Here is a 56,914-nt window from a genome sequence, read left to right as displayed (position 1 = left end):
ATTACGAGCGAGCCGTAATCGATGCGGCGCTCGTGCAGCACGTCTTCGCCGTCGGCGGCGCGCACCGGGCCCACGGTCAGGCGATGGGCGCCCGTATCGAGGGCCGTCATGGGGCCATAGACGAAAGTAAAGCCGTTATCGTGGGCCAGCATCTGGTAAGACAGGCCCTCCTGGTGGATGTCGAGCGTGCCGGCCGCGACTTCGTGCAGCGAGGGTTTCCAGATGTGGTAAAGCCGGCAGTCGACCAGCATTACCTTCGAGGGACCGAGCTTGCGCCCGAGTTTGCAGGCCAGTTCCAGCCCGCCTGCCCCACCACCGACGATCACGATTTCGCTCTGCAAGCTGTCCTCCGTCCGTTACGCTTTTTTATTAGCGACTCGGCAAGTGTACACCCGGAGCGAAATCGGCGTGCGCGGCAGCCCGCGCGGACCCGTCAGTGGCCGCGGCCGTGGCCGTTGCCGTGACCGTTGCCATGGCCGCGGCCATGCTTGTCGTGCTTGTCATGCTTGTCGCGCTTGTCATGCTTGTCGTGACGGTCGTGGTCCCGGTACTCGACGTGGTGGCGCTCGGCACGGTAGCCGTGGTGGCGTTCGCGGTAGCGCGGCGCATAGGTGTTGGTGTACCAGTCGTCGCGCACGAACATGACCGGGCGCGCGCAGGCATCGTAACGGCCGCAATAGCGCTTCCAGTTCTTGCGGTGGCCGGGCGGCACGCGCAGGTAGAGCGGCTCGGCGCGGTAGCGGACTTCGCGCACTTCGCGCACGATGACCGGCTGGGTGTACACGACCGGCGGCGGGCCGAAGTCGCCGATGTCGAGGCGGCCGTAGAAGCCGGGCTGGCCGACGCTGATGCTGACGTTGGTCTGGGCCATGGCAGGGACCGCGGCGGCGAACAAGGCAACAGCGGCGGCAAGGGTGGCGATCGGGGATTTCATGAGAGGTCCTCTGATTGTGATGTTTTCCGAACTGTATCAGTGACTGAGTGAAAACTTTGTTCGCTGCAACACACAATTACAACTCTGTGATGCAATCCGGCATCAAGTTGTAACGCGGAATATGCGTTGTGGGTAGGCTGCAACGCTCGCATGGCTACAATCGGGCCTTGCACATTTATGCGACGAGGCTCCCATGAACCGGAAACACCTCTACGCCGCCGGCCTGCTGGCCGCCGCGGCATCCGCAAGCGCGACGGCCCAGGTCGGTGCCACGCTGGACCTCGGCTCGACCGGCGTCGGCGCCCACCTGGTGCTGCCGCTGGTTGCCAACCTGAACGGCCGCCTCGGCGTCAATTACTTCAAGCGCAACTTCACCGAACGATCCGGGCAGGTGGATTACCAGCTCGACGGCAAGCTGCAGACCGTCGACGCCCTGCTCGACTGGTATCCGCGCGCCGGCAGCCGCTTTCGCCTGACCGCCGGCCTGCTCTACAACGGCACCCGGTTCGACGCCCTCGCCGAACCGGGCGGCCTGGGCAGCTTCACCCTGAACAATACGCGCTACAACGCGGCCGACGTCGGCATCCTGGTCGGCAAGGTCGACTTCCGCAAGGTCGCGCCCTACCTCGGCATCGGCTGGGGCAACGCCCTCGCCAGCCAGCGCGGCTGGAGCTTCGGCGCCGACCTCGGCGTGTTCCACCAGGGATCGGCCCGGGTCAACTTGCGCAGCGTGAACTGCACCGTGCTCAGCGCGCTCTGCCAGCGCCTGGCGGAGGACGTGGCCGCCGAGCAGCGGCGCCTCGCCGGCGACGTGTCCGACTACAAGGTGTATCCGGTGCTGCGGGCGAGCCTCGCGTATTCGTTCTGAGGACCGCAAACGGTGCGCACGGATGGCGCGCGCTTCGTTATGATGAACGCCAAGGAGGGATTGCCATGAAACGTAGCCTGCGTTGGAGCGCCCTTGCCCTTGCCTGCCTGCTCGCCACCGCCTGCAAGGACCGCAACGAACCGGTCAAGCCGATCGCCGACTCGCCGCGCGCCATCTTCCTCGACTCCTGACGGGGCGAACGAGCCGGGCCGGATTTCTCCTCCGGCGCGCCGCACGCTACACTAGCGGCTGTTTCCATTCGCCCCAAGGTTCACATGTCGTTCCACTCGCTCGGGCTCATCGACCCGCTCGTCCAGACTCTCGAAACGCTCGCCTACAAGAATCCGACGGCGGTCCAGTCGCAGGCGATTCCCGCCGTGCTGGCCGGACGCGACGTCATGGCCGCGGCCCAGACCGGCACCGGCAAGACGGCCGGCTTCGCCCTGCCGCTGCTGCAGCGCCTCGTCAAGAACAGCAAGGAGCTGGCGCCGAACTCGGCGCGGGCGCTGGTGCTGGTGCCCACGCGCGAGCTGGCCGAGCAGGTGCACACCAGCTTCACGGCCTACGGCGCCGGCCTGCCGCTGCGCACCATGGTCGCCTACGGCGGCGTCAGCATCAACCCGCAAATGATGCGGCTGCGCAAGGGCGTCGACCTGCTGGTGGCCACGCCCGGCCGCCTGCTCGACCTGCATCGGCAGAACGCGCTCAAGCTGAATGGCGTGCAGATGCTGGTGCTGGACGAGGCCGACCGCATGCTGGACCTCGGCTTCTCGCGCGAACTCGACCAGATCCTGGCCGCGCTGCCGAAACGCCGCCAGACCCTGCTGTTCTCGGCCACCTTTTCCGACACGATCCGGGCGCTGGCCAACAGGCTGCTGCAGGACCCGGTCCGCATCGAGACGGCGCCGCGCAACACCACGGTCAAGGCCATCGAGCAGTGGGTGGTCACGGTCGACAAGAAGCGCAAGCCGGAACTCTTCCTGCACCTGCTGAAAAAGCACGGCTGGGGCCAGGTGCTCGCCTTCGTGAAGACGCGCAAGGGCGTCGACGAGCTGGTCGACCTGCTGCAGGCCAAGCGCATCGACGCCGATTCGATCCACGGCGACAAGCCGCAGCCGGCCCGCCTGCGCGCCCTCGAGCGCTTCAAGGCGGGCGAAGTAAAAGTGCTGGTGGCAACCGACGTCGCCGCCCGCGGCCTCGATATCGAGGAGCTGCCGGTGGTGGTCAACGTCGACCTGCCGATCGTGGCCGAGGACTACGTGCACCGCACCGGCCGCACGGGCCGCGCCGGCGCCTCCGGGGAGGCGGTCTCGCTGGTCTGCGCCGACGAAGTGCAGCAGCTGGCGGCCGTCGAGCTGCTGACCGGGCAAGTGCTCAAGCGGGTCGAGGAAAGCGGGTTCGAGCCGGATCACCGGGTGCCGGAGACGAGTGCGGGTGGGCAGGTCGTCAAGAAGCCGAAAAAGCCGAAGAAGCCGAAGGGGGAGATGAAGGTGGTGACGGAGGATGTGCGGTTCAGGCGGTGAGGTTGGCGCGAGGGAGCGAAGGCTGGTTGAACACGTGGGCGGCGCTTGCTTGCCGTTTGTTCGACGGTCGCGGTGGAGCCGACCACCCTACGCGCCGACAGCAATGGGATGGACTCCTCCTCCCCTGAGGACACGTTAGTGCCAAACTGGAGTTTCCACACAACCGGTTTGGAAAAGAAGGAGTCCACCATGAAGCTTATCCGCGTTGGAGTCGATTTGGCAAAGAATGTCTTTCAACTGCACGGCGTAGACCGCTCAGAAAATGTGGTCTGGCGGCGCAAGCTGGTGCGTGGTGACTGGATCAAGACACTGCTCGACAGCATCGAGCCGGGCTGCGAGATCGGGATGGAAGCGTGTAGCGGCGCGCACCACTGGGCCCGGACGCTACAGGCAAAGGGATACACAGTGAAGCTGATCGCTCCGCAGTTCGTTAAGCCCTACGTCAAGAGCAACAAGAACGACGCGAACGATGCCGAAGCGATCTGTGAAGCGATGAGCCGGCCGAGCATGCGTTTTGTCGCAGTCAAAACCGTCGAGCAGCAGGATATCCAGGCCGTACACCGGGTGCGCTCGGGTCTGATGGATCAGCGCAAGGCGAAAGCCAACCAGCTGCGCGGTCTGGCGTCCGAATATGGGTTGGTGGCGCCGAAAGAACTGCTGCATTTGAGGTCGGCAATTCCGCGCTGGCTTGAGGATCAGGAAAACGGGCTGAGCGAACGCTTTCGTCGGCTGTTGCGTGGGCTGTGGCGAGATCTGCTGGCTTTCGACGAGCGTATCGAAGAACTTGACCGGGAGATCGAACAGATTGCTCGGCAAGACCCGGTGGCTGTACGTTTGCAGCAAGTGCGTGGCATCGGGCCACTGACCGCGACGGCCCTGCTGGCAACGATTGGAGACGCAAGTCAGTTTTCCAACGGCCGAGAGATGGCTGCTTCGTTTGGGCTTACGCCCAAACAAAACAGCTCGGGAGGAAAGGAGCGATTGCTCGGCATTAGCAAGCGCGGCGATGCATATCTGCGCAGTTTGCTGGTGCACGGTGCCCGAGCCGTCATCCGAACGGCTCAAGCGAAAACAGATCGACTGAGCACTTGGGTGATGCGCATCGCGACGACGCGACACCCGAATATCGCCGCGGTAGCGCTGGCGAACAAGACGGCCCGGATAGCCTGGGCAATGCTCACCAAGGGTACTGACTACCAACCTGAAGCCGCGTAGCACAGCTATAGAAATACCTGAAGAAGTATCCGAACCACGATTGCATGACAAGCCGCATGATGGCCAACAGGTCGAACCGGCGCTGATGAAACCCGATAACGTCTGAGGCCTCTGAGCCCGTGATAGCGATAGGGAGTCAGCGCGCGAATAGCCCATCAGGGTCCAGCACCTGGAACAGGTGCGGTAGTACGAGACCGGATATACGTGAGCAGTCGTACCTCACGGCCTGAAGACGGATTGTTTGCAAACGAGGAGGAGTCCATATAAGGACGTAGGGTGGTCGGGTCCACCCGAGTGTCTGATCACATGTCACGCTTGCGCCGCCCACGCGTTCAACCGGCGCCAGCCCAACGCGGAAGAATATTTCATCCTTGGCTGTCCCATGAAATATCCTTTCACTTCAGCTGCAAACTGAACTTGCGCACCCCCTCCTCCCCCGTCGGCGTCACCTCGAACCCCAGCTTGCGCACCAGGCCGATGATCCGGTTATTCTGCGGCAGCGCCTCGCCCACGATCTCGCGCGTGCCCCGCATGCGGCAATACTCGATCAGCTTGTTCATCAATATCCTGCCCAGGCCCAGTCCCTTGAGGTCGGAACGCACCGTCACCGCGAACTCGGCGCTGACGTTGTCCGGGTCGGCCACCACCCTCCCCACGCCCAGGGTTTCGGCCACCCCGTCCGGCCCGGGCCGCGTCGCGATGAAGGCCATCTCGCGGTCGTAGTCGATCTGGGTGAAGCGCGCCAACTGCGAGGGCTGCAGTTCGCGGATGCGCACGAACATCCGGTAGCGCACGTCGTCGGGCGTCAGCGCATCGAAGAACTTCAGGTGGGCCGGGCCGTCCTCGGGCCGCACGGGCCGCAGCAGCAGCTTGCCGCCGTTCCAGTCGATGGTCTCTTCCAGCTCGCGCGGATAGGGCCGGATCGCCAGCCGGTCGAGCGTGCTGCCCGAGCGGTCGGCCATCGCCAGGCGCATGCGCGCGTCCAGCACCACCGCGCCGCTGGCGTCGGCCAGCAGCGGGTTGATGTCGAGCTCGACGATTTCCGGGATGTCGCACACCAGGCGCGAGACCTGCACCAGGGTCGACATGATGGCGTCCATGTCGGCCGGGCGGCGGTTGCGGTAGCCGGCCAGGAGGCGCGCGACGCGGGTGCGGCCCACCATGTCGCGCGCCAGCACGGCGTTCAGCGGCGGCAGGGCCACCGCGTGGTCGTTCGCCACCTGCACCGCGATGCCGCCCTGGCCGAACAGGATCACCGGCCCGAACACGGGGTCGGTGGCGGCGCCCAGGATCAGCTCGTGGCCTTCGGGACGGCGCGCCATCGCCTGCACCGAAAAGCCCTCGAAGCGCGCGTCAGGGCGCAGCTCGCCGAAGCGCTTGCGCACGCGCTCGGCGGCCGAGCGCACGGCCGCTTCCGAATCGAGGTCGAGCGCCACGCCGCCCACGTCCGACTTGTGCATCACGTCCGGCGAGACGATCTTCACCGCCACCGGGAAGCCGATATGCCGCGCGGCGGCGACTGCGTCGTCGACGTTCGCGGCTCCTCTTGTCTCCACGATCGCCATGCCGTAGGCGCGCAGGATGGCCTTCGTCTCCGGGTCGGTCAGCAGGTAGCGCCCGTTGGCCAGCGCTTCCTTCACCAGCGCCCGCGCCTCGGCGCGCTCGCTGGCGGCGATGCGCGAGACCGAGGGCGGCACCTGCATCAGCAAATGCTGGTTCTGGCGGTAGTGGACGATCTGCAGGAAGCCCTCGACAGCATCTTCGGGCGTGTCGAAGGTGGCCATGCCGGCGTTCGAGGCGATCTCGCGCGCGGGCGCCAGCGAGTCGCCGCCCAGCCAGCACGAGAGCACGTTGCGCGAGGCAGCGCGGGCGAGCGGCGCGATGGCCTCGGCGATGTCGGTGCTGGCGACGGTGGCCGTCGGCGAATGGATCACCAGCACGGCGTCGGCGCCCGGGTCCTGCAGCAGGATCTCGAGGGTCTGGCGGTAGCGCTCGGGCGCGGCGTTGCCGAACAGGTTGACGGGGTCGGCCGGGTTGACGGGCAGCGCGGCCGGCGGCAGCACGGCGGCGAGGCGCTCGACCGTCTGCGGCGACAGCGTGGCCAGGGCGCCGCCGCAGCAGACCAGCGCATCGGCCGCCAGCACGCCGGGGCCGGCACCGTTGGCGACGATCGCCAGCCGCTCGCCATGCAGGGGCCGGGCGTGGGCCAGCGTCTCGACCGCGGCGAACAGCTGCTCGGTGGTGTAGACGCGCAGCATGCCGGCGCGCCGGATCGCGGCCTCGAATACGTCGTCCATGCCGGCCAGGGCGCCGCTCTCGCTGGCCGCGGCGCGCACCCCGTTTCTACCGCGCCCGGCTTTCAGCACCAGGGTCGGCTTGCTGCGCGCCGCCGCCCGCGCCGCCGACATGAACTTGCGCGCATAGCGCAGGTTCTCGACGTACAGCAGGATGGAGCCGGTGGCGCCGTCGCTGGCGAGATAGTCGAGCACGTCGCCCAGGTCGACGTCGGCCGAGTCGCCCAGCGCGATGAAATGCGAGAAGCCGATGCCGCGCGAGCGCGCCCGGTCGAGCACGCCCGTCATCAGGGCGCCCGATTGCGACACGAAGGCGATCCGTCCGGGCAGCGCGCCGCTGTGCGCGACGCTCGCATTCAGGCCGAGGCCGGGCGCCAGCAGGCCGGCGCTGTTGGGTCCCAGGATACGCAGCAGGTAGGGATTGGCCGCATCGAGCATGGCCTGCTTGAGCGAGCGTCCGCGCTCGTCGCGCGCCTCGGCCAGGCCGGCGCTGAGCACGATGGCGGCGCGCGTCCCCTTTTCGCCGAGCTGGCGGATGATCTGCGGCACCGTCGCCGGCGGGGTGCAGATCACGGCCAGGTCGGGCGCCGCGGCGAGGTCGGCGACGCTGGCCACCACCGGCAGGCCGCCCAGCTCGGTGTACTTCGGGTTGACGGGATGCACCGTGCCGCGAAAGCCGCCGGCGGTGAGGTTGCGCAGCAGGGTCGCGCCCAGGCTGCCGGGACGCTCGGAAGCCCCGACCAGGGCCACCGAGCGCGGCGCGAACAGGCGGTTCAGGTTGCGGATGCTCATGCGCGCCTCCGGACCGGGCCTGCCGTGCCGGATCTCGATTCCACCTCTGCTGGACCTGGCTTCACCCCCACCTCCACGTGCTATCTGGTCGCGAAAAAGGAAACGCCTCGGCGGGCGCCTGCCTGTCCGGGAAGGCGCACCGACCTTGTCGAAGGATACCGCCGGAACGCAAGGCGGCGCGCACTGAACAGCGCGCCGCGTCGCGGCCGGCGCCTACGGCGGCGCGGCCTGCCATATACCTGCGTTCCATCCGCATGTACACTCGTAAGCATTTGTCCACATATCACACGAGGATCCCATGAACATCGCCAACGCAATCGGCCGCCTGGCCGCCCTCTGCCTGCTGGCCAGCGTCATGTCCGCCTGTACCGTGCCCGCCGGGCAGCACGAAACTACTCACCAGGCGCATGCCGCCGATCACCATGCCGGGCACGAGATGCACAGTCCGGACGCCAAGGCCGGCTGTGCCTGCTGTAAAGGCATGGGCCAGGGTATGGGTGACGCGCAAGGCGCCGCATCCTGCATGGCGCCCAGGGCCAAGCCGGCTGCGGGCCAGGCCGCCCATGCGGGCATGGCGCATGCCATGACAGCCTCGAAAGGCGCTTGCGGTTGCTGCAAAGGCATGGACAAGGGTATGGGGATGAGCGATGCGCAAGGCGCCGGTTCCTGCATCGCGCCCGGAGCCAGGCCGGCTGCCGGCCACGGTACCCACGCTGGCATGGCGATGGCTGCGGCGTCTCCTGCACAATCCGGGCACGGCGCGTCGCAGAGCGCCGGCGGCCCGATGGCAAGTGCGGCCGGGAGCGGCGCGTGCTGCGACATGCCTTGCTGCAAAGACGGCTGCAAAGGCAGCTAAACGCAAGCCCGCCGAAACACAGTCGCCGTCGCGGCCCTTGCCTGCCGCGACGGACCGTCTGCGTCACAGGGCTTCTGGTCAGGCTGCCTTGCGCTCCGTCACCGGATACCCCGCCTCGTCGATCGCCGCAGCGATCCGCTCCAGGTCGGCGCCGCTGTCGATGCGTACTTTCTTGGTCGCCAGGTCGACCTCCACCTTCGCGTGCTCGTCCAGTCCCTGCACGGTTTTCGTCACGCGGCCCACGCAGTGGCCGCAGCTCATGCCTTCGACAGTCAGTTCATACATCGGTTTCTCTCCTTGTGGCTGTAGTGGTGCTTCCGGCGCCTGTGCGCCTTCGCTCGTGTGCCCTGCCGCCGGCTGCCAGCCGCGCAGCAGGAGCGCATTGGTAACGACGCTGACGGAACTGAGCGCCATCGCGGCGCCCGCCAGCATCGGGTTGAGCATGCCCAGCGCCGCCAGCGGGATGCCGACCAGGTTATAGGCAAAGGCCCAGCCCAGGTTCTGGCGGATCTTGCGCCAGGTGCGCTGCGAGACGTCGATGGCGTCCGCCACCAGGCGCGGGTCGCCGCGCATCAGCGTGATGCCGGCCGTGTGCATCGCGACGTCGGTGCCGCCCGCCATGGCGATGCCGACGTCGGCCGCGGCCAGCGCCGGCGCGTCGTTGATGCCGTCGCCGACCATCGCCACGGCACGCCCCTCGCCCATCGCATCGCGCACGGCCTGCGCCTTCCCGTCGGGCAGCATGCCGGCCAGGTAGCGTTCGATGCCGAGCGTTTTTGCGACCGCGCGCGCGGCGCCCGCATTATCCCCGGTCAGCATGATTGGTGTGACGCCCATGGCCTTCAGGCGTGCCACCGCTTGCCGCGCGCCGTCCTTGACCCGGTCGCCGAAGGCGATCAGGCCGAGCACTTCGAGTTCCCCGGGTTTGCCGCGCGCCAGCCACGACACGGTGCGGCCCTGAGCCTCGTGGCTCTCGGCGCCGCGCAGCATCCGGCCTGGTGCGCCGAGTTCCTCCAGCAGGCGCGCGTTGCCGAGATAGACCGTCGCGCCGCCCACATCGGCCTGCACACCGCGCCCCGGCAGCGCCCGCGCAGCGCCGGCCGCCTGCAGCACGGCGCCCGCCTCCCGCGCATGCGCGGCCACCGCGGCGGCGAGCGGATGGCTGCTGCCCTGCTGCACGGCCCAGGCCAGCGCCAGCAGTTCCTGCGTGCTGTCCGCGGCTGCCGGTTCCACCGCCACTACCTGCGGCCGGCCTTCGGTCAGCGTACCGGTCTTGTCGAAGACGACCGTGTCCACCGCATGCGCCTTTTCGAGCGCCTCGGCGTCCTGGATCAGGATGCCATGGCGCGCCGCGGCGCCGGTGCCGACCATGATCGCGGTCGGCGTCGCCAGCCCCAGCGCGCACGGGCAGGCGATCACCTGCACCGCCACCGCATTGAGCAGTGCCTGCTGCCAGTCGCCGGTGGCCAGGCCCCAGCCGACGAAGGTGAGCAGCGACACCAGCAGGACGGCCGGCACGAACACGGCGCTGACCCGGTCCACCAGGCGCTGGACCGGCGCCTTGACCGCCTGCGCATCCTCGACCTGGCGGATGATCTGCGACAGCATCGTCGCCGCGCCAACGGCCGTCACCTCGACCAGCAGCAAGCCGTCGGCGTTCACGGCGCCGCCGGTGACGCGCGAGCCGGGCATTTTTGCCACCGGCAGGCTTTCGCCGGTCAGGAGCGACTCGTCGAGATGGCTGCGGCCTTCCAGCACCCGGCCGTCGGCGGCGACGCGCTCGCCCGGCCGCACGACAAGCTGGTCGCCGACGCGCAAGTCCTCGACCGCGACCGCGCTGTCGACGCCCGCGCGCCGCACCGTGGCCCGGGTCGGGCGCAGCGCTTCGAGCGCCCGGATCGCCGCCAGGGTCTGCCCCTTCGCGCGCGTCTCCAGCCACTTGCCGAGCAGGACCAGGGTGATCACGGTCGCCGAAGATTCGAAGTACAGGTGGACCGCGCCATGGCCATGTGTGGTGCCGGTCAGCCACAGCCAGACCGAGAGTCCGTAGGCCGCGCTCGTGCCGATGGCGACCAGCAGGTCCATGTTGCCGCTGCCGGCGCGCAGCGCCTTCCAGCCGGCGCGATAAAAGCGCGCGCCGAGCCAGAACTGGACGGGCGTGGCCAGCAGCCACTGCAGCCATCCGGGCAGCGCGATGCGGGCACCGACGAGTTCGCCCAGCATCGGCGCCAGCAGCGGCGCGGTGAGCAGCGCCGCCAGCGCCAGGCGCCAGGGGAAAACGCTTGCCGGCTGCGCCGCGGCCGTGGGCCGGGTCTCCGGGGTCGGCGCAGCCTCGTAGCCGGCCGCGCGCACCGCCGCGACGATGGCTTCCGGGGCTGCCCGGCCCTGCACGGTGGCGCGTTCGGTCGCCAGGTTGACGCTGGCCGCGTCGACGCCCTCGACTGCGCACAGTGCCCGCTCGACACGGGCGACGCAGGACGCGCAGGTCATGCCTGCAATGTCGAAACTGTTCGCGGAACTGTTCGCGGAACTGGCCGGGCCGCTCCCGGCGTGCTGTTGGACGGTGTTGCTCATAGTGGTGTTGTGCTCCTTGCGATTCGTCCAGCATATGCCTTCCCATTGTGGGAAGGTCAAGCGCCACATGAATCGGCGTTCGATTGAGCCCATCGGTTGCGCGCACCGGTCGCGCGAACTAATGGCTGGGCTATCCATCGAAGCCTTGACTCGTCGGTATTTGCCCCGGTTTTTTCCATTGGCCGCGCCCCCGGAGGATGCATGAATCTCTCGAACCGGTTTTTACTCCGCAATCTACGCAATTGTATGGTGCTGTTCGCCTGCCTGCTGGCCGCGGCCTGCAGCAAGCTGGACGAACTCGACGATACCGAGGCCGAGAAAGCCGGCGTCGCCGTCCTCGGGCAATCCCCGGGAGCCACGCCCTTCATTGCGCATGTGGTCCTCGGGCTCGACGATATAGCCGAGCTCGACCGCGTATCCTTCCTGGTAGCGCCCAAGCCGGGCACCGTCTCCAGGCCGGTCACAGTGACCTACTCGCGCGCCTGGCTCGAACGCAAGGGTGCCTGGCGGGCGGGCGACAAGCAGCTCCGGCTCGCCCTCTTCGGCCTGTATGCGAGCCACCAGAACACCGTCACGCTCACCGCCGGCTTCCGCGACGGCTCCACCCATGTCGAGCGGCTGACCGTGGCCACGCCCGCCTATTCCGGGCCGGCGGACGTCTACCTGGCGCCGCGGCTGCGCACACCGCTCACGGCCGGCGCCGCACCCGGAGTCGACTACGTCCTGCTCCAGAATGCCATTACCAGCCCGGCCGTTGTCGATACCGACGGCAACCTGCGCTGGCTCGGCGCCGGCCCGGCCAATTCGTACACTGCGACCTTCGCCGGCGACGCCTTCCTGGTCGGCAGCGCGACCACGCCCGAACTCTTCCGCGTCGAACTCGACGGCACCTATGCCACGACGCCGCTCGCGTCGACGCGCTACACAAACTTCCACCACGACCTGGCGCGGGGCAAGGCAGGCCTGCTGGCGGAGCTCGACGCGCTCGAGGGCGGCGTGCCGCGCATCGAGTCCATCCTCGCCGAAATCAGTCCCCAGGGCGAGGTGCTGAAGGAGTGGGACATGGCCGCCATCTTCCGCGCGGCGATGCGCGCCGGCGGCGACGATCCGTCCGGGTTCGTACGCGACGGCATCGACTGGTTCCACATGAATTCCGCCATCTATGTGGCGGCGGACGACTCGCTGCTCATTTCCAGCCGCGAGCATTTTGTCGTCAAGATCGATTACGCGACCGGCCGCATCCGCTGGCTGCTGGGCGATACCACCAAGGACTGGTATGTCAACTATCCCTCGCTGCGGGCACTGGCGCTGAAGCTCACGTCGGGCAAGGCGCCGATCGGGCAGCACTCGCTGTCGATCGCGGCGAACGGCGAACTGCTTCTGTTCAACAACGGCGCCGCCAGCGACAACCAGCCGGCCGGTGCGCCACGCGGCCTGTCGCGCGACTTCGCCACGCCCTCGCGCTATGCGATCGACGAGACAGCCCGCACCGCCCGCGAAACCTGGAGCTACGCCCCGACGCCGGCGATCGCCTCGCAGTATTGCTCGAGTGTGTACGAAAGCACGCCCGGGCATTACCTTGTGACCTACTCGCTGGCGGAGGCAGGCACGCGGGTCCGGCTCATAGGCGTGGACGAAGCGGGCGCGGTGGCATTCGATTTCGACTACCCGACCAACGGATGCGACACCGCTTTCATCGGCAAACCGCTTGATTTCTCCGCGCTGACGTTGCACTAGCCGGCCAGCCCGCGGGCCTCCGCGGCTGCTTTTGTGGAAGGCAAGCGTTCAGGCAGCGCACTCAGGCATGGTGCTTAGTCAGGATGCTCCGGCAAGGCGTTTCGCAGGCCGCTGCAGGGGCGCGGGGGCAAGGGCCGAAGGGGCGCCATCGGCATCACCAGGTAGCGCATGTCCGCGCGGTCGGCGCGCCCGGCACCTGAATCCGTACTGACCAGGAAGCTGTCGCGCCCGAGCCGGGCCGACGGGAGCCCTGCACTGGCCAGGCTACCTGCCAGCCGGCTCGGCGCCACGTCGCGGCCACGCAGGATCAGCAGCACCTCGAAGCCGACGGTCGGCTCGGCCACCGCCTGCAGGATCGCCCGCAAGGCCGCGGCGGCCGGCCCGCCCGGCAGGAAGCGCGCAAAGGCATCGCGGCCGAGCGGGCCGATGCGCAGCCGTGCGCGCAGGTCGGGGCGCCAGCTGCGCGCACCCAGCAGGGTGTTTTCGCCGAGCTGCGCGTTCACGCCCAGCGCCGGCTGTTCCGAGGCTGCCAGGACATGCCAGTGGCCGACTGCTTCCTCGAGCTGGATCGCCACGCCGAAATAGCTCGACAGCAAGCGTTCGAGCACGGCGGCTGACATCGGCCGCTGCTGCAGCATGCCGGCGAAGTGGGCGAACAGGGCATCCGGCAGAACCGCGTCCCTGGTACCGGGGCAACTGTCGCCTGTCCCGCGCCCCCCTGCCAGGGCAAGCAGCCGCGGCAGGAAAGCGTCGGCCTGCCCGGGGGGCGTCTGTTCGATCCGATGCTTGGTCCAGGCGCGGAAGAACAGCGCCAGCATGCGCCCGGACAGCAGGTCGAGAAAGGCGCGCGGCGCGTGGTCGTCGCGCTCGAACTGCCAGGCTGCGATCCGCTCCGTCACATGCAGGGGCAAGCTGCCATGGCCGCCGAGCAGGCCCATGAAGCCAGGGGTGAGCGTGAACCCGGGAACAGCGGGCTCGCTCCCCGTGCCAGGCGCGTCCTCTCCAATAGGCATGCGCGACAGGCTTTCGATATCGGACGCGGGAAAGCCCAGGCGCAGGCTGTTTTCGAAACGCAGGTGGGTATCGAGGGCCTGCCCGGGCGCCACGCCCTGTTCGGCCAGCCATGCCAGCAGGATGTGCACGGCCTGGGCGAATTCGAAGGCTTGGGGCGCCGCCAGCAGCCGGTCGATCAGGCGCGCAGTTTCTCGGCGGTGCGTGGAGCGCATGCCAGGATCTCCTCTCCGGTCTGGTTTGACACGAACTCGAGCCGGGTAAAGCAGTTGAGCTGGCTGTTCAGGGCGAAGTAGCGGTCCATGACCTGTGCAAACACATACAGGCCGCTGCCCGCGAATGCCGCCTCGTCCACCGTCATGCGGATGCCGACGCCCGGCATCAGCGAGGACACCGGCCGTGTCTTGAGCCACGCCCGCACCGTGCCGTGCTCCAGCCCGACGATCCCGGCGATCTGGCGCCGCGAGACCGGCGAGCGCGGCAGATCGTACAGGGCGAGCATGTTCTGCAAGGCAGCCAGTCCCGCCGTAGTCAGCCCCGCATAGTTGAGTGCCAGGTGCGACACCAGGCGCCAGTGGGCACCATGGCCGCTCTCGAAACGGCAGGCGGCGGTCGGCCGCCGCAGCAGGCGAAACGGCGCCGCGCCCGCCAGCGATTCGGCCACCAGGTCGCCGTCGGGATGACCGTAGCGCAGCTGGCTCGGCAGGTCGCGGTTGGTGCAGGTCAGCTCGGTCGAAATGGTCGCCCCAAGCGCCTCCGTCGGGCTGAAGCCGGGGTCGAACAGGGCCAGCCGGACTTCGTGCCCGGGACTGGCATCGGCCAGCATCTCGTCGCGCCGCGCCACCCAGAAGTGTCCGCTCGCACGCCCTTCGCCGTGTCCTACCGCATACAGCGGAGCGAACTCCGTCACGCTGCGGGCGCCGCGCGCTTCGCGCACCACGCACACCCGGTCGATGCTGTGGATCTCGAACGCGGCCGCATGCGCGGAATCGGCAGCCAGCGGATAGTCGCTGCGGGTGTGCGAAAGCGGGATCGGGTCGCCTCCCCTGCGAAACAGGTTCACGACCGGCGTGCAGCCGGGCAGCAGGTTCCTGGAGGACAGGGGCGCGAGCAGGCGTGCCGCATCCGAGTCCGCGGCCACCCGCGCCAGCCCGAGCTGCAGCGTGAAGCGTTCGCACCCCGCCGGGAGGACGCGGGCCGCAGCCTCCAGGTCGACGTCGATGAAACCGAATTTTTCCGGGTAGGTGAAATATTCGGTCAACAGGCGAAATGCCGGATGCGAGCGCGCCGGCGTCGGCAGGACCGCTTCCTCCTCGCCGAAGCCGGCCAGGCCGAGCGGCGAGGCGTCGAGCGCAAGCCAGGATGCCGAGCCCTCGGCCTGCACGCAGGCCGAGGGCGGACGCATGAACAGCGCATCGATGAATGCGGCCCGCAGCGCCGGATCGCCGTCCACGAACAGGCGCACGCGCGCCCCGCCGCGCCGGCACAGGGCAGCCACCGAACCCTTTGCCTCGAACCCGATCGCGATGCCCGCCGTGACGCCGCGCATGTTGTGGAGCGCGCGCGGCACGCCGCTGCCGAGCGAGAAGCCGGCGTGCGTGATGCGCAGCGGTCCGGCCACGACCGGATACACGGTACGGAACTGGCAGACCGTGCCCTCGACCTGCCTGCTCCGCAGCGGCGTGCCGCGCGGGATGACCGAGAACTCGCCGGCGCCCTGCCCCCTGTCCACGAGCTGCGCGATCGAGTAGGACGGCATCGGCCTCAGGTAATGCGGATAGAGGCTTTCGAGGAGCGATTCCGTGAACTTCGGATAATCGTCGTCGAGCCGCTTGTGGATGCGTGCGCTGAGCAGGGCGACCGACTGGATCAGCCGGGCGACGCTCGGGTCTTCGTAGCTCTCGCCGGCGATGTGCAGCTCGCTTGCCGGCTTCGGGAAACGGTCGCGGAACGCACGTGCGTATTGCCCGAACAAGGCCAGCTCTTCTTCGAAATAGCGCAGCATCTCATCCATACGTCCTCCGAAAAATTGCTGAAGACCAAGATGCATGCTCCCATCGCCCCCTGCTGCGCACATTGACAGGCGCTAAGAAAGCAGAATACCGGAGCGGAGGCGGGCGGAGGCTGGATCTGCCCAACAGGGCGCCGGAAGACCGTGCTCCCGTACGCGCGCGGGGTTCTGCCACCGGCACGCAGTCATGGACGCGTGCCGGGCGTGTTGCCGGTTACTGGAAGCGCGTCCGCTTCATGGACATGCGAGGGACGCTGCAGGAATCCTGAAGTGGGTGGCCCTGGTGGGCGCAAGCCTCAGGGCATGCCCAAGGTCTCGGCATTGGCGATCGTCGTGGAACGCGGCAATCCGAACGGGAGTGGAACCAGTGAGACGAGCGACTGGTAATCGACCCGGGTACACGTTTCGCCCCTGCCCTCCTGGCACACGCGCACGCGCACCAGGCGAATGCAGCGTTCGCCGTAGGGGTTGGCCGTGCAGTTCACGATATTTTCGGCGGGGCTGGCCGGCAAGGAGGCTTCCGAAATCCGCTCCATGGTGAGCGTCGTGCCGTTCTGCCGGATGCGCATGTAATCGATGTTGATGTGCGCATCGCTGATTGGCTGTGCGAATGCCAGGGTGCCGGGACTGGTCCGGAAGATCGCCGTCTCGCGCACCTCCTGCATGTCGAGCGCGTTGCTGAAGTCGGTAGTCGCGGCGAGCGCCGCGGCGCGCCTGGTGACTTCCTGCAAGGTATTGCAGATGTACATGGCGCGTGCGACCTCGATGATGCCGAAAATGAGCGTAAACAGAAGAATGGCGACGAGCGAAAACTCGACGGCAGCGACGCCCCGTTGTGTTCGCCTCTTGGGGAGGCGCTTGCTGGAATGCTTAATTGCCGACATAGCGCATCGTGACGCGTCCGGTGAGAATGATTGGGTCATCGCCAAAGTACTTGCTCGTAAAAGTATCGAAGATCTGGTCGCGGAAGCGTAGTTGAACCGAGACACGCACTCTCTGCGGCACTGCGTTGCCGCAGACCTCTCCGTCGCACAGTACGCTGACCGTGTACCGCGCGAGTGCCGGCTTGATTTCATCGAGCTCGGCGTGCGCGATCGCTTCTGCAATCAGTGCGACGGGCAAGGGGTCGCCTCCGCTTCCGTCGGGCGCGACGATTTCGGTCAGCGTGGCATTCGCAAGGAAGCGGGCGCCGTCATGCGCCGCCTTCTGGGCGACGCTGTAGTACCAGAAAGCCCTGGCCAGGAACAAGGGAACCACGAGGAAGAGAATCAGGAGCGGCAGGCAAAATATCGTCTCTACCGCAATGCTTCCGCTTTCGGTCCGCCTGAAAAATCGTGTTTTCGCTGGTTTCATCGGTAGAGTTTCATGTGAGTGCCGAGGGTTTGCTCCGGGGCCAGTCCGGCAAATTCTGCGTACAGGTGGGTGCTATCCGCCGGCACGGTCATGAAAAACCTGCCGATGCCGAGCACGCTCGCCTTGCTCCCGCTGACGGGGCATGCGAGCAGGGGGACGTTCAGCACCCGGCGATGGCGCACGCCCTTGTTGCTGCCTGTCGGGGCCTCGAACGTGACCGAGCCTTTCGCCTGCATATACGGGGTAGTGGATGGATAGCCGGTCGTGGCCTTCGGCTGTCCCGGGTTGTACAGGGTGCTCCAGTCCGAGGTCCCGTATGCCTTGTAACCGGCCGAAGGTTCGGGATCGGCATACTGGACGGCCTTCGCATACGACCACAAGGGCCCATACATGCCGGCAGTCGTACCGGCCGGTGTCGGATCCGGCCCGGCGACCGTCCACTGCTTGTTCTCTTCCTGGGAGGGTGCAGCCGATTGCTTGTCCCGCGCCGTGTTCATCCAGGGAACGCTGGTGTTGAACACGTAGGCCTTGACGTTGGCGTCGGGTGGCGCGGCGTCCGGATTGCACGCAGCGGCGTCGGTTTTGAAACGTGAATTCAGGTGGTTGGCGAAAGTGCCCAAGGGGAATGGGGAGGAAACGGTAATCTGCCCACCCGTCACCCGTGGAATCGCGAGGGTCCCGGTGCAGACGAAGGGTTCGACCGAACTCAGCTTGCTTGCGGGCGTTGCCGTCGCGCCGGGCGGCGCCAGAGGATCGATCAGGAAGGACAGACCGCTGCCTGCCGATTCGGGATTCAGGTTCATGAGGTCGTAACTGACGCCGCGCCGGAACCCGTATTCCTCGAGCTCACCTTGACGATTGCGCTTTTCCTGGGGCCGCATGGCACAAATCCCCAGCGGCGCTACCTTGATGGCGGAACGCCCGGCAATGGCGCGAGCACTCATCGACACGATCGTGAGATCTTCCGAGAAGAAAGGGATGAACAAGGCGTTGACCTGGCTATAGGACGGGTCGAGGCCGTCCGTGCTCACCCTTGCATAGCGAAGCTCGCCAGGATTGTTTCGTGCGGCGCCAGCCGCTACCCATGGCCCGCCCGGGGTACGGCCGAACTCGATCGCCGCTTCGGCCCACTGTATCGGCCGGCCGTATTGAAACGTCACCGAGGATTCGCTCGATCCTCCGAACCTTGCCGCGGCCGCGGCCACGGCACTGCTGACCCCGGTGCTCGTCCCGTTCAGTTCGCCGGCGGCGGCCAGCGCTGCAACATCCGCGGCGTTTTGAAGTTCCATTTTCCTGTTGTAGACCTGGGAAAGATCGAGCGCCAAGCCGCAGAAACCGATGATGATAATGATCGCAGCGATGGTGATGATCGCCACGGCGCCCTTTTCGCGCCCCGGACGAATCATCGCTGCGCGACCCGTAAGCCGCACGCGCGGCGCAAACTCTTGCGTGCTCATGCTGAGTCCTCCAAAAGGCCCTGCACCTTCAGACGAAAACACCTAAAAAGAGTGTAGTGACTAATGACTACGCGCAAATGATCTGGCGCAACAGGTCCGACTCGCCGGAACCCGACTGGAGGCTGCGAGCCTCCTGGTGTGGCTCCCTGTCGTATTCAGAGATGTGCAATTGACGCACGCAAATTCTCTTCGTTCGAACGATTACCGCAGCTAAATATGTGCAACACAGTGAAGAGAGCCCTGATGGGCGTGGACAGTGCATATTGCGCTCACCAGCTCGACCGACGAAACGGAGCACTTGTGGAAGACAAGCGCTCCGCTTGGCTCATGAATATTTTTTACAGAAAAGGAAACCAAATGCCGCGAGGAGTCGCTGATCGTCGTGATGAAGAGGCGGCGGGAAATGGTGCGGGCGTAGGCGATACAGATTGCTTCTGCAGGGGAAGGCAGTTGGCGTCTTGCGGCCACGTCGGGCGCTGCCTGCCCCGCATCATGCCCCGTAAACGAAAAAAAGCCGTCTTTCGACGGCTTCTTTTCTTGATTCTGGCGGAGACGGTGGGATTCGAACCCACGATACGGGTATAAGCCGTATGCATCCTTAGCAGGGATGTGCCTTCGGCCACTCGGCCACGTCTCCAATCAACTCCAGTAAGTTTCACTAGCGCTGAGAGCCAGCATATTATCGGTCGGTGCCTGATTGGTCAAGGCAACGCGAGCAATATTTTGAAAAAAGTTAAGCTTTCTCTAAATCAAAAGCTTTATGGAGGGCACGGACGGCGAGCTCCATGTATTTCTCGTCGATCAGGACCGAAATCTTGATCTCCGAGGTCGAGATCATCATGATATTGATGCCCTCTTCCGCCAGCGTGCGGAACATCTGCGAGGCGACGCCGACATGGCTGCGCATGCCCACGCCGACGGCCGACACCTTCGACACCTTGGCGTCGCCGAGGATGCGCGTATAGCCGAGTTCGGCCTGGTTCGCTTCCAGGACCGCCATCGCGCGCTGGTAGTCGTTGCGGGAGACCGTGAACGTGAAGTCGGTCTTGCCATCCACCGACTGGTTCTGGATGATCATGTCCACTTCGATGTTGGCGTCCGACACCGGCCCCAGGATGTGGTAGGCGACGCCCGGCTTGTCCGGCACGCCGAGGACGGTAATTTTGGCTTCATCACGGTGGAAAGCGATACCGGAGATGACGGCTTGTTCCATGTTGGTTTCTTCCTCAAACGAAATCAGGGTGCCGGAGTTGGCTTCTTCTTCCAGTGGCATCTTCGGGTCGGTCAGCGACGACAGCACGCGGGTCGGCACCTGGTAGTTACCGGCGAACTCGACCGAGCGGGTCTGCAGCACTTTCGAGCCGAGCGAGGCCAGCTCGAGCATTTCTTCAAAAGTAATCTTTTCCAGGCGGCGCGCTTCGTCGACGACGCGCGGATCGGTCGTGTAGACGCCGTCGACGTCGGTGTAGATCAGGCACTCGTCGGCCTTCAGCGCGGCGGCGATCGCCACGGCCGAGGTGTCCGAGCCGCCACGGCCCAGCGTCGAAATGTTGCCCTCTTCGTCCACGCCCTGGAAGCCGGTGATGATGACGATCTTACCCGCGTCGAGGTCGCCACGCACGCGCGTGTCGTCGATCGACTGGATGCGCGCCTTGGTGAACGCGGAGTCGGTGCGGATGCCGACCTGCCAGCCGGTGTAGGAGACCGCATCCTTGCCAATGGCGAGCAGCGCCATGGCCAGGAGCCCGACTGACACCTGCTCGCCGGTCGAGGCGATCATGTCCAGTTCGCGCGGGTCCGGCTGGGCCATGATTTCCTTGGCCAGCCCGATCAGGCGGTTGGTTTCTCCCGACATGGCCGACGGCACCACGACGATCTTGTGCCCGGCGTCGTGCCACTTGGCGACGCGGGCCGCGACATTCTTGATACGGTCCGTCGAGCCCATCGACGTACCACCGTATTTGTGGACAATTAAAGCCATAACAGGAAGGTTTCCAGCTTGTAGAGGATCAAAAGGGAACACCTACTCTAGCATGTTGCACTGCAAGATCACAAGGGACAGCAATCCAAAAAGCTATATGAAATGAAAATAAAGTAATACGGTTTTCGTATAGAAACTCTCAGAATCTATCCAGCCTGCGATTCCCAGCGCAGCGCGATCAGTTGCGCGGGCGCGGCGCCGAAGTGCTGGCAGTCCATGCCGAGGCCGGCGGCATACAGCAGGTCGCGGCCGCTGCTGACGATGGGCAGGCGGCTCCTTTCCCAGGCCGGCACGTCGGCGGCCTGGTAGTGGGCCTTCAGGCCGCGGGTCGGTCGGTTCGGCGCCAGCTTGAGGCGCTCTCCCCCCTTGCGGAAATCGATGATGAGCTCCCGGGCCTGCAGCCAGGTCGCGTCGAGCCCGGTCTCGGCAGGCTCGAAGTGCAGCACCCCGCCGTAATCCGGGAAGGCCAGCTGCGCCTCGCCGCGCCAGGCAAAGGACTCGCCGGCCCTGTCGAGCACGCCTTCGTCGTCCGGATCGCGCATGCCGGGCAGGTCCACCAGTTTCGGCGTGATATACAAGCGGTCGCGGTGGCGCCGGATGTGGCAGGCGGGATGGGTGACCAGCAGCTGGGCGTCATGCCTGGCCTCGACCAGCTGGGCGTGCATCTCGACCAGCCAGGCCGTCGACGGCATCGCCAGGCCCTGCACGGCGAACCAGTGGCGCAGCATGTTGTAGGCGCGGTCATGTGTCATCGCGCGCAGGCGGGCGCAATCGACGGCGCCGTCGACCAGGCTGGCGGCCAGGTCGGTGTCGGCCAGCTCGACCAGCAGGCGCTGGGCCGACTGCGCGTGCGCCGCACTGCGGGCGAAGCGCTCCTGGAAACCGGGGAAGGCCTGCGCCAGCGCCGGCATCACGGTATGGCGCAAGGCGTTGCGGGCGTAGCGCACATCCTGGTTCGATTCGTCCTCGACCCAGGCAAGATTGACGCCGCAGGCGTGGGCTTCGAGCTCGGCGCGGCCCAGACCAAGCAGCGGACGGGCCATGACGAGGTCCGCGTTGCCCAGCAGTTCGGGGGCGGCGTTTGCTTCGTCCATGCCCGACAGGCCGGCCGGCCCCGAGCCGCGCAGCAATTGCAGCAGCACGGTTTCGGCCTGGTCGTCGAGGTGATGGGCGGTCAGCAGGACGCTGGCGCCATGGGCGCGGCACATCTCGCCCAGCGCCCGGTAACGCAGCTTGCGCGCGCTTGCCTCGACGCCGGAGCCGGATTGCGCGACGACGACCCGGCGCGCGTCGACGGCCACGCCGAGCGCTCGCGCCGCCGTCTCGACATGGGCCTGCCAGGCGTCGGCGTTGGGACTGAGCCCGTGGTGCACGTGCAGGGCGTGCAGCGCGATGCCGTGCGTGCGGCACCAGCCTGCGGCCAGGTCGAGCAAGACCATCGAATCGAGGCCGCCGCTGCAGGCAACGGCCATCGTGGAGGGAGAATACTGGGTGCGCAGCGCATCGAGCGCGCGCGCGAAAGTTGCCGGGACCTGGCCGGTTGCGGTGCGGCTCACTGGATGGATTCGCTCAAAGGAGATACTGCGGGAAGGAAGACTCGGGGCCGGGTAGCGGCCATGAGTCGGAATCGGAACGGCAATGGGCCCGCTAGCGGGCCCATTGGCAGCATTACTTACAAAACATCACTCTTCGCCGGTCGGCGTCGTTTCCTTGAACTTGCCGTAAGCCATCAGCTTCTGGTGACGGGCTTCGAGCAGGTCCTTGGTCTTCATGCCCTGGAACTGGCGCAGCGTGTCGGCCAGCGCGCGCTTGAGCATCTGCGCCATGCCTTGCGGGTCGCGGTGGGCGCCGCCCAGCGGCTCGGTGATGATCTTGTCGATCACGCCCATCGCCTTCAGGCGATGCGCGGTCAGGCCCAGGGCCTCGGCCGCATCGGCCGCGCGCTCCGAGGTCTTCCACAGGATCGAGGCGCAGCCTTCCGGCGAGATCACCGAATAGGTGGCGTACTGCAGCATCAGGACGGCGTCGCCGACGGCAATCGCCAGCGCGCCGCCGGAACCGCCTTCACCGATGATGGTGGCAATCAGCGGCACCTTCAGTTCGGCCATGACGTACAGGTTGTGACCGATCGCTTCCGACTGGCCGCGCTCTTCCGCGTCGATACCGGGGAAGGCGCCCGGGGTGTCGACGAAGGTGAAGATCGGCAGGTTGAACTTTTCGGCAACCTTCATCAGGCGCATGGCCTTGCGGTAGCCTTCCGGCTTCGGCATGCCGAAGTTGCGCATCGCGCGCTCCTTGGTGTCGCGGCCCTTCTGGTGGCCGATGACCATGCAGGCCTGGCCGTTGAAGCGCGCCAGGCCGCCGATGATCGACTGGTCGTCCGCGAAGGTACGGTCGCCGTGCAGCTCGTGGAAGTCGGTGAAGATCGCGTTCACGTAATCCATCGTGTACGGACGCTGGGGGTGGCGCGCGATCTGCGAGACCTGCCATGGCGTCAGCTTGGCGTAGATGTCTTTCGTGAGCTGCTGGCTCTTCTTGGCCAGGCGGTCGATTTCTTCAGAAATATCGACGGCCGAATCGTCTTGGACGAAGCGGAGCTCTTCGATTTTCGAGTCGAGCTCGGCGATTGGCTGCTCGAAACTGAGGAAAGTTGTTTTAGTCATTGTACCTCCGGGGGTTGTTCTTTTGCCGGGGCGCAATGGGGCCGCGCGGCGAGATAGTGCAAATTCGGCGTTATTCTACCGTACCCGGCGCGCTGCCGGAGGGTGAAACGGGGTCGAGGCTACGCCATAAATACCATGTGGCAACTGTGCGCCACGGTTCCCAGTTGGCCGCCACTTCGCGCGCATCGCTGCGGGAAACGGGTTCACCGGAGAAATAATTCTGGCTGATGCCCTGGATCAGGCCGGCATCGTCGAGGGGCAGGACGTTCGGCCTGAGCAGGTTAAAGATCAGGAACATCTCGGCCGTCCAGCGGCTGATGCCGCGGATCTGGACCAGCTCGGCGATGACGGCCTCGTCGTCCATTTCGGACCACAGGTTCGCATGCACACGCTTGGCCTTGAAGTGGTCGGCCAGGTCGAGGATGTATTCGGTCTTGCGCTTGGACAGGCCACAGGCGCCGATCTGCTCGGCGCCCAGCTTGATGACCTGGCTCGGCGTCATTTTCGGACAGGCCTGGCCGAGCTTGGTCCAGGCGGCATCGGCGGCTTTCGGCGTGACCTGCTGGCCGACGATCGAACGCGCCAGCGTCGTGAACGGATCGGGATGGCCTTTCAGGTACAGGTCGCCGAACTGCGGGATGAGGCGCTTCATGATGCGGTCGCGCCGCATCAGCTCTTCCTTGGCTTCGGCCCAGTACGCGGGCACCTCGATATCTGGCGCTGCTCCGCCCATGCTGTCCTGTTCTGCTGCCATTATGCGCGACGCCAGTTCGTCGTTCCGTCCGGTTTGTCTTCGAGGACGATCCCGGCGGCGGTCAGCTCGCCCCGGATGCGGTCGGCGTCGGCAAAGTTACGGGCCTTCTTGGCGGCGGCGCGCTCGGCGATCAGCTCGAGGATCCGCCCTTCTTCCAGGCCGCCCTCGGTGCTGCCCGCACGCAGGTAGGCTTGCGGCGCACGCTGCAGCAAGCCGAGCACGCCGGCCAGCGCCTTGAGCTGGCGCGCCGTCTCGGGCGATTTCGTACGGTTGACTTCGCTTGCCAGGTCGAACAGCTCGGCCACGGCCAGCGGCGTGTTGAAGTCGTCGTTCATCGCTTCGCGGAAGCGCACGGCATGGGCTTCGTCCCAATCGACGGCCGGCGTATCCTCGCCGAGCTCGAGGTCGGAGAGCGCCGTGTACAGGCGCGTCAGCGCGCCCTTGGCGTCGTCGATGTGGACGTCGGAGTAATTCAGCGGGCTGCGGTAGTGGGCGCGCAGGATGAAGAAGCGCACCACTTCGGCATCGTACTTCTTGAGCACGTCGCGGATCGTGAAGAAATTGCCCAGGGACTTGGACATCTTCTCGTTATCGACACGCACGAAACCGTTGTGGATCCAGTAGTTCACCATCGGGCCGCCGAAAGCGCCTTCGCTCTGGGCGATCTCGTTTTCGTGGTGCGGGAACTGCAGGTCCTGGCCGCCGCCGTGGATGTCGAAGTGTTCGCCCAGCAGCGCGCACGACATGGCCGAGCACTCGATGTGCCAGCCCGGGCGGCCGCGGCCCCATTTCGAATCCCATTTCGCTTCGTCCGGCTCGGTTTCCTTGGCCGCTTTCCAGAGCACGAAGTCGAGCGGGTCGCGCTTGCCGGTATTCACGTCCACGCGCTCGCCGGCACGCAGGTCGTCAAGCGACTTGCCGGACAGCTTGCCGTAGCCCTCGAAGCCGCGCACGGCGTAGTTCACGTCGCCGTCATCGCTGCGGTAGGCCAGGCCTTTTTCCTCGAGGCGTTCGATGATGGCCAGCATGCCCGGCACGTGTTCGGTGGCGCGCGGAACGAAGCTGGCCGGCAGGATGCCGAGCGCGGCCGTATCTTCATCCATGTACTTGGTAAAGCGGGTGACGAGCGACGACAGGGTTTCGCCGTTCTCGACCGCGCGCTTGATGATCTTGTCGTCGATGTCCGTGATGTTGCGCACGTACTTGACCTCGTATCCCGATTCCATGAGCCAGCGGTAGATGACGTCGAAGGCCATCATCATGCGCGCGTGCCCGACGTGGCAGTAGTCGTAGACGGTCATGCCGCAGACATACATGCCGGCCTTGCCGGCCTCCATCGGGACAAATACCTGCTTTTCGCGCGCAAGCGTGTTGTAGATCTTTAATTGGCTCATTGGTGGTGATGAATCGAGAGGGAGGATGGAAGCCCGAAGCAATACGAATCCCGGGCACGTTCGCCACTCGGCGCGCGCCGGGAATCAGACTTTACGTCGGGACCGCCTGCCGCTCTATATTATTCTTATGAGATAGAATGGGACGTTCTGCGCAAAGTATAGCATTGATAAAATCCGGACTGGCCGCATATGGCTCAGGTTTATTTTTCTGCAAAAGACTTGACAGGACTTTGCGCCACGTCCACCGAGGAGACGCTCCATGTACGCACAAAAACAATCCCGCCGCTCTCTTTTCCCACGGCTCGCCGCTGCCGTGCTCGCATTCAGCCTGTCGAGCGCCGCGCTGGCCTTCGAGAATCCGCAGGTTTCCCTGAAGACGAGCATGGGCGAGATCGTCGTCGAACTCGACCAGGAAAATGCGCCGAAGAGCACCGCGAATTTCCTGCAATACGTAAAGTCGGGCTTCTATAAAGGCACGGTGTTTCACCGCGTGATCGACGGCTTCATGATCCAGGCCGGCGGCTATACCGAAAAGCTGGTGGACAAGCCAGGCGTGCGCAAGCCGATCCCGAGCGAATCGAAAAACGGCCTGTCGAACAAGCCCTACACGGTCGCCATGGCGCGCACCGACAACCCCAACTCGGCCACGTCCCAGTTCTTTATCAACGTCAACGACAATGCCGGCCTCGACTATCCGGGCCAGGACGGCCACGGCTACACCGTGTTCGGGCGCGTCGTGCAGGGTCACGAGACGGTCGACAAGATCAAGGCGGTCGTGGTCGACGACATCCGCGGCATGCAGAACGTGCCGGTCACGCCGATCGTGATTCAGTCGGCCACCCTGCTCAAGGGCGATAAGCTTGTAAAATAGCGTTCTAACAGCTTTTCAACAAACACAAGGACACAACATGACCTCCGTACTGCTGACCACCAACAAGGGCAACATCACCATCGAACTCGATGCCGAGAAAGCGCCGAAGACGGTTGCCAACTTCCTGGATTACGTGAACAAGGGTCATTTCACCAACACGATCTTCCACCGCGTGATCAAGGACTTCATGATCCAGGGCGGCGGTTTCGAGCCGGGCATGAAGCAGAAAGCCACCGACGCGACCGTCGAAAACGAAGGCAAGAACGGCCTGAAGAACGACAAGTACACGATCGCCATGGCCCGCACCTCGGCGCCGCACTCGGCATCGGCCCAGTTCTTCATCAACACCAAGAACAACGACTTCCTGAACTACCCGGGCCAGGACGGCTGGGGCTACGCCGTGTTCGGCAAGGTCACCTCGGGCACCGAAATCGTCGACGAAATCAACGGCGTCAAGACCTCGCGTTCGGGCATGCACTCGGACGTGCCGGTCGATCCGGTCGTCATCGAAAAAGCCGAAGTCGTCCAGTAATTACCAGCACCGCGCGCGGGATCACCCACGATGTCCACTCCCGCGCGCACGCTCGCGCTTTTCATTTCCGACCTGCACCTGCAGGAGTCCCATCCGCGTACCGCCGAGGCCTTCTTCCGCTTCCTCGATGAGCACGCGGCGCATGCCGAACAGCTTTATCTTCTCGGCGACATTTTCGAATACTGGGCAGGCGACGACGACCTCGACACGCCTTTCCACGCCCGCGTGGTGACAGCGCTGCGCGCCCTGGCCGACAGCGGCGTGTCCCTGTTCTGGATGGCGGGCAACCGCGATTTTTTGGTCGGCACGGGCTTCGCCCGCGCCGCAGGCCTCACCCTGCTGCCGGAACCGCATGTCGCCGTCATTGGCGGGCGGCGCATCGCCCTCGTGCATGGCGACGCCGAATGCACACTCGACACCAAGTACATGGAATTCCGGGCGATGGTCAGGCAGCCGGCCTGGCAGGCCCAGTTCCTGGCCATGCCCTTGGCCCAGCGCAAGCAGATCATCGCCGGCCTGCGCGAAGGCAGCCGCGAGGCGCACACCACCAAATCCTATGACATCATGGACGTAACGCCGGATGCGATCGAGGCGGTGTTCGCCGCCACCGGCGCCGATGTCCTGATCCATGGCCACACCCATCGCCCCGCCCTGCACCGCCATGGCGACAGGCTGCGCTACGTGCTGCCCGACTGGGAGCTCGACGGCGAACCTGCGCGCGGAGGCTGGATTGCGGTCGATGCGCATGGGGCTGTCGTGCAACATGGGCTCGACGGCCTGCACGGCTGAAGCCCCCCCCTCTTTCTCCTCGGTTCGTTCCCTCGTTCCGCCGCGGGCTGTGCCGGCTCCAGGCGTGGAGTCGGGGAACCCATCTACCCTTCGCCAACGACAAAGCCGCCTTGCGGCGGCTTTGTCGTTGCGATGAACACGGCGCCGTGGCGCCGTGCAAGGTCCACGCTTACTGCAGCTGGTGCTGCAGCAGAGCGTAGCGCGTCATGCCGTACAGCTTGCCGTTGGTAACGGCGATCGCACCAATCGGCGCCTTGTCCCATGAGAAGCTCGGCGTCGACACCACACCAGCCGGGCTGATCATGCGCACGCTGCCCTGGCCGCTCAGGTAGAGATTGCCCTTGTCGTCGAGCGCCATGTACTCCACTTCGTAGAAGCCGAGGGTTGCCGTGCCGACCGGACCATCGATGTCGCCCGCTTCCTTGAGCGGGGTACCGGCGAAGACGCTCAGCCCACCCGCTGGCGTGAGCTTGTAGACCGCCACGGTGCCGGTGTCGGAAATATAGATATTTCCGGCGCCGTCGATGACGACCGACTGTGGCACGAAGCGGGCCGTCGGCGCCGAGATCAGGGCGGCGATCTTGGCCGTGTCGACCAGGGTTTCCTTCGCACCCGCAGGCGTCACGCGCACGACCGCGCCAGGGGTGGTGACGACGGCATTGCCGTTGGCATCCACGGCCAGGTTCGTGATGGCGAGGGTCTTGTCGACCGTGCTGACGTTGCCGCCGATGATCCTGCGCAGCTGGCTGCTGTTCTGCGTCACCCCGTTCTCGGCCACCCACACCGAGCCGTCGCGGCCTGCCGCCACCGCGCGCGGAGCGTTGAAGGTCGCGGTGGCGATTGCACCGTCGGTCGTGCCGTTCTGGTTCGCCTTGCCGGCGAAGGTCGTGGTAGTGCCGTCGGCTGCGACCTTGCGGATGGTGTGGGCGATACTGTCGGCCATGTACAGCGCGCCGCTGCCGTCGGCCGTCAGCGAGGACTGCACGTTGAAGCGCGCCTGCGCGCCAGCGCCGTCGACGTAGCCGCGCACGGCGGCGGTCGAAGTGAGCGTGGTGACGACACCGGCGAGAGTCACGCGGCGCAGGACGCCCTGATCGGTCTCGATGACGACCAGGTCGTCGCCGACCAGGCCCATGCCGCGGATCGACGTGAACCGTGCAGCCGTGCCCGTGCCATCGACGAAGCCGCGGGTCGGGGCGCCTGCCAGCGTGGAGACGACCGCAGCGTTAGCGTTGCTGAGATCGACCTTGCGCACCATCGAGGCGTCACCCACGTACAGGTTGCCGTCCTTCGGCGAGATCACGATATCGGTAATGGCGCTGAAGCGTGCCACGGAGCCGGCGCCATCCTGGAAGCCGAGGCTGCTGCCTTGCGTACTTGGGTCGTGGCCGGCCACCTGCACCAGCGCGCCATTGACGTCTTTCCAGATCCGCCCGTCGAAGTCGGACAGGTACAAGGTGCCGTTGGCGGCGCGTGCGATGCCGTAGAAAGTCGGCGCTGCATTCAAGCCGGTCGGCGCCGCGTAGGTGCGGGTCGTGACCGCACCACCTGCGCTGACGAAACGTACCTGGCCTGCGACCAGCGAATCGATGGCGACGACGCCGCCGGCATTGTCCGGGACGATACGCATCGGACGCGTGAAGCGGGCGCCTTGACCGGTACCGTCAAGTGGGGTCGTCACGCCTCCTGCGGGAACGACGTTGTTGCAGAAGGTCGATCCCGATCCTGCCAGCGTCGACACCGTGCCGTCGGCCGCGAGTTTGCGGATCATGCCATTGCACTCGTCCGACACGAACAGGTTGCCTTGGGTGTCGGACACGATGTCGCTGCTGCCGAAGAAACGGAAGCGCGCGTTCGCGCCCGGACCGTCAGCGTAGCCTGGCTTGGCGCTCGCGCCGGCCAGCGTGGTCATGGTGCCGTCCGGCGCGAACTTCAGGATCGAATGCGGGCCGCCGTCGACGACGTAGAGGTTGCCCGCGCTGTCGGAGGTGACAGCTTGCGGCTCCTGCAGGGCAGTGATCCTGCCGGCCAGCACCGTCTGTGGTGCCGTATTGGTCGGCGGTGGTGGTGGTGGCGTGGTGCCCGTCGGTGGTGGCGTCGTCCCGCCGCCCCCGTCGCCACCACCGCCGCCACCGCCGCAGCCCGCCACCAGGGCGGCTATCGCCAGGGCAAGTGCGTATTGCATCGGCTTCATCGTTTTCTTCGTATTCATGTTTTCTCCAGGGTGCTCGGCGCGACTGCGCTGTTACTTAATTCGATCGGGCGTTAAAAGTATCAAAATTACAATATATTCTCGACAACTATACATGAGGAAAGAAAAATGTGTCGCACACGTGCTGAAGCGTGCGCGCCACACCAATGCGCAATATTTCGTGAGTTTTCGAGCAAGAAAAACCCCTATCATCACGGGCTGGCTTCGAGTTATGGATGAGCAGGGCCATGTGCGAAAGGAAACGTCCGGATAAGCTGCAAAACACGATGGTCATGTCGCCTCGGCATCGCCTTTTTGCGCTTCATGTCCGTTTTTGTGCAGTTCGTCGCCTTCTGGCTGCCTGAAAAACTGTCGCTGTTATAGTTCACTACAACACCACAGCAATACTTCACCAGGAGGAGCCGGACATGTACGAACATGCTGCAGCACCGACGCGACGGGAGGACCATCCATGAACATCGGCTGGAACGACAACGCACCGATTTACCGCCAGCTCAAGGACCGCGTCATCGACATGATGCTCGACGGCATCCTAAAAGCGGGCGACGCCCTGCCCTCGGTCCGCCAGATCGCGGCCGAATACCAACTCAACCCGATCACCGTGTCCAAGGCTTACCAGGAACTGGTCGACGAAAACCTAGTAGAAAAACGAAGGGGGATTGGCATGTATGTCACTGAAGGAGCAAGCGAGAAACTGTTGGCCAGCGAGCGCGAGCGCTTCCTGCGCGAGGAATGGCCGGCCATGGTCGAACGTATCCGGCTGCTCGGCCTGAACGTCGAGCAACTGCTGCACACCGCGCAGCCCGGAGGTACGGCATGAGCGCCCTCATTTCCGCCCGCGGCCTGACCAAGCGCTACGGCAAGCGCACGGCGGTCGACGGAATCGACTTCGACATCCCGGCCGGGCGCATTGTCGGCCTGATCGGCCCCAACGGTTCCGGCAAGACCACCACCCTGAAGGCGGCCCTGGGCCTGATCCCCTTCGACGGCCAGCTGACCGTGATGGGCCTGGACCCGCGCACCCAGCGCGACGCGCTGATGCAGGACGTGTGCTTCATCGCCGACGTGGCGATCCTGCCGCGCTGGCTGCGCGTGGCCGACGCCATCGATTTCGTGGCCGGCGTGCATCCGCGCTTCGACCGCAAGCGCGCCGAGCAGTACATCGCGAATACCCGCCTGACGCCGACCATGAAGGTCAAGGAAATGTCGAAAGGCATGATCGTCCAGCTGCACCTGGCGCTGGTGATGGCGATCGACGCCAAGATCCTCGTGCTCGACGAGCCGACCCTGGGCCTCGACATCATCTACCGCAAGCAGTTCTACCAGAACCTGCTGGAAGACTATTTTGACGAGAACAAGACCATCATCATCACGACGCACCAGGTCGAGGAAGTGGAGCACATCCTGACCGACCTGCTGTTCATCCGCGACGGGCGCATCGTGCTGGCCGCTTCGATGGACGAAGTCGGCGAGCGCTACGTGGAAGTCATGGTCGCCGCCGACAAGGTCACCGCCGCCAACGCCCTGCAGCCGCTCGACCAGCGCACCGTGTTCGGCAAGTCGGTGATGCTGTTCGACTCGGCGCGCGCCGGCGGCGTCTCGCGCGCTCAACTGTCCGCCCTCGGCGAAACGCGCAATCCGAGCGTCGCCGACCTGTTCGTGGCAACGATGAAAGGAACCTACGCATGAATACGATGAAATGGCTCGTCCGCCGCGAGTTCTGGGAAAACAAGGGCGGTTTCATCTGGGCGCCGCTGATCGCCGCCCTGCTCATGGTGGTGCTGGTGGGCGGCATTACCGGCTACGGCGTGGCCAGCGGCAAGATCGGCGGCGACAGCATCAGCATCCAGGTCGACGGCGAAGAAGTGCACAGGGAGCGCGTGGCCGACATCGTGACGCCGCAAAAACGTGCCGAGATAGCGAACATGGTTGCCAACAACTATATCGCGAGCGGCGCGCCGATCCTGGCGATCCTCCCGATCGTGGCCTTCTTCTACTGCCTGTCGGCCCTGTACGACGACCGGCGCGACCGCAGCATCCTGTTCTGGAAGTCGCTTCCGGTATCGGACACCGACACGGTCATGTCCAAGCTCGTCACGGCGCTCGTCGTCGCGCCTCTGATCGCGATCGCCATTGCCAGCGCGACCGCGGCGGTGATCGTCCTCATCGGGAACATGGCCGCCAGCACCGTGGGCATCGGCGTACTGGGACCGCTCCTGAGTAACGTCAACTTCTACCTGGCGCCGCTCTATCTGCTGGCCGTACTGCCGGTCTACATTTTGTGGGCCTTGCCGACGGCGGGCTGGCTGCTGCTGGTGTCGAGCTGGGCCAAGTCGAAGGTCTTCCTGTGGGCGGTGGGCGTGCCGCTGATGGCGGCGGTGCTGCTGAAGTGGCTCGATTTCCTGCTCGGGATGTCGACCGGGGTCACGATCAACGCCGACTGGATCATCAACAACGTGCTCAAGACGATCCTGCTCGGCCTGATTCCCGGCACCTGGTTCGCGGACGCAGGCTCCGCCCTGCCGCAGCCTGGTCCGAACGGGGTGCCGCTGCTGCCGATGGTAAGCTATTCGTGGTCCACCCTGGCCACGCCGGAACTGTGGGCAGGCGTGATCGCCGGCGTGGCGATGATTGCCGGGGCCATCCGCCTGCGCCGCTGGCGCGACGAAGGCTGACGGCAGGCCGAGCCGGATCGACCGCATGAAAAAGGGCCGGCATCTCGCCGGCCCTGTCGTTTTTTCCGGCGCTCGACGGCTACTGGAACTGCTGGCGAAACGCCTCGAACTGCGCCTTGAGCTCGTTCAGCTCGCCGCGCAAGGCGGCGACTTCCGCTTCCAGCTGGCCGACGCGGCTGCCTGGAGGCGTGCTGGAGGCGGCGCCGAAGGCCGAGTCGTCGCGGGCCAGCGAGATCTCGCCGCCCAGCAGCTGGCCGTAGCGAGATTCCTTGGTGCCGGGGGCGCGCTCCAGTTTCGCGACCAGCGGCGGGTATTTGTCGATCAGGAACTGCAGCGCCGCCTCGACATCCCCCACGGTCCTGAACTCGTGCAGGCGGCCGGTGCGGGTGCGGATCTCGCCCGCCGTCTGCAGGCCGCGCAGCATCAGCACGGTCAGCACGGCCACCTTGTCCTGCTCGAGCGTCCACTTGATGCGCATGCGGTGCTCGTACTTGGTGACGCGGGCGCCGGCGGCGCTCACCCCGCTCACCAGGCGCCGCTCGATCAGGCGCTGCAGGGTGTCCTGCACCGTGTCTTCCGACAGCTGCATCACCGGATCGCGGCTGGAGAGCTGGTTGCAGCCGTTGACGATGGCGTTGAGCGACATCGGGTAGTTGTCGGGCGTGAGCGCTTCTTTTTCGGCCAGCACGGCTAGCACGCGGATCTCGAAGGGATCGAGCACGGCGGGGTCGGCTGCCGGAGCGCCGCTTGCTTCTTCAGTCATGGAATTCCTCAGTCGACGAGCCGGTTCAGTTCGGCTGAATCGAGTTTATCACCCTCGCAGATGTTCGGGCAGGCGATGCCGGCCGCCTTGATGGTGGCGGTGAGCTTTTCCAGCTGCTCGTCCTGGCGCGCGACGTGGTCGATCAGGCCGCGCAGGGCTTTCGACAGCGGATCGTCGCCGTTGGGCGTGACGCCGTAGGCGGCAAACATGCGGGCACTGCGCGACTGGTCTTCCTTGCGGATGATGTGGGCCGGATTGCCGACGGCAGTGGCGCCGGCCGGCACCGGTTTCACGACGACGGCGTTCGAGCCGACCTTGGCGAATTCGCCGACGGTGAACGCCCCCAGCACCTGGGCGCCGGCGCCGACGATCACGCCGCGCTCGAGCGTCGGGTGGCGCTTGGTGCCGGCCACCAGCGTGGTGCCGCCCAGGGTCACGCCCTGGTAGATGGTGCAGTCGTCGCCGACGACCGCGGTTTCGCCGATCACCACGCCGAAGCCGTGGTCGATGAAGACGCGCCGGCCGATGGTTGCGCCCGGGTGGATTTCGATGCCGGTGATGACGCGCGCGAGGTAGGACACGAAGCGGCCCAGCCACTTCAGGTTGAGGCGCCAGCACGCGTGCGCCCAGCGGTGCATGACAATGGCGTGCAGCCCCGGATAACAGGTGAACACTTCCCAGCCGTTACGGGCGGCCGGGTCGCGTTCGATGATGTTCTTGATATCTTCGCGCAACGAGGAAAACATAATCAGTACAGGAGGAAAACAGCGGCAATGGTAGCTTATACCGTTGCGGGCTGCTTGGCAGGGGGTCAATTTTGGAGGGTGTCGCGAAGGGCGGCTGATGTCACGCCGCGATAGTCATTGCTCGACCATCAGACGTGCGTTGAACGCGTGGACGGGGAACCCGTCCACCCTACAGGTATGCAACTGGACGTAGGGTGGACGGGTCTCCCGTCCACGCGTTCAAATCACGTTCGAGACTTGCCGAACCCGATTGGGCTCAACCGTCACGCACCGCGCTGGCGGCGCGCTTCGTACAGGCAGACGCCCGAGGCGACCGACACGTTCAGGCTCTCGACCGAGCCGAACATCGGGATGGAAACCAGCAGGTCGCAGGTTTCGCGGGTGAGGCGGCGCATGCCCTCGCCTTCCGAGCCCATCACCAGCGCGCAGGGGCCGGTGAAGTCGGCTTCGTAGAGGCCCTTGTCGGCGTCGTCGGAGGTGCCGATCAGCCAGATGCCGCGCTCCTTCAGGTCGCGCATGGTGCGCGCCAGGTTGGTGACGGTGATGTAAGGGACGGTCTCGGCGGCGCCGCTGGCGACCTTGGCCGCGGTGGCGTTCAGGCCGACCGCGCGGTCCTTCGGCACGATGACCGCGTGCGCGCCGACGCCGTCGGCCACGCGCAGGCAGGCGCCCAGGTTGTGCGGGTCGGTGATGCCGTCGAGGATCAGCAGCAGCGGCGGGCCGTCGATGGCGTCGAGCAGCTCGTCGAGGTTGCGCGCCAGCGCCAGCTGGCTGGCGAAGGCGATCACGCCCTGGTGGCGGCGGGTGCCGACGATCTTGTCGAGGCGGCTTGCCTCGACCGGCATGACGCGCACGCCGGCCTCTTTCGCATTCGCGATCAGGGCCTTCATGCGGGCATCGTTGCGTTCGGCGTCCACGAAGATTTCCTCGACCGATTGCGCCTCATGGCGCAGGCGCGAGGTCACTGCGTGGAAACCGAAAATCATTTTGTTCTTCATGCGTTGCTTTTCTCTTACTTGGCTTTTTTGCTGCTGGTTTTGGAGGTGATGCTGCCTGCTTTGACTGCAGGCTTCCTGGCGGCGCTCTTTGCGGGAGCGCTCTTGCTTGCCGGGGCGTCCGCTACGGCCGATGCGGCTCGCGCACGGCGCGGCTTGGCCGGCGCCGCGTCGGCTGCCGGGGCCGGAATCTCGGCCGCTGCCGGCTCGGCTGCTTTGGTACGGCGTGCCCGCTTGGCAGGAACCGGGGCCTCAACGGCGGTGGTTTCCTGCTGCGGGGCCGGTGCCGGCTCGGCCGCTTCGGCTTTCTTCGTGCGGCGTGGGCGCTTGGCGGCAACCGCCTCGTCCGTGGCCGCGACAGGCGTCTCGCTGCGCACTTCCTCGGCCGGCTGGACCGGTGCCTCAGCCGCAGCATCCTTGCGCGAACGGCGCTTGGCCTTCGGCGCGGCTGCCTCGTCGGCTGGCGCAGTAGCGGCAACGACAGCGGCAGGCTGCACGGCCGGGGTGTCGCTCACAGCCTCGACGGGCTGCTGAACCTGGGCCGTCTTGTCCTTCTTCGAGCGGCGCTTGCCCTTGGCTTCAGCGACCTCGCCTGCATCCTGCTGCGGTGCGGCTGCCGGCACCGGGGCTGCGGCTTCGGCGGCTTCGGCCGCCTGCTGGCGGGCCAGCGCATTGGCCGCCTTGGCGTCCGCCGACTGGCGGGCGCGGCGCGCGGTTTCCGAGCTGTCCGGCTCGATGCTCGCATCGAATTCCTGCACCTGGTTGGCTGCCTCGCGTGCCGCCGCGCGCTCCTTGCGTCCGCGGCGCGAGCGCTTCGAGCGTCCGCCCTTGCCCTCTTCCGCTGCGGCCGCCGGGCCCGCGTCCATGCGCGGCGCGGCTGCCGGAGCGCGGCCGTTCGCGGCGCCGCGCTCAGCTTTGCCCGCGTCGCCACGGCCGCCCTGCTCCTGTTCCGCAGCCGGCTGCGCCGCTGCGAGGCTGCCTTCTTCGGCCAGCACGAGGTCGATCTTGCGCGCTTCGAGATCGACCTTGGCCACCTGCACGACCACGCGGTCGGTTAGGCCGAAGGTCTTGCCGGTACGCTCGCCGCGCAGCTGGTGGCGCGCTTCGTCATACTGGAAATAGTCCTGGCCGAGGCCGGTGACGTGGACCAGGCCTTCGACATAGAGCTCGTCCAACTGCACGAAGATGCCGAAGGTGGTCACGCCGGCGACGGTGCCGGTGAAGGATTCGCCCAGCTTGTCCTGCATGAAGAAGCACTTGAGCCAGTTCTCGACGTCGCGCGAGGCTTCGTCGGCGCGGCGCTCGTTGGCCGAGCAGTGCACGCCGAGGGCGTCCCAGATGGTCAGGTCCTTCGCGTCCTTGGCGGTGCCCTCGGCCTTGTCCTTGGCCGCCTGCTTGCGGGCGGCGTTCGACACGGTCGTGTTCAGCTTGGAGACGTCGATGCCCTTCGGCTCGTACTTCCTGCCTTGCAGGACGGCCTTGATCGCGCGGTGCGTGAGCAGGTCGGGATAGCGGCGGATCGGGCTGGTGAAGTGGGCATAGGCCTCGTAGGCCAGGCCGAAGTGGCCGACGTTGTCCGGGCTGTAGACGGCCTGCTGCATCGAGCGCAGCAGCATGGTCTGCAGCAGGGCCGCATCCGGGCGTTCCTTGATCTCGCGCATCAGGGCGGCATAGTCGCCGGCGGCCGGCTTCATGCCGCCGCCCAGGTTCAGGCCCGTCATTTTGAGGAAGGTACGCAGCTGGTTCAGCTTTTCCTCGGTCGGCGTGGCGTGGATGCGGAAGGTGCCCGGGTGCTTGTGGCGGATCAGGAGGTCGGCGGCGCAGACGTTCGCGGCCAGCATGCATTCCTCGATCAGGCGGTGGGCGTCGTTGCGGGTGCGCGGGATGATCTTTTCGATTTTGCCCATCGCATTGCAGACGATATAGGTTTCGGTGGTTTCGAAGTCGATCGCACCGCGCACCTGGCGCGCGCCGAGCAGGGCCTGGAACACGCTGTTGAGGTTCTGCAGGTGCGGCACGATGGCCGGGCGGCGCCCTGCTTCCTCGCCCTGCGGATCGGCGAGGATGTCGGCGACCTGGTTATAGGTCAGGCGCGCGGCCGAGTGGATCACCGCCGGATAGAACTGGTAGGCCTGAACTTCGCCCTCGCTTGATACGACCATGTCGCACACCAGGCTGAGGCGGTCCACGGCCGGGTTCAGCGAACACAGGCCGTTGGACAGCTTCTCGGGCAGCATCGGGATCACGCGGCGCGGGAAATATACCGAGGTGCTGCGCTCGATGGCGTCGCCGTCGAGGCCGTCGTTCGGCTTCACGTAGTGGCTGACGTCGGCAATCGCCACGAGCAGGCGGAAACCGACTGTTTCGTCCCCCTTGCGGCCGAGCTTGACCGGCTCGCAATACACGGCATCGTCGAAGTCGCGCGCGTCCTCGCCATCGATGGTGACCAGCGGCACGTCGCGCAGGTCGACACGGTCGGCCAGGTCGGCATCGACCACTTCGTTCGGCAGCTTGTTGGCCTGCTTCAGTGCGGCCGGCGAGAACACGTGGGGCACGCCGAACTTGCGCACGGCGATTTCGATTTCCATGCCCGGATCGTCGAGCTCGCCGAGGACTTCGACGATGCGCCCGGTCGGCTGCTGGAAGCGCGCCGGCTGCTCGATGATTTCGACGCTGACCACCTGGCCGGACTTGGCCTTGCCGGGGGAACCGGCGACCAGGATGTCCTGGTTCATGCGCTGGTCTTCCGGCGAGACGATCCACACGCCGCCTTCATTGAGCAGGCGCCCGATGACGTGGGTATTGGCGCGCTCGACCACTTCGACGATCGTGCCTTCCGGGCGGCCGCGGCGGTCGGTGCCGGTGATGCGCGCGAGGACGCGGTCGCCGTGCAGCACCTTCTGCATTTCTTTGTCGTTCAGGAACAGGTCGGCGCCCGGCTCGTCGGGAATGACGAAGCCGAAACCGTCGCGGTGGGCAGCGACCTTGCCGGCCACGAAATCGGAGCCGTTGGCGAGCGTGTAGACGCCGTCGCCGCTGGTGCGCAGCTGGCCGTCGCGTTGCATTGCATTCAGGCGGCGGCCCAGGACTTCCTGGGCGGCTGGCTTGACCCGGAGGGCACGTGCGAGCGTGGCTGCATCGAGCGGCGTGCCGGCATCACGGAAAACACCGAGAATTTCCTCGCGGCTAGGAATAGTATGAGTAGGTTGCTTCAAATCGTTTTCTTGATTCTTATTCAGGGGCGCCGGACCGGCCGGCACCGTGGTTAGATTGACACCTTGACAGGCGTAGTGTAACGGAGGACCACCGAATTTACCTAACCGCGACCTAATGAAGCGTGCTCGGGTCCTGCTGGGAAGGGTCTTTGACTTTTGTAATCGTTCCGCTATAATCTCGGCTCTCTCGCAACGGCAGCATGTTGCGGTGAAAGAGAAAGCGGTAAAGATTCAGGAAGTTTGGCGCCGGATGATCGAAAGTTGATCTAGCGAAAAACAGCAAAGCCTGATATTGTATCAGCTTCGACGGTTAGCGATAACCGTGGTTTGAGTAGCATCAGTGCCCACGTGGCGGAATTGGTAGACGCGCATGGTTCAGGTCCATGTGCCGCGAGGTGTGGGGGTTCGAGTCCCTCCGTGGGCACCACTCTACCGGAAGTAGATCCGCAGCAGTTCGTTGTACCCGTTGTAGCGTTGTTAGCAGCATCAGTGCCCACGTGGCGGAATTGGTAGACGCGCATGGTTCAGGTCCATGTGCCGCGAGGTGTGGGGGTTCGAGTCCCTCCGTGGGCACCATCTACTGGCAGTGATCCGCAGCAGTTCGTTGTACGGTAATAGATGTAAATCGTTGTACTTGCAGTGCCCACGTGGCGGAATTGGTAGACGCGCATGGTTCAGGTCCATGTGCCGCGAGGTGTGGGGGTTCGAGTCCCTCCGTGGGCACCAAAAGCTCTCTGGCGAAAGCCGGCGCAAAACGCCGCAATCTTTGCAAAAGGATTACGGCGTTTTGCGTTTCCGCGCCCTCCTACTGCGCCGCCAGATCATCCAGAATCGGACAATCCGACCGCGCATCCCCATGACAGGACCTGGCCAGCTCTTCGAGCGTGCGCCGCATCGCCTCCATCTCCGCGATCTTGCGGTTCAATTCCTCGATATGGGTCAGCGCCATGTTGCGCACGTCGGCGCTGGCGCGCGCCTTGTCCTGCCACAGCGCCAGCAGGCCGCGGATCTGTTCCAGCGAAAAGCCGAGCGCGCGGCTGCGGTGGATGAATTGCAGCACGCGCACGTCCTGGCCCGAATACAGGCGGTAGCCGGCTTCCGTGCGGCGCGCCGGCGCGATCAGCCCGATCGATTCGTAATGCCGGATCATCTTTGCCGATACCTGCGAGGCTGTTGCGGCTTCGCCGATGTTCATCCCATCCTTGTACATGCTCGTCCTCCAGTAAAACCCGAGGATACACCTTCCCATCGTGGGAAGCTCAAGCCCATCCCCCGCGCGGGCGGCAAACGGGTTATGCTCGGGCTGCCATGAAAACATCCACCATCCTGACCGGCCTGGTCCTTACCAGCGTCCTCGCCCAGGCTACCGCCAAGCCGGCGCCCTGGTTCCAGTGGCGCAGCAAGGCGAACGGCCTGCTGGCCTGTTCGCAGACACCGCTCGGCCCCGGCTGGGAGCGTGCCGCCGGCCCGTATCGGGACAGCCGTTGCGAAAAGCTCATCGTTGCTAAATAATAGGCCGGTTAGTTCGCAAGTCGTCCATCGCAGTGATTGAACAAACCGGGCAGCCCCTGCCCGGAAAACCGAGGAGACATTGATGTTCACGAGTCCGGAACAATTCGCATCAGCCACCAAAACCCTGTTCGACCTGCAAATGCAGACCTTCGACATGCTCGCCAACAAGACGGTCAAGGGTCTCGAACAGGTGATGGCGCTCAACATGGCCACCGCCCGCAGCACGATGGACAAGACGCTCGCGGCCAGCCGCGACGTGAGCCAGGCGCAGGATGCCCGCGCCGCCTTCGACGCCCTCTCCGCACGCATGACGCCGGACATGGCCGGCAGCGTCGAGTACCGCGACCAGATGAAAGTCATCATCGAGGAAATGCAGAGCGAGTTCCGCCGCGCCGCCGAAGTGCACGTCGCCGAGGCCAAGAGCACGTTGTCGGCCCTGATTTACGACGTGACGCAAAACGTCAAGCCGGGGTCGGAAAACGCCGTCGAGATCATCAAGGCCGCGATCGACAACGCCTTCAAGGGCTACGAGCAGGTGACGCAAGCCACCCGCCAGGCCGTCCAGACCGTCGAGGAGCAGATCGCCAAGGCGTCGTCGCTCGTCAATCCCGGCATGAACAAGCCGGCGGGCACAGAGAAGCCGGCCGAGTAAGGCCGCTGCGGTAACAGGCTTTCGCAAGACAGCGAGGGCAGCCAGGGCTGCCCTCGCAATATTCTTTCATTCACTGGCCTTCAATGAAAGAATCTTTCACTCCGCAGGTTCTTCCTTCTCGACTCCCAGCAGCTCTTCCACATGGGCCAGCGCGCCCGCATCCTTCACGACCGTCCTGAGCCACAGGTGCAGCGGCTGCTCGCCCCAGGTGGCCGCCTTCTCGGCCAGGTAGGCGACCGGGCTGTGCGGCTCGGTCTGGCGGAAGAAATCGGCCACGGCGCGCAGCTGCCCGAGCGCCTGGCTGCGCGTCTGGATGGCGCCTGCGAACAGCGGCTGGCCGGCGCTTGAGCTGATGGGCAGCGCCTGCAAGGCCGGCTGCGGCTGGCCCGGCGCGGGCACGACCACCACCGCGACCGCCGGCGCGCTCGGGGTGACGAAGTGCGCCAGGTTCTGCAGTGCGCTGCGCGCCGTGGAAAAGCTGGGACCGTCCGCAGCGAGCCGGGCGTCGACCGCCTGCTCCAGCGCGTCGAGCGCCGCCAGGCAGGCGTTGCAATCGTCCAGCATGGCCTGCTGGAAGGCTTTCGACGTGCGTCCGCGCGCCGCCTCGACCTCGGCGATTTTCGCAGCGCCCTGGGCGCGTGCCGCCTCGATGTCGCGCATCGACATGACCGTGCCTTCGGTGACGGCGCACTCCATCGCCAGCTGCGGCGTACGCGCCGCGATCCAGGCCAGATTGCCGATGCGCTGCTCGAAGCCGCCCTCGTCCGGCAGCGGATACAGGCCGTCCCAGTAACGCTCGCACAGCGCCGCGATCACCAGCAGCGCGTCGCCCAGTCCGCGCAGTCCGGCCGTCTTCGCGCCCGCTTCGGCCAGCCACACGGCCAGCTGCAGGTCCTTGCTGCGCGTTTCGATCAGCTGGGCGCAGCGCTTCTCGACGAACTTCCAGTCCGCTTCCTTGAGCGTGGTGACCCAGGCGCCCTGCTCGATCGACGGATCGTCCGCCTTGCGCGCCTGGGCGATCGCGTCCAGCTCGGGCGAGAACGCCAGGTCTTCGCCACAGGGGGCGTCCGCGCTGACGGGTTTGAGGAGCTGCTCGACGTTGAACATGGCAGTCTCCTCCATCAAGCCGCTTCGATGGCGTACTTGAATTTGCCGGCTTTCGTCGCGCCGACCTTGATGCGCGCAATCGCCCCGCCTTCGGCCATGCGCGCCAGCACGCTGTCGGCGATCTCGGGCAGCAGGGTGCCGTTCAGGATCGTGTCGACGTTGCGCGCGCCGGAATCGACCTCGGTGCAGCGCGCCAGCACCGCGTTCACCAGCGCGTCGTCGTACTCGAAGGTCGCGCCGTGGTTGTCCAGCACGCGCTGGCCGATGCGGTTCAGTTTGAGGCGGATGATATTCGCCAGCACCTCGTCGCCGATCGGGTAGAACGGCACGGTCGCCAGGCGCCCGAGGAAGGCCGGCTTGAACTGCTTCATCAGCTGCGGACGGATCATTTCGGCCAGCTGGTCGGGTTTCGGCATCTCGCTTGCCGACTTGTTCAGGCAGGCCTGCATCATCGTGGCGGACGCCGTGTTCGAGGTAAGGATGATGATCGTGTTGCGGAAGTCGATCTGCCGGCCTTCGGCGTCGTCCAGCACGCCCTTGTCGAACACCTGGAAGATCAGCATGGCTTTTCCCAGATTGTTTCTAATCGACAGAAACGCCCATCTTAGGAGGTATGCCGTGCGCCCTACAGACGAAAATCAAGCAGGCTCGACAAGACCAAACCTGATGTCGTCGCGCCGCACTGTGGGTGAAGACAACATCCTCGCCATGCTCGAGCGCGACTCGGCGCGGCGCAGCGGCACGCGCGCCTCGAACCTGCGGCTGGCCTGCTACGGCGCCGCGGCCGCCTTTGCCGGCATCCTGGCCGGCGGCGTGGCCTGGCTGGCCTACGACAACCACAAGAGCGCCGCCGACCTCCAGGCCGGGCACGACGCGCTGGTCATGGTGCCGCCGGTCGTCTCGAACGCCTCCCCGCCGCCCGGGGCGACCGCGCCGATGCTGCCGCCGCCTGCCGCCGAGGCGCCGCGCGCGGCCGTAATCGTCGACGAGCCCGAACCTGCGCCGCGCACCGCCAGCAATGCACCTGCTGCCGTGCCGCCGCTGGTGATGCTGCCGCCGCAGGAAGCGGCACCGGCTCGCACTGCAACAAAGACGGCAATGCAGCCGGCGCCGCGGGTGGCGAGGAGCAGCGCCCTGCCGCCGCTGGTCATGCTGCCGCGTCACGAAGCTGCGCCCGCGCGCACGGTAACGCCAGCCCCGGCGCCGGCGCCGCGCCTGAGGAAGAACGCCGCCAGCACGAGCCCGGCCAAGCCGCGCACCACCCAGCTTGCCGCTCGCGGCAGCGAAAGGAACGCGGACAAGAAGTCCGACAAAGCCCCGCGTCCGGCAGCCCGCGCCGCCAAGCCCGCGCCGACGCGCAGCGTCGCCAAGGCGGCGGCCAGCGATACGGCCCGCCAGCGCAAGGCCGCCGCCACCGCGCCCCAGGTCGACAGCGACGTGGCCCTGATCTCGGCCATCATCGCCCAGTCGGAACGCCACCGCGGCGAACGCGAGGCCGCCGCCGCCTGCAGCGGGACGAAATGCCCGTCGAAGCCGGCCCAGCCCTGATGTGGCAAAAAGCCACGGCGGCCGAACCAGGCCGTCGAAACTGCTGTGAGTTCATCGCGGCGAAGCGCTATACTGTACATAAGCACAGTAGCGCGTTACGAGATGAACAGGGTTCTGGAAAACGAGTTTTATTACCTGGACAACTTCCAGGGCGTCCTTGACTGGATCGGACAGCGTTATCACGATTTGCTGACCGACGAGGAACGGGCATTCATCGGCGCGTTTTCCGCGCTGCCCCAGCCGGCGCGCGCCCTGTTCGTGCGCATGGTCATGCGCAAGGGCGACCTGTTCCGCGCCAGCAAACTGGCTTATGCCGAAATCGGCTGCCCGGTCGAGGCGGCGCAGCACCTGCTGCCCACCGGCTGGATCGTGCAAGATCCCGAACTCTCACTCGACGAACTGTTCGACCTGCTGTCGAAGCCCGAGATCGCCGGCGCCTTCGGCCCCCATCTCCAGCAAAAGAATGCGCGCAAGGCCGAGCAGCTCGAAGCCCTGCGCGCCGACTTCGGCGCCAGCCGCGCTTTCTCCGCCTGGTACCGCGACTGCAGCGACGTCGCCCTGCGCATCCTGGTCAAGCCCCTGTGCGACCGCCTGCGCCTGATCTTCTTCGGCAACCTGCACCAGGACTGGACCGAATTCGTGCTGGCCGACCTCGGCCTGTTCCGCTACGAGCAGGTGGAGTTCTCGCACGCTTCGCGCGGTTTCCGCCGGCGCGAGGACATCGACCACTACCTCACCCTGCACGCCTGCCGCGAGCGTTTCGCCGTAGGCCTGGAACCGGCCGACGAGGTGCTGCGCGACCTGCCGCTGCACGCCTTCGACAACGACTGGCTGGAGAGCCGGCGCGAAAAATTCCTGTTCCAGGTCGGCCAGCACTTCGAGAAGCAAAAGGACTGGCCCCGCGCACATGAGGTATATGCCCGCTGCCGCTTTCCGGGCTCGCGCGGCCGCGCCATCCGGGTGCTGGAAAAGGCCGAACGCTACCTCGAGGCCTGGCAGCTGCTGGAAGAAGCGCAGCGTGCGCCCGAGAGCGACGCTGAACGCCAGCATTGCGGACGCATCGGCCCGCGCCTTGCGCGTAAACTCGGCCATCCCCGGACGGCCAAGGGCAGCGTCGCCGCCATCGCCCAGTTCGCGGTGTCGCTGCCGCATCCCGGCCTTGATCCCTGGGTCGAGGGCGCGGTGCGCGACCACCTCGCCGGCGAGGACGCGCCCGTGTTCTACGTCGAGAACATGCTGGCCAATGCCCTCTTCGGCCTGCTGTGCTGGCCCGCGATTTTCGCCGCCATCCCGGGCGCCTTCTTCCACCCCTTCCAGCGCGCGCCGGCCGACCTGTACAGCCTGGACTTCCACCGCCGCCGCGCACGCGAGTTCGACGACTGCCTGGCCCAGCTCGACGACGACCGCTACCGCGCCACCATCCTCGCCCGCTTCGACGACAAGGCCGGCATCTCCGCGCCCTTCGTGTCCTGGGAATACCTCGACCGCGGCCTGCTGGAACTGGCCCTCGACTGCATCCCGGCCGCCCACCTGCGGCGCTGGTGCGAGCGCATCCTGGCCGACGTCAAGGCCAACCGCACGGGCTTCCCCGACCTGATCCAGTTCTGGCCGGCCGAGCGCCGCTACAACATGATCGAAGTGAAGGGCCCGGGCGACCGCCTGCAGGACAACCAGCTGCGCTGGATCGACTACTGCGCGCAGCACGACATGCCGGTCTCGGTGTGTTACCTGGAATGGGAAGCGGCAGCTTGAGCTATGTCGTGGCCGTGCGGGCCCTGTGCGAATTCACCGCCAAGCAGGGCGACCTCGACCTGCGCTTCACGCCCTCCCCGACCGCCCAGGAGGGCATCGCCGGCCACGCCGTCGTGCAGGGCCGACGTGGCGAGGGTTACCAGACCGAAGTCTCGCTCTCCGGCGACTACGGTCCCTTGCACGTGCGCGGCCGCGCCGACGGCTACGACCTGCGCGAGAACCTGATCGAAGAGATCAAGACCTACCGCGGCCAGCTTTCCGCCATGCCCGACAACCACCGCCACCTGCACTGGGCGCAGGTGCGCGTCTACGGCCACCTTCTGTGCGCCCAGCTCGGGCTGGAAACGGTCAACCTGGCCCTCGTGTACTACGAAATCGGCAGCGGCCACGAGACCGTGCTGCGCGAGACCCGCAGTGCGCCTGAACTGCGCGCCCTGTTCGAAGACCAGTGCCGTCGCTTCGTGGCCTGGGCCGAGGCCGAGCTGCGTCACCGCGAGGCGCGCGACGCGGCACTGGCCGCGCTGCGCTTCCCGCACCCGGCATTCCGCCCGGGCCAGCGCCAGCTCGCCGAAACCGTTTTCAAGGCCAACGCCGCCGGCCGCTGCCTGCTGGCCCAGGCGCCGACCGGCATCGGCAAGACCGTCGGCAGCCTGTTCCCGGTACTGAAGGCCGCGCCCGCGCAGCGCATCGACAAGGTGTTCTTCCTCGCCGCGAAAACGCCGGGACGCCAGCTGGCGCTCGACGCCCTTGATGCCATCGGCGCGGCCAGCCCGGACTTGCCGCTGCGGGTGCTGGAGCTGACGGCGCGCGACAAGGCTTGCGAGCATCCCGACAAGGCCTGCCAGGGCGAGTCCTGTCCGCTGGCGAAGGGTTTCTACGACCGTCTGCCCGCCGCACGCGAGGCGGCGGCTGCCGTGCCGCTGCTGGACCGCGCCGCGCTGCGCGAGGTCGGCCTGGCGCACGACGTCTGCCCTTACTACCTGGGCAGCGAAATGGCGCGCTGGAGCGATGTCGTGGTCGGCGATTACAACTATTATTTCGACGGCGGCGCGATGCTGTACGCGCTGACCCAGGCCAACGGCTGGCGCGCCAGCGTGCTGGTCGACGAGGCCCACAACATGGTTTCGCGGACACGCGCCATGTACTCGGCGGAACTCGACCGCGCGGCCCTGCGCATGGCGCGCGCCGCCGCGCCCGAAGGCGTCAAGAAGGCGCTCGCCAAACTGGCGCGCACCTGGGGCGAGATCGATGCGAAGGCCCCCGCGCCTTACCAGCAATTGCCCGAGCCGCCCGACAAGCTCTTGAACGCGCTGACGAACGCCACCAGCGCCATCAACGATTTCGCCGCCGAGCATCCCGGTCCGCTCGACCCGGACCTGCAGCGCTTCCATTTCGACGCCCTGGCCTTCACCCGCCTGGCCGAATCCTTCGGCGAGCATTCGCTGTGCGACGTCACGCGGGACACCCGCAGCGGCGCCAAGGACACCACGCTCTCGATCCGCAACGTGGTGCCCGCGCCGCACCTGAAAGCCCGCTTCGCCGAGGCGCACTCGGTGACCCTGTTTTCGGCGACCCTCAGCCCCTGGCATTATTTCGCCGACCTGCTCGGCCTGCCCGAGGACACCGGCTGGGTCGACGTCGAGTCGCCCTTCACGAGCGGCCAGCTGGCCGTGCACGTGGCGCGCGACATCTCGACACGCTACGCCCACCGCGCCGCATCGCTCGGTCCGATCGCGCGCCTGATGGCCGACCAGTACGCCCAGGCGCCCGGCAACTATCTCGCCTTCTTCAGCAGCTTCGACTACCTCGACCAGGTCGCCAGCCTGTTCGCGGAACGCCATCCCGAGGTACCGGTCTGGCGCCAGGAGCGGCGCATGAGCGAGCAGGAGCGCGGCGCCTTCCTCGAACGCTTTCACCCCGAGGGGCGCGGGATCGGCTTCGCGGTGCTGGGCGGCTCCTTCGGTGAAGGCGTCGACTTGCCGGGCGCGCGCCTGATCGGCGCTTTCGTGGCCACGCTCGGCCTGCCGCAGCTGAACCCCGTGAACGAAGCCCTGCGCGCACGCATGCAGGCGATGTTCGGCGCCGGCTACGACTACACTTACCTGTATCCGGGCATGCAGAAAGTGGTGCAGGCGGCGGGCCGCGTGATCCGCACCGAGCAGGACCAGGGCGTGGTCTACCTGATCGACGACCGCTTCGACGACCCGGCCGTGCGCGCGCTGCTGCCGGGCTGGTGGCAGGTCGACGCCATCAACGCATCGCTTCCCTGAGCTTCGCGTAGCCAGCGCGGCTTACCGGCACCCGCTTGCCGTCCTTCAGCACCGCGCACCAGCTGTCCTTGGTCGGCGCCTCGATGCGCTCGATCGCGCCCACGTTCACGATGTAGGAGCGGTGCACGCGCAGGAAGACGCCCGGGTCCAGTCCCTCCTCGAGTTCGGCCATGCGTCCATTTTTGAGATGGGTGCGCCCGCCCGCGCTGATCTGCACGTAGTCGTCCTGCGCCTCGATCCAGTCGACGGAGGCAGTGGGCACCACGTGCACGCGGGCGCCGTCGCGCACCAGGATGCGCTCGATGGGACCATGGCGGCGCGCCGCTTCATGCGCCACGGCCTGCACCTCCTGCGCGGGCGCAGTGCGCGCCGCCACGTTGGCCAACGCCTGCGCCAGCCGCTCGCGGCTGAAGGGCTTGAGCAGGTAGTCGAGCGCGCGCACCTCGAAGGCCTTGAGCGCATACTGGTCGTAGGCCGTCACAAACACGTAATGGGTGCGCGCGCCGGCCAGTTCCACCACCTCGAAGCCGTCGAGCTTGGGCATCTGGATGTCGAGGAAGACTAGGTCCGGCTGCAGCTCGCCGATCGCCTTGACCGCCTCGAAGCCGTTCGCGCATTCCGCGACCACCTCGATGGCGGGATGGTCGCGCAGGTATTCGCGCAGCAGTGCGCGCGCCAGGTGTTCGTCGTCGACGATGATGACACGCATCCTCAGCTCTCCATGACAGGGGTGGTCTCGACGGGCAGCGCCAGCTCCACGCGGAAGCTGTTGTCGACATGGGTCCAGAACACGCTCGCCTCGTGCGCATAGGTCGCGGCCAGGCGCTGGCGCACGTTGGCCAGGCCGATGCCGCAGCCCGCAGCGGGGGACGCGCCCCCCTCCTCGTCCGCGTCGTTCTCGACCCGGATGCGCAGCAGCGAACCGGCGCGTTCGGCGGCGATGCGCACGGTGCCGCCCTCGATCCGGTTGCCGATGCCGTGCTTGACCGCGTTCTCGACCAGGGGCTGCAGCAGCATCGGCGGCAGCAGGCAGGCTCCGGCATCCGGCGCCACTGTCTCCTCGAAGCGCAGGCGCGGGCCGAATCGGACCGTCTCGATGGCGAGGAAGGCGCGCACCAGGGCCAGCTCCTCGGTCAGCGGAACCTTGCGCTGGGCGTCCATGCCGAGGCTGCGCCGGAAGAAGTCCGACAGCTGCAGCGTCATCCCGCGCGCGGCGCCTGGGTCGATCGAGGTCAGCGCGCTGATCGAATTGAGGCTGTTGAACAGGAAGTGCGGATCGATCTGGGTGCGCAGCATGCGCAGTTCGGCGTCCTGCGCGGCCAGCTTCATCTCCAGCTCGCGCCGCTCGAACAGGCGCGCCCGCTCGAACTCCAGCGCCAGGTAGTGGGCCACCGCCGTCAGGCCGTAGAGGATGACGCCGAGGCCGAACATCAATGCGGCGAAGGGGCGCGTCATGCCGGGCATCCCGGACACCGCCCCGCGCAGCAGTTCGCCCCAGCCATTGCCGGCCGCCGTCCACAGCGCGCTGGCGCACACCGCGGTGCAGGCGAACACCCCCAGCACCGAGACCAGCGGCTTGCTGGCCAGCGGATAGGCGCGGCACAGGTAATACGAGGAAAAGCCGCTGGCGCAGCCGTACAGGAGCGTGAGCGGCACCGCGAACGGCAGGCTGGCGCTCCAGGGCGCGTCGGCCGCCGTGTGCAGCAGGCCGGCGAGCATGGTCCCCAGCAGCAGCCAGGCCGCCAGGTAGAGGGCCGTGCTGCGCCGGGTGCCGAGCGGGCCGTGCATCACGCCCTGCATCAGTTACGGACCTCCACGCCGCCCATGATGGCGTAGCCGCGAATGATGAGGCGCTTGCTGCTGTCCGGCGGGCTCACCGTCTTTTCCTCGAAGCCGCCCATGATCGGCGTGCCCTGCAGGACGATCGTCCAGTCCGGCGGCACCTTGATCGTCACCCCGCCCCAGAACGCGAACACGTGGATGACCGCATCGCCCTGCAGCGAGGCGCCGCGCATGTCGAGGGTGCAGCCGCCCATCACCGCCGTGACTTCGCCGCCCCGGAAATCCTGGGTATGCACGCGCCGCTCGAAGCCGCCCAGTATGGCCGCGACGTCCACGGTTTGCGTCGCCGTGTCGGCCGTCTCGGGCAGTTTGTCCTTGCCGTCCATGACGGCCACGCCGAAACGCGCCGGCGATGCGCCGCGCATCCCCCGGAAGACCACGAAAGCGCCGACGCCGATCAGCACCAGCGGCCAGGCCATGCGCCACGAAAAATAGATGATGCCGAGGCGGTTCAGGATCATCACCGTGCCGATGGCGATGCCTGCCAGGCCGATCAGGTAGCCGTTCGGCGTCGAGGTATCGAGCAGCTTGGCGACGCCGGCGAAGATGAACACCAGGGGCCAGAAGCTGAGCGCCTCGTGGACTTCGATGATGTCCAGGTTATCGAGCAGGAACAGCAGGCCGATGGCGATCACCAGCACGCCCATCAGCACCTGGCTGGTGACGCCGCGGGAGTCGCGGCGAGCTTGGCGGCGAGCTTCTGGGCCTTCGATGATGTCCTTATGCACGGTCATTCTCCTTCGTTTGCGGGAAGCGGCGCTGGACCACCGGGGCAAGTACCATCTGCACGCCCCACATCAGCAGGAACAGGGGCCAGCTGTTGCGGAAGGTCAGGCCGAAGTAGCCTTCGAACACCGCGAACAGCCACAGGCCGATGAAGACGGTCCACAGCCCGTTCGAGAATTCGCGCGCGCTCGGGTAGCCGATGGTCTGGTTGATGCCGGCGGCGACGATCAGCAGCGGCCAATAATGCCACAGGCTGCGCAAGTCGACGATGTCCATGCGGTCGAGCAGGAAGATGACGCCGACGGCGATCAGGACCACGCCCCACATGATCTGCTTGCGCGCGGCGTAGTTGTTTTCGGTATTCATGTGCGCCCTCCGTGTTGTGATGTCAACACGATAGCGGGCGGCGGGCGGCCTGGAAAGCGCCTTTCGGCGAATGGCGGAATGCGGGCGGTGAATGGCGAAGGATTCGGCGAACGGCGCACAGACTGGAGTCAGCGCCGAGGCTGGCAGCGACACCGGAAATGCGACGGACGAAAAAAAGCCCGCCTCATCGACGGGCGGGCTCGCCTGCAGGTTCGGCGAACGATCAGGCAGCCGCTGCGGACAGGCTCATCGGCGGCTGGTTCTTGACCTGGTTGCGGTATTTGGCGCGGGCCGCAGCCTGCTTGACCGCTTCACGTGCGATGTTGGTGCGGCGGATGTCGAGACGTTCTTCCTTGCCGCGGTGCTGGGCTTCGTGTTTGTTGCCGATACGCTTGGTCATGTGCTTCTCCTCTGTTGAAACGGTTTGTCCGGATAGCCGGCCAGTGGCGGGGCCACGGCAAGCGCCCTAGGAGCGCTCGCTGGCCATTTTAACGTCCTCCGGGACCAGCATCCCCCAGCCAAGCTGGCGCCGGATTTCCTCGGGCGTCGGCGGCGGTTGCGGATCGCGCGACCGGCGTGCGAGGTATTCGCGAACCAGGTGTTTGGGGGGATTCTTGGTCGTGGCAGACATTGGGCCTCCGCTTCCGGTTTTTGAGCGGCCGCCGCACGTGGCGGCGGCCGAAAATTTGGTGCCGATCCTCGAGGCGACCGGCTAACCTGTTGAGATATTTGGCAGGCCTGCAGAACGAATTCGCTGGCGCCTCACTCACACGGCTTCATCATATCGGGTGCATGTGTTCGATACCGTTAGCTGCCGCACACTGGGGGCAAGGATGAGCTGCCGACGCGGCGCGTCGTGGTGTAGGACTGGGCATACACCGGCATATGCATACATGAAAAAGGGGAGCCGAAGCTCCCCTTGTCGTTCACACCGCGATCTGCCCGATCAGAACTTGTACTTCAGGTTCAGGTAGAACTGGCGGCCGCTGACGTCCAGCTTCTGCTGCTCTTCTTCGCTGTAGCGATAGTAGGCGCGCTTCACGTTGGTCAGGTTGGTCGCGTCGAAGGTCAGGACCAGGTTCGGCGAGATGTTGTAGCTGGCGTTGAAGGCCAGCGTGGTCACCGGTGCTGCCATGGTCGGCGCGGTCGGCATCGCCACGCCGTTGATCACGGACATGCCCTGGCTGTTCGCGGTCGGCGACGGTGCGGTCGTCGAGTTCACGTACTCGCCACGGTAGTTCGACACCAGTCGTGCCGACAGCTTGTCGTTCTCGAAGTAGAAGCCGAGGTTGCCGGCCCACTCCGAAGCGCCCACCATCGGACGGCCGTCGTCGACCTTGGTCTTGGCACGGCTGACGTTCGAGGTGAAGCCGAACGGCGACGCGCCGAATGGCTGCTCGTACGACAGTTCCAGGCCGCTGATCTTCGCTCCCTGCTGCGAGGAGGTGTTGATGAAGAAGGTCTTCACCGTCTGGTCACGCGGGTCGGTCAGGTCGATGGTCGAGGTGCCGACCGTGCCGGTCTTCACGTAGCCGTCGATCTTCGAGTGGAAGGCGTTGATCGTGACGGCCGAACGCGGCGCGAAGTACCAGCTCCACGACAGGTCGACGTTGTCCGAGGTCAGCGGACGCAGGTCCGGATTCGGGCCGGTCACCTTGCAGCCGCCGGCGTCGCAGCCCGGGGTGCCGAAGCCGCTGCCAAGCACGTTGTAGTTCTGGCGGCCGATGGTGCGGCTGGCGCCGAAGCGGGCGATCATGTCCTTGGTGATCTCGTAGCGCAGGTTCAGGCTGGGCAGCGCGTTCTTGAAGACCTTGTGCGTCGGGGTCTTGTAGTACATGGTGCCCGACAGCGGGTTGAACGCGGTGTTGTCGTAGAACGCGGTGGCGTCGCCGGCGTCCGAGATCGCGCCCGGGTAGGCCGCGCAAGGGATCGGCGCCTGGCCAGGAGCGGTGCGCAGGCAGGTGCGAGGGTTCGGGATCGGGGTGGCGATCTGGGCATCGACCACGGTGCGCACGTAGCGCACGCCGACGTTGCCCGACCAGCGCTCGCCTTCCAGGTTGGCCATCAGGTACATCGAGCTCTGGCGTTCGCGCATGTCGATCTCGGAGCTGACGCGGCGCTCGAAGGCCTTCGACGTTTCCTTGGTGTTGGCCGCGATGTAGGCCTTCAGCGCTTCCGGCGAATATGTGAAGCCGGTGTTGTCCCACCAGCCGCCGCCCAGGCCGTCGCCGAAGTCGCCAGGATATGGCTGCCAGCCCTCGGTCGGGGTCGGGGTCGGCTGGATGATCGCGCCGGTGGTGGTGTTGAAGGTGTACGACAGCGGGGTGCGGAAGGCCGGGCCGAAGCGGCCGCTGACGCGCTTGTGGTCGGCGTGGCGCACGCCGGCTTCCAGCGACTGCACGAAGCCGCGATTGAGCTTGTATTCGGCGTCGAACTGGGCGCTCGCTTCCTTGTCGGTGGTCTTGATGCCCGAGGCGGTACGGCCGACGATCATGTAGCCGCTGCCGTCCGGGTTGATGCCCGGCTGGTTCTGGCCTGCGCCCTGGTACTTCACGTACGGCGCTTCATGCAGGCCGCCCAGCGCGTACGAGACGCCGGTGCCGTAGCGGGCGAAGGTCGTGCCCTGGTCGAGGTCGGTCTTGCCGGTGCCGCGGGTGGCCGACAGCAGGGTCTTGACGGTCAGGTCCTCGTTGACGCGGTATTTGCCGTCCAGATCCAGGAAGGAGCTGGTCGCCTGGGCGCCGTCGCGGTAGAAGCCTTCCGAGTTGCCGACGTACTGGGGCGTGGTGCCGTTCGGGAACACGATGTCGGCGGCCTTCAGCACTTTCAGCTCGTGGCCGTACATCGTGCGCTCGGTGACGATCACCGGATTGCGGATCTGCGCGTACACGCGCTGGCCGTTCGAGAAGGTGTTGACCGAGGTCGCCGCGGTGCCGCCCAGCGGTTCGTTCTTACCGAGCAGCATCGAGTACATGGCGCCCGAGGTCAGGCGGCCATTGTTGTTCGCGTTCATCTGCGAATGGAAGCCGGTCATGGTGACGTCGAGGTCCTGGTTCGGCTTGAACTGCATCGAGAGCATGCCGCCCTTGCGGTCGCGCACGGACTCGACGAATTCGGAGCTCATCGAGCCCGGCATGCGCACGCCGTTCAGGTCGGCGGCCTTGTAGCCGGTGCCGGCCAGCGAGGCATCGGTAATGCCGAGCATGGTCGAGGTGTTGATCACATCCCAGCCGCTGCTGGTGCCGTAGGCGAAACGCGACACCGAGTCGCGGCGCACGTAGCGCTTCTCGGCGAAGCCCTGGGCGATGACGCCGAAGGTGCCTGCTTCGTTCTTCCAGGTGACCGACGCGTTCAGGTCGGGGGCGGCCTTGCCCGGCAGCTCGGCATAGCTGGCGCCGGCGCTGATCACGCCCGACAGGCGCTCTTTCTGCGACAGCGGCTTGCGGGTGGTGACGTTGATGGTGCCGGCCAGGCCGCCATCGACGATGTTGGCCTGCGCGGTCTTGTAGACCAGGGCCTGGTTCAGGACCGAGGACGGCATCAGCGACAGGCTGGTCGAGCGCGAGCTCGAGCCCTGGTCGGCGACGTACCAGTCGCCGCCGGAGACGGTGTGGCCGTTGAACAGGATCAGTGCCATGTCCGGGTTGGTGCCGCGCATCGACACCTTTTCTGCTTCGTCGTAGTCGGTACGCACGGCGACGCCGGCGAGGCGCTGCAGCGAGTCGGCCAGGTTCTTGTCCGGCATCTTGCCCACGTCTTCGGCCGTGATGACCTCGACGTTGGCGGTGGCGTTCTTCTTGACGCTGAGCGACTTGGCCATCGAGGCGCGGATACCCTTCACCTCCACGGTCTGCATCGGCGTTGCGCCGTCCGGGGTCTGCGCCATGGCCGGCAACGCGGTCAGGCTCCACAGGGCCATCGAAACGGCGGCCGCCAGCGGCTTTTGTTTGAACATGTATCTCTCTCCTGGATATAGGTATGGGGTGATGCCGGTGGCAGGCGGTCCCTGCCATTCTCTTAGTATTGGCGAAAAGCAAATACCTGGAAAATGACTTGTGTTCCCTCAGCCATAACTTGAAGGAATGTTTGAAGGCAATGACCGTGGTTATGGCTGGGCGACAAATATTCATTGTCAAAACCGGCTGGCGCGCGTTAGCGTCCTGCCAATCAATAGAAGAAAAGGAGACCCCACCCATGCGTCACGTCCCCCTGGCCTTGCTGCTGGCCGCCCTCTCCGGCTGCGCCACGCAACCGGCTGCCCCGCCCGTCGCGGCGACCGCGCCCGCCCCCATCGAGACCATCCTGCAGAAACCCATCTACCAGATGACGCCGGTCGAAGCGGGCCGCTACGTGGCCTGGGTGCACGAAGCCGAACCCGACCTGCGCAAGCGCATCGCCGCCATCGGCCGCAAGAACCTCGGGCAGCCCTACCTGCTCAACCTGCTGGGCGAGTTCCCCTTCGAGGTGCACGACAACTTGCCGCTCTTTAGCCTGGAGCGCAGCGACTGTGTCGTGTTTGCGGAACACACCTATGCGATGGCCCTGTCGCGCTCGTGGGAAGAATTTTTCTGGATGCTGCAGCGTATTCGCTACCGCGACGGCGTGATCGGCGTGGCCACCCGCAACCACTACACCGAGATGGACTGGAACGTGGCGAACCGCTGGCTGGTCACCGACATCAGCGCCGAGCTGGCCGGCCCGGAAGGCCCCGGCTACGACATGCGGGTCGACCGCGCGCGCTTCCTGAAGACGCGCCACAACACCGAACGCGCCATCCCCGTCGAAACCAGCCGCCAGTCCTTCGTGCCGAAAGAGCGGGTGGCGGCGATCGCGGCCCAGCTCCAGGAAGGCGATTTCGTCAACGTGATCTCGACCCGCGACGGCGAACACTGGGCCTCGCACGTGGGCCTGGTGGTGCTCGGAGCGGATGGCGAGCGCCGTTTCCTGCACTCGCAGGAGCCGCGGGTGCGTGAAGAAAGTTTCGACTCCTTCATCGGCCGCGCGCTCGAGCGCGAAGCGCGCAACGCCAAAGCGGGCAAGAACGGCCAGCGCCTGGCGGGCTTCAAGTTCCTGCGCCTGAACGACAACGTCGTGGTGCCGCCCATGGCGCCCCAGCCCCGCCCGGGAAGCTGACCGCGGTTCCGAGGGCACGCGCCGCCCGGTGCGTGCCCGTTTTCGCCGCCGAAGCGCAGGCCGTTCGTCTCCTCCCTCTCTGCCTCGCCTCCCCTCGTCCGCCCGGCCGCACCGTACGGCGACCCGCCTGTCTGGCCTGAAACCTGCTGCGCCTGCCGATTGTCCCGCTATCGGCAGCGCCGGATGCTTTGCTCTTGTTTCTTATTCGTTTCGGACCAGAACCCGATGAGTTTCCGAATTTAAATAGTTTCCGTTCCATACGGAAATCTATGGGTCCATTTTCTGCGATTTATTTCCTAATTTCATTTCCCAAATTAAATAAATCTGTGGTTCCGTTTTAATTCGGAATTCCCGGTTGAGCGGGGTCAAACTCATCATTCAGTAGCCCAACGATAATAAACTTACTCAGCAACAGCAAGTCTAATCGACGCCCGGGTTTTAGTTTCAAATTAAATATTTCCAACGGAATTTATTTCCAGCTTTTTTATTTTCTTCTTTTTGCGCATCGTCTTTACCGCTCCTCCTGCAACCCACCTGACGAGTCACGCGATCACCATGCCCACTTTATCCGCCCGAGTACTAAGCCAGTTCTGCGCTGGAATGGTATCGATGCATCGCACTGCCAAAATAGCGCTGATGGTTGCGATCGACCTGGTTGCACTGCCTATTTGTTTTCTCATCGCCATGTTATTGCGCTTTGGCGATATAAAACTTGCAGCGAATTACGGACCGGCTTCGTATATTATCGTCGCGCTGGTGACGATTGCCGCCCTGTCGATGTCCGATTTATACCGCGCCGTCATCCGCTTTATCGACGGCCGCCTGTTAAGCGCCACCGGATTCGCACTCGGCATTGCCGTATTGTGTGCGTATGTCGTGTTATTCGCGATTAACGACGCAATGTTTCCACGCAGTGCGCTCGCGATTTACTGGTTCATCGTTTTTTCCTATGTCGTTACCTCGCGTATCGGCATGCGCAATTTCCTGCGCAGCCATAGCGCACGCCGCCCCGCTACCGATGCCGTCGCCATTTATGGTGCCGGCGAGGCCGGCGCCAAGCTGGCGCAAACCATGCGCAACGGCGACGAATACCGCCCGGTCTGCTTCTTCGACGACAAGCGCGCCCTGAACGACCGCACCATCGCCGGGCTGCGCGTCTTCCACACCGACCGCCTGGCCGACCTGGTCGCCGCCCACGGCATCCGCACGGTCGTCGTCGCCGTCCCGGGCATGCCGGCCGAACGCCTGCGCGACATCATGCAGCGCCTGGCCGGGGCCGGCGTCACCACCAAGATCCTCAGCCGCCTGGTCGACCTGGCCGACGACCGGGCCCGGCCGCGCGACTCGATCCGCGAGCTCAAGTTCGAGGACCTGCTGGGCCGGCCTCCGGTACCGCCGCGGCTCGACCTGTTCGCCCGCTGCGTACGCGGCAAGACCGTGCTCGTGACCGGCGCCGGCGGCTCCATCGGCAGCGAACTGTGCCGCCAGATCGTCACCCTGGGCCCGAGCCGGTTGCACCTGCTCGACCACTCCGAATACGCGCTCTACACTATCCGCCAGGAACTGGTCACGCGCTTCCCCGACCTGCGCATCGACGCCCACCTCGGCTCGGTCTGCAACGCCGACCTCCTCGAACGCGTCCTGGCCGACGGCCACGTCGACACGGTCTACCACGCCGCCGCCTACAAGCACGTGCCGCTGGTGGAGTCGAACATCGTCGAAGGCCTGCGCAACAACGTGCTCGGCGCCCAGGTCGTGGCGACGGCCTGCGCCGCCCACGACGTCGAGACC

Annotated in this window: 45 protein-coding genes, 4 tRNA genes and 2 pseudogenes (2 of these 51 only partly in view); 22 read left to right on the top strand and 29 right to left on the bottom strand. The window is 65.9% G+C overall.

Annotated elements, in window-relative coordinates:
* Positions 1-341, bottom strand: partial view of an NAD(P)/FAD-dependent oxidoreductase gene (locus tag ACWCIA_RS00785; RefSeq protein ID WP_454160042.1) — the start only. 961 nt of this gene lie to the left of the window's left edge; the window shows 341 of its 1,302 coding nt (coding positions 1-341); it begins with the start codon at positions 339-341; its stop codon lies off the left edge, out of view.
* Positions 342-433: 92 nt separating this feature from the next.
* Entirely contained in the window at positions 434-934 is a 501-nt protein-coding gene (locus ACWCIA_RS00780) for a hypothetical protein (protein WP_454160040.1), read from the bottom strand.
* Positions 935-1,127: 193 nt separating this feature from the next.
* On the opposite strand from ACWCIA_RS00780, the gene ACWCIA_RS00775 reads away from it, so the two are divergent.
* The 4 genes from ACWCIA_RS00775 (at position 1,128) to ACWCIA_RS00760 (ending at position 4,540) form a co-directional block, all read left to right on the top strand.
* Positions 1,128-1,802, top strand: a complete 675-nt coding sequence (locus ACWCIA_RS00775; protein ID WP_454160039.1) for a hypothetical protein — start codon at positions 1,128-1,130, stop codon at positions 1,800-1,802.
* Positions 1,803-1,867: 65 nt separating this feature from the next.
* Positions 1,868-1,993 carry a hypothetical protein gene (locus ACWCIA_RS00770; RefSeq protein WP_454160037.1) on the top strand — a complete coding sequence of 42 codons (126 nt, stop codon included), beginning with the start codon at positions 1,868-1,870 and terminating at the stop codon, positions 1,991-1,993.
* 84 nt (positions 1,994-2,077) lie between these two features.
* Positions 2,078-3,325, top strand: coding sequence for a DEAD/DEAH box helicase (locus tag ACWCIA_RS00765; protein ID WP_454160035.1), 1,248 nt, complete (start codon positions 2,078-2,080; stop codon positions 3,323-3,325).
* Between the two features lie 189 nt (positions 3,326-3,514).
* Positions 3,515-4,540 (top strand): IS110 family transposase, encoded by a 1,026-nt coding sequence (locus ACWCIA_RS00760; protein WP_454160033.1) that lies wholly within the window; start codon positions 3,515-3,517, stop codon positions 4,538-4,540.
* Positions 4,541-4,935: 395 nt separating this feature from the next.
* Here the strand turns inward: ACWCIA_RS00760 and ACWCIA_RS00755 are convergent, their stop codons facing one another.
* Entirely contained in the window at positions 4,936-7,626 is a 2,691-nt protein-coding gene (locus ACWCIA_RS00755; RefSeq protein WP_454160031.1) for a bifunctional acetate--CoA ligase family protein/GNAT family N-acetyltransferase, read from the bottom strand.
* A gap of 298 nt (positions 7,627-7,924) precedes the next feature.
* Between ACWCIA_RS00755 and ACWCIA_RS00750 the strand changes: the two genes are divergently transcribed.
* On the top strand, positions 7,925-8,482 hold the full coding sequence (locus ACWCIA_RS00750) for a hypothetical protein (RefSeq protein WP_454160029.1): 558 nt from the start codon (positions 7,925-7,927) through the stop codon (positions 8,480-8,482).
* A 78-nt stretch (positions 8,483-8,560) separates the two neighbouring features.
* Here ACWCIA_RS00750 and ACWCIA_RS00745 read toward each other — a convergent pair whose 3' ends face one another.
* Complete coding sequence (locus ACWCIA_RS00745; RefSeq protein WP_454160027.1) at positions 8,561-11,056, bottom strand: heavy metal translocating P-type ATPase; 2,496 nt, start codon at positions 11,054-11,056, stop codon at positions 8,561-8,563.
* Positions 11,057-11,302: 246 nt separating this feature from the next.
* Between ACWCIA_RS00745 and ACWCIA_RS00740 the strand changes: the two genes are divergently transcribed.
* On the top strand, positions 11,303-12,793 hold the full coding sequence (locus ACWCIA_RS00740; RefSeq protein WP_454160025.1) for an aryl-sulfate sulfotransferase: 1,491 nt from the start codon (positions 11,303-11,305) through the stop codon (positions 12,791-12,793).
* A gap of 74 nt (positions 12,794-12,867) precedes the next feature.
* Here the strand turns inward: ACWCIA_RS00740 and tssG are convergent, their stop codons facing one another.
* The 11 genes from tssG to cysS all read right to left on the bottom strand — a co-directional run bounded on the left by tssG (position 12,868) and on the right by cysS (position 25,417).
* Complete coding sequence (gene tssG / locus ACWCIA_RS00735; protein ID WP_454160024.1) at positions 12,868-14,019, bottom strand: type VI secretion system baseplate subunit TssG; 1,152 nt, start codon at positions 14,017-14,019, stop codon at positions 12,868-12,870.
* Positions 13,983-15,818, bottom strand: coding sequence for a type VI secretion system baseplate subunit TssF (tssF, locus tag ACWCIA_RS00730; RefSeq protein ID WP_454160022.1), 1,836 nt, complete (start codon positions 15,816-15,818; stop codon positions 13,983-13,985). Before tssF ends, tssG begins: the two co-directional genes overlap by 37 nt.
* 293 nt (positions 15,819-16,111) lie before the next feature.
* A complete protein-coding gene (locus ACWCIA_RS00725; RefSeq protein WP_454160020.1) occupies positions 16,112-16,699 on the bottom strand; it encodes a TadE/TadG family type IV pilus assembly protein in 588 nt (195 codons plus the stop codon).
* The gene (locus tag ACWCIA_RS00720) at positions 16,686-17,168 is read right to left on the bottom strand and encodes a TadE/TadG family type IV pilus assembly protein (protein WP_454160018.1); all 483 of its coding nucleotides are present in this window, start codon (positions 17,166-17,168) and stop codon (positions 16,686-16,688) included. Before ACWCIA_RS00720 ends, ACWCIA_RS00725 begins: the two co-directional genes overlap by 14 nt.
* Entirely contained in the window at positions 17,165-18,625 is a 1,461-nt protein-coding gene (locus tag ACWCIA_RS00715; RefSeq protein ID WP_454160016.1) for a pilus assembly protein TadG-related protein, read from the bottom strand. Before ACWCIA_RS00715 ends, ACWCIA_RS00720 begins: the two co-directional genes overlap by 4 nt.
* A gap of 544 nt (positions 18,626-19,169) precedes the next feature.
* Positions 19,170-19,262, bottom strand: a tRNA-Ser gene (locus ACWCIA_RS00710).
* A gap of 96 nt (positions 19,263-19,358) precedes the next feature.
* Positions 19,359-20,606: an aspartate kinase gene (locus ACWCIA_RS00705; RefSeq protein WP_454160014.1), complete on the bottom strand. Its 1,248-nt coding sequence runs from the start codon at positions 20,604-20,606 to the stop codon at positions 19,359-19,361.
* Between the two features lie 146 nt (positions 20,607-20,752).
* Complete coding sequence (tilS, locus tag ACWCIA_RS00700; protein WP_454160012.1) at positions 20,753-22,162, bottom strand: tRNA lysidine(34) synthetase TilS; 1,410 nt, start codon at positions 22,160-22,162, stop codon at positions 20,753-20,755.
* A gap of 126 nt (positions 22,163-22,288) precedes the next feature.
* Positions 22,289-23,269 (bottom strand): acetyl-CoA carboxylase carboxyltransferase subunit alpha, encoded by a 981-nt coding sequence (locus ACWCIA_RS00695; RefSeq protein WP_454160010.1) that lies wholly within the window; start codon positions 23,267-23,269, stop codon positions 22,289-22,291.
* A 70-nt stretch (positions 23,270-23,339) separates the two neighbouring features.
* The gene (locus ACWCIA_RS00690) at positions 23,340-24,023 is read right to left on the bottom strand and encodes a DNA-3-methyladenine glycosylase family protein (protein ID WP_454160008.1); all 684 of its coding nucleotides are present in this window, start codon (positions 24,021-24,023) and stop codon (positions 23,340-23,342) included.
* Positions 24,023-25,417 (bottom strand): cysteine--tRNA ligase, encoded by a 1,395-nt coding sequence (gene cysS / locus ACWCIA_RS00685; RefSeq protein WP_454160006.1) that lies wholly within the window; start codon positions 25,415-25,417, stop codon positions 24,023-24,025. Before cysS ends, ACWCIA_RS00690 begins: the two co-directional genes overlap by 1 nt.
* Before the next feature lie 259 nt (positions 25,418-25,676).
* On the opposite strand from cysS, the gene ACWCIA_RS00680 reads away from it, so the two are divergent.
* From ACWCIA_RS00680 to ACWCIA_RS00670, 3 genes are read left to right on the top strand one after another with little or no spacing between them, the layout of a single operon-like run.
* Positions 25,677-26,288, top strand: a complete 612-nt coding sequence (locus ACWCIA_RS00680; RefSeq protein WP_454160004.1) for a peptidylprolyl isomerase — start codon at positions 25,677-25,679, stop codon at positions 26,286-26,288.
* Positions 26,289-26,325: 37 nt separating this feature from the next.
* A complete protein-coding gene (locus ACWCIA_RS00675) occupies positions 26,326-26,820 on the top strand; it encodes a peptidylprolyl isomerase (RefSeq protein ID WP_454160002.1) in 495 nt (164 codons plus the stop codon).
* Positions 26,821-26,850: 30 nt separating this feature from the next.
* Positions 26,851-27,609 (top strand): UDP-2,3-diacylglucosamine diphosphatase, encoded by a 759-nt coding sequence (locus ACWCIA_RS00670; RefSeq protein WP_454160000.1) that lies wholly within the window; start codon positions 26,851-26,853, stop codon positions 27,607-27,609.
* A gap of 169 nt (positions 27,610-27,778) precedes the next feature.
* On the opposite strand, the gene ACWCIA_RS00665 is transcribed toward ACWCIA_RS00670, so the two are convergent.
* The gene (locus ACWCIA_RS00665) at positions 27,779-29,821 is read right to left on the bottom strand and encodes a hypothetical protein (RefSeq protein ID WP_454159998.1); all 2,043 of its coding nucleotides are present in this window, start codon (positions 29,819-29,821) and stop codon (positions 27,779-27,781) included.
* Positions 29,822-30,272: 451 nt separating this feature from the next.
* Between ACWCIA_RS00665 and ACWCIA_RS00660 the strand changes: the two genes are divergently transcribed.
* The 3 genes from ACWCIA_RS00660 to ACWCIA_RS00650 are packed head-to-tail and all read left to right on the top strand — an operon-like array spanning position 30,273 to position 32,496.
* Entirely contained in the window at positions 30,273-30,641 is a 369-nt protein-coding gene (locus ACWCIA_RS00660) for a GntR family transcriptional regulator (RefSeq protein ID WP_454159997.1), read from the top strand.
* A complete protein-coding gene (locus ACWCIA_RS00655; RefSeq protein WP_454159995.1) occupies positions 30,638-31,510 on the top strand; it encodes an ABC transporter ATP-binding protein in 873 nt (290 codons plus the stop codon). The genes ACWCIA_RS00660 and ACWCIA_RS00655 overlap by 4 nt, the downstream gene beginning before the upstream one ends.
* Positions 31,507-32,496 (top strand): hypothetical protein, encoded by a 990-nt coding sequence (locus tag ACWCIA_RS00650; RefSeq protein WP_454159993.1) that lies wholly within the window; start codon positions 31,507-31,509, stop codon positions 32,494-32,496. Before ACWCIA_RS00655 ends, ACWCIA_RS00650 begins: the two co-directional genes overlap by 4 nt.
* A 79-nt stretch (positions 32,497-32,575) precedes the next feature.
* Here ACWCIA_RS00650 and ACWCIA_RS00645 read toward each other — a convergent pair whose 3' ends face one another.
* The 4 genes and pseudogenes from ACWCIA_RS00645 to rnr form a co-directional block, all read right to left on the bottom strand.
* Positions 32,576-33,259 (bottom strand): YceH family protein, encoded by a 684-nt coding sequence (locus tag ACWCIA_RS00645; protein WP_454159991.1) that lies wholly within the window; start codon positions 33,257-33,259, stop codon positions 32,576-32,578.
* Between the two features lie 8 nt (positions 33,260-33,267).
* Positions 33,268-34,005, bottom strand: coding sequence for a serine O-acetyltransferase (gene cysE, locus ACWCIA_RS00640; protein WP_454159989.1), 738 nt, complete (start codon positions 34,003-34,005; stop codon positions 33,268-33,270).
* Positions 34,006-34,268: 263 nt separating this feature from the next.
* Positions 34,269-35,003, bottom strand: coding sequence for a 23S rRNA (guanosine(2251)-2'-O)-methyltransferase RlmB (gene rlmB, locus ACWCIA_RS00635; protein ID WP_454159987.1), 735 nt, complete (start codon positions 35,001-35,003; stop codon positions 34,269-34,271).
* 982 nt (positions 35,004-35,985) lie between these two features.
* Positions 35,986-38,215, bottom strand: a pseudogene (gene rnr / locus ACWCIA_RS00630) (ribonuclease R); the annotation flags it as partial.
* A 342-nt stretch (positions 38,216-38,557) separates the two neighbouring features.
* Here rnr and ACWCIA_RS00625 point away from each other — a divergent pair.
* From ACWCIA_RS00625 to ACWCIA_RS00615, 3 genes are all read left to right on the top strand, one after another.
* A tRNA-Leu gene (locus tag ACWCIA_RS00625) sits at positions 38,558-38,642 on the top strand.
* A gap of 64 nt (positions 38,643-38,706) precedes the next feature.
* Positions 38,707-38,791 (top strand) — tRNA-Leu (locus tag ACWCIA_RS00620).
* Positions 38,792-38,856: 65 nt separating this feature from the next.
* Positions 38,857-38,941, top strand: a tRNA-Leu gene (locus ACWCIA_RS00615).
* A 79-nt stretch (positions 38,942-39,020) separates the two neighbouring features.
* Here the strand turns inward: ACWCIA_RS00615 and cueR are convergent.
* Positions 39,021-39,410, bottom strand: coding sequence for a Cu(I)-responsive transcriptional regulator (cueR, locus tag ACWCIA_RS00610; protein WP_454160555.1), 390 nt, complete (start codon positions 39,408-39,410; stop codon positions 39,021-39,023).
* 113 nt (positions 39,411-39,523) lie between these two features.
* Between cueR and ACWCIA_RS00605 the strand changes: the two genes are divergently transcribed.
* Both ACWCIA_RS00605 and ACWCIA_RS00600 read left to right on the top strand, forming a co-directional pair.
* Entirely contained in the window at positions 39,524-39,727 is a 204-nt protein-coding gene (locus tag ACWCIA_RS00605) for a hypothetical protein (protein ID WP_454159985.1), read from the top strand.
* An 82-nt stretch (positions 39,728-39,809) separates the two neighbouring features.
* Positions 39,810-40,379, top strand: coding sequence for a phasin family protein (locus tag ACWCIA_RS00600; protein ID WP_454159983.1), 570 nt, complete (start codon positions 39,810-39,812; stop codon positions 40,377-40,379).
* 96 nt (positions 40,380-40,475) lie between these two features.
* Here ACWCIA_RS00600 and tssA read toward each other — a convergent pair whose 3' ends face one another.
* A complete protein-coding gene (gene tssA, locus ACWCIA_RS00595; RefSeq protein ID WP_454159981.1) occupies positions 40,476-41,486 on the bottom strand; it encodes a type VI secretion system protein TssA in 1,011 nt (336 codons plus the stop codon).
* 14 nt (positions 41,487-41,500) lie between these two features.
* Positions 41,501-42,046 (bottom strand): annotated as a pseudogene (locus tag ACWCIA_RS00590) (AAA family ATPase); the annotation flags it as partial.
* 106 nt (positions 42,047-42,152) lie between these two features.
* Between ACWCIA_RS00590 and ACWCIA_RS00585 the strand changes: the two are divergent.
* The 3 genes from ACWCIA_RS00585 (at position 42,153) to ACWCIA_RS00575 (ending at position 47,056) form a co-directional block, all read left to right on the top strand.
* Positions 42,153-43,034 (top strand): hypothetical protein, encoded by an 882-nt coding sequence (locus ACWCIA_RS00585; protein WP_454159979.1) that lies wholly within the window; start codon positions 42,153-42,155, stop codon positions 43,032-43,034.
* Positions 43,035-43,136: 102 nt separating this feature from the next.
* A complete protein-coding gene (locus tag ACWCIA_RS00580) occupies positions 43,137-44,786 on the top strand; it encodes a VRR-NUC domain-containing protein (protein ID WP_454159977.1) in 1,650 nt (549 codons plus the stop codon).
* A complete protein-coding gene (locus tag ACWCIA_RS00575; protein WP_454159975.1) occupies positions 44,768-47,056 on the top strand; it encodes an ATP-dependent DNA helicase in 2,289 nt (762 codons plus the stop codon). Before ACWCIA_RS00580 ends, ACWCIA_RS00575 begins: the two co-directional genes overlap by 19 nt.
* On the opposite strand, the gene ACWCIA_RS00570 is transcribed toward ACWCIA_RS00575, so the two are convergent.
* The 6 genes from ACWCIA_RS00570 to ACWCIA_RS00545 all read right to left on the bottom strand — a co-directional run bounded on the left by ACWCIA_RS00570 (position 47,037) and on the right by ACWCIA_RS00545 (position 53,945).
* Positions 47,037-47,765 (bottom strand): LytR/AlgR family response regulator transcription factor, encoded by a 729-nt coding sequence (locus ACWCIA_RS00570; protein WP_454159973.1) that lies wholly within the window; start codon positions 47,763-47,765, stop codon positions 47,037-47,039. The two genes, ACWCIA_RS00575 and ACWCIA_RS00570, sit on opposite strands and share 20 nt — an antisense overlap.
* A 2-nt stretch (positions 47,766-47,767) precedes the next feature.
* Positions 47,768-48,856 carry a sensor histidine kinase gene (locus ACWCIA_RS00565; RefSeq protein WP_454159971.1) on the bottom strand — a complete coding sequence of 363 codons (1,089 nt, stop codon included), beginning with the start codon at positions 48,854-48,856 and terminating at the stop codon, positions 47,768-47,770.
* Entirely contained in the window at positions 48,856-49,626 is a 771-nt protein-coding gene (locus ACWCIA_RS00560; RefSeq protein WP_454159969.1) for a LiaI-LiaF-like domain-containing protein, read from the bottom strand. Before ACWCIA_RS00560 ends, ACWCIA_RS00565 begins: the two co-directional genes overlap by 1 nt.
* Positions 49,619-49,990: a LiaF transmembrane domain-containing protein gene (locus ACWCIA_RS00555; protein ID WP_454159967.1), complete on the bottom strand. Its 372-nt coding sequence runs from the start codon at positions 49,988-49,990 to the stop codon at positions 49,619-49,621. Before ACWCIA_RS00555 ends, ACWCIA_RS00560 begins: the two co-directional genes overlap by 8 nt.
* A gap of 223 nt (positions 49,991-50,213) precedes the next feature.
* Positions 50,214-50,390 (bottom strand): hypothetical protein, encoded by a 177-nt coding sequence (locus tag ACWCIA_RS00550; RefSeq protein WP_454159965.1) that lies wholly within the window; start codon positions 50,388-50,390, stop codon positions 50,214-50,216.
* 546 nt (positions 50,391-50,936) lie between these two features.
* The gene (locus ACWCIA_RS00545; protein ID WP_454159963.1) at positions 50,937-53,945 is read right to left on the bottom strand and encodes a TonB-dependent receptor; all 3,009 of its coding nucleotides are present in this window, start codon (positions 53,943-53,945) and stop codon (positions 50,937-50,939) included.
* A 239-nt stretch (positions 53,946-54,184) separates the two neighbouring features.
* Here ACWCIA_RS00545 and ACWCIA_RS00540 point away from each other — a divergent pair, with 239 nt between their 5' ends.
* Together ACWCIA_RS00540 and ACWCIA_RS00535 are read left to right on the top strand one after the other, a co-directional pair.
* A complete protein-coding gene (locus ACWCIA_RS00540; protein ID WP_454159961.1) occupies positions 54,185-55,123 on the top strand; it encodes an N-acetylmuramoyl-L-alanine amidase-like domain-containing protein in 939 nt (312 codons plus the stop codon).
* A 609-nt stretch (positions 55,124-55,732) separates the two neighbouring features.
* A protein-coding gene (locus ACWCIA_RS00535; protein WP_454159959.1) for a polysaccharide biosynthesis protein crosses the window boundary here: on the top strand, positions 55,733-56,914 show its 5' portion. The gene runs 732 nt beyond the window's last position; the window shows 1,182 of its 1,914 coding nt (coding positions 1-1,182); its start codon is at positions 55,733-55,735; the stop codon falls past the right edge of the window.

This window comes from Massilia sp. SYSU DXS3249, from assembly GCF_053668055.1.
The sequence above is the reverse complement of the archived record's forward strand: the minus strand, read 5'-3'. Positions and strand labels throughout refer to the sequence as shown.

Excerpts from the sequence above, each read along its gene's own strand:
- ACWCIA_RS00780 (WP_454160040.1), bottom strand. The coding sequence starts at position 934 with ATGAAATCCCCGATCGCCACCCTTGCCGCCGCTGTTGCCTTGTTCGCC.
- ACWCIA_RS00775 (WP_454160039.1), top strand. The coding sequence starts at position 1,128 with ATGAACCGGAAACACCTCTACGCCGCCGGCCTGCTGGCCGCCGCGGCA.
- ACWCIA_RS00770 (WP_454160037.1), top strand. The coding sequence starts at position 1,868 with ATGAAACGTAGCCTGCGTTGGAGCGCCCTTGCCCTTGCCTGCCTGCTC.
- ACWCIA_RS00765 (WP_454160035.1), top strand. The coding sequence starts at position 2,078 with ATGTCGTTCCACTCGCTCGGGCTCATCGACCCGCTCGTCCAGACTCTC.
- ACWCIA_RS00760 (WP_454160033.1), top strand. The coding sequence starts at position 3,515 with ATGAAGCTTATCCGCGTTGGAGTCGATTTGGCAAAGAATGTCTTTCAA.
- ACWCIA_RS00755 (WP_454160031.1), bottom strand. The coding sequence starts at position 7,626 with ATGAGCATCCGCAACCTGAACCGCCTGTTCGCGCCGCGCTCGGTGGCC.
- ACWCIA_RS00750 (WP_454160029.1), top strand. The coding sequence starts at position 7,925 with ATGAACATCGCCAACGCAATCGGCCGCCTGGCCGCCCTCTGCCTGCTG.
- ACWCIA_RS00745 (WP_454160027.1), bottom strand. The coding sequence starts at position 11,056 with ATGAGCAACACCGTCCAACAGCACGCCGGGAGCGGCCCGGCCAGTTCC.
- ACWCIA_RS00740 (WP_454160025.1), top strand. The coding sequence starts at position 11,303 with ATGGTGCTGTTCGCCTGCCTGCTGGCCGCGGCCTGCAGCAAGCTGGAC.
- tssG (WP_454160024.1), bottom strand. The coding sequence starts at position 14,019 with ATGCGCTCCACGCACCGCCGAGAAACTGCGCGCCTGATCGACCGGCTG.
- tssF (WP_454160022.1), bottom strand. The coding sequence starts at position 15,818 with ATGGATGAGATGCTGCGCTATTTCGAAGAAGAGCTGGCCTTGTTCGGG.
- ACWCIA_RS00725 (WP_454160020.1), bottom strand. The coding sequence starts at position 16,699 with ATGTCGGCAATTAAGCATTCCAGCAAGCGCCTCCCCAAGAGGCGAACA.
- ACWCIA_RS00720 (WP_454160018.1), bottom strand. The coding sequence starts at position 17,168 with ATGAAACCAGCGAAAACACGATTTTTCAGGCGGACCGAAAGCGGAAGC.
- ACWCIA_RS00715 (WP_454160016.1), bottom strand. The coding sequence starts at position 18,625 with ATGAGCACGCAAGAGTTTGCGCCGCGCGTGCGGCTTACGGGTCGCGCA.
- ACWCIA_RS00705 (WP_454160014.1), bottom strand. The coding sequence starts at position 20,606 with ATGGCTTTAATTGTCCACAAATACGGTGGTACGTCGATGGGCTCGACG.
- ACWCIA_RS00695 (WP_454160010.1), bottom strand. The coding sequence starts at position 23,269 with ATGACTAAAACAACTTTCCTCAGTTTCGAGCAGCCAATCGCCGAGCTC.
- ACWCIA_RS00690 (WP_454160008.1), bottom strand. The coding sequence starts at position 24,023 with ATGGCAGCAGAACAGGACAGCATGGGCGGAGCAGCGCCAGATATCGAG.
- cysS (WP_454160006.1), bottom strand. The coding sequence starts at position 25,417 with ATGAGCCAATTAAAGATCTACAACACGCTTGCGCGCGAAAAGCAGGTA.
- ACWCIA_RS00680 (WP_454160004.1), top strand. The coding sequence starts at position 25,677 with ATGTACGCACAAAAACAATCCCGCCGCTCTCTTTTCCCACGGCTCGCC.
- ACWCIA_RS00675 (WP_454160002.1), top strand. The coding sequence starts at position 26,326 with ATGACCTCCGTACTGCTGACCACCAACAAGGGCAACATCACCATCGAA.
- ACWCIA_RS00670 (WP_454160000.1), top strand. The coding sequence starts at position 26,851 with ATGTCCACTCCCGCGCGCACGCTCGCGCTTTTCATTTCCGACCTGCAC.
- ACWCIA_RS00665 (WP_454159998.1), bottom strand. The coding sequence starts at position 29,821 with ATGAATACGAAGAAAACGATGAAGCCGATGCAATACGCACTTGCCCTG.
- ACWCIA_RS00660 (WP_454159997.1), top strand. The coding sequence starts at position 30,273 with ATGAACATCGGCTGGAACGACAACGCACCGATTTACCGCCAGCTCAAG.
- ACWCIA_RS00655 (WP_454159995.1), top strand. The coding sequence starts at position 30,638 with ATGAGCGCCCTCATTTCCGCCCGCGGCCTGACCAAGCGCTACGGCAAG.
- ACWCIA_RS00650 (WP_454159993.1), top strand. The coding sequence starts at position 31,507 with ATGAATACGATGAAATGGCTCGTCCGCCGCGAGTTCTGGGAAAACAAG.
- ACWCIA_RS00645 (WP_454159991.1), bottom strand. The coding sequence starts at position 33,259 with ATGACTGAAGAAGCAAGCGGCGCTCCGGCAGCCGACCCCGCCGTGCTC.
- cysE (WP_454159989.1), bottom strand. The coding sequence starts at position 34,005 with ATGTTTTCCTCGTTGCGCGAAGATATCAAGAACATCATCGAACGCGAC.
- rlmB (WP_454159987.1), bottom strand. The coding sequence starts at position 35,003 with ATGAAGAACAAAATGATTTTCGGTTTCCACGCAGTGACCTCGCGCCTG.
- cueR (WP_454160555.1), bottom strand. The coding sequence starts at position 39,410 with ATGAACATCGGCGAAGCCGCAACAGCCTCGCAGGTATCGGCAAAGATG.
- ACWCIA_RS00605 (WP_454159985.1), top strand. The coding sequence starts at position 39,524 with ATGAAAACATCCACCATCCTGACCGGCCTGGTCCTTACCAGCGTCCTC.
- ACWCIA_RS00600 (WP_454159983.1), top strand. The coding sequence starts at position 39,810 with ATGTTCACGAGTCCGGAACAATTCGCATCAGCCACCAAAACCCTGTTC.
- tssA (WP_454159981.1), bottom strand. The coding sequence starts at position 41,486 with ATGTTCAACGTCGAGCAGCTCCTCAAACCCGTCAGCGCGGACGCCCCC.
- ACWCIA_RS00585 (WP_454159979.1), top strand. The coding sequence starts at position 42,153 with ATGTCGTCGCGCCGCACTGTGGGTGAAGACAACATCCTCGCCATGCTC.
- ACWCIA_RS00580 (WP_454159977.1), top strand. The coding sequence starts at position 43,137 with ATGAACAGGGTTCTGGAAAACGAGTTTTATTACCTGGACAACTTCCAG.
- ACWCIA_RS00575 (WP_454159975.1), top strand. The coding sequence starts at position 44,768 with ATGGGAAGCGGCAGCTTGAGCTATGTCGTGGCCGTGCGGGCCCTGTGC.
- ACWCIA_RS00570 (WP_454159973.1), bottom strand. The coding sequence starts at position 47,765 with ATGCGTGTCATCATCGTCGACGACGAACACCTGGCGCGCGCACTGCTG.
- ACWCIA_RS00565 (WP_454159971.1), bottom strand. The coding sequence starts at position 48,856 with ATGCAGGGCGTGATGCACGGCCCGCTCGGCACCCGGCGCAGCACGGCC.
- ACWCIA_RS00555 (WP_454159967.1), bottom strand. The coding sequence starts at position 49,990 with ATGAATACCGAAAACAACTACGCCGCGCGCAAGCAGATCATGTGGGGC.
- ACWCIA_RS00550 (WP_454159965.1), bottom strand. The coding sequence starts at position 50,390 with ATGACCAAGCGTATCGGCAACAAACACGAAGCCCAGCACCGCGGCAAG.
- ACWCIA_RS00545 (WP_454159963.1), bottom strand. The coding sequence starts at position 53,945 with ATGTTCAAACAAAAGCCGCTGGCGGCCGCCGTTTCGATGGCCCTGTGG.
- ACWCIA_RS00540 (WP_454159961.1), top strand. The coding sequence starts at position 54,185 with ATGCGTCACGTCCCCCTGGCCTTGCTGCTGGCCGCCCTCTCCGGCTGC.